Here is a 55850-nt window from a genome sequence, read left to right on the forward strand (position 1 = left end):
GGCTCGGCCGACGGCGCCCGCCAGCACCAGAATCGTAAGAATATAGGGAAGCATGTAGATAAACTCCATCGGAATCGCTTGGGAGACCGGGAACAGCTGCACGAAGTTTCTGATCGCCTGCGCGAAACCGAAGAAGATCGCCGCACCCAAAGCGCCGAACGGATGCCACTTGCCGAAAATCATCGCGGCCAGCGCAATGAAGCCCTGCCCCGAAATGGTATTGTGCGAGAAGCTGCTCGTCGTCGTAAGCGTGATCGTCGCGCCGCCGAGCCCGCCCAGCGCGCCGCTCAGCAGCACCCCGATATAGCGCATGCGGGTGACATTTACACCCAGCGTGTCCGCGGCTCCCGGATGCTCGCCGACCGCGCGCAGACGCAGGCCGAACGGGGTTTTGAACAGCACGTACCAGCCCAGAGCGACCGTGACCAGCGCCAAATACGTCGTCGGGTATGCGGTGAATACGCCGTAGCCCAGCAGCGGGACGGAAGCCAGTCCGGGAATGGCGACATTGTGAAACACGGCGTTCAGCGTTTCCGTTTGTCCGGAGCCTTCGAACAAAATTTTGACGAGATAAACGGTAAATCCGGCCGCGAGAAAGTTAATGACGACGCCGCTGACGACTTGATCGGCCTTGAAGGTGATCGAGGCGGCTGCATGAATAAGCGAGACCAGCATGCCGGTCAGGATGGCCGCCAAGAGGCCGAGCCAAGGCGCGCCTCCTGCGAAGCCGGCTTGCTCGGCGTACCAGGCTGCGACTGCGGAGGCGAACGCGCCGGAGATCATCAGCCCCTCCAGGCCGATGTTGACGACGCCGGAGCGCTCGGAGAAGATGCCGCCCATGGCCGTAAAAATAAGCGCGGTCGAGAAGACGAGCGTCGTATGAATCAGCTCGCCGAGAATGCGAAACGCGTCCATCCGCTTAGGCCACCTCCCCCGGCTTGCGCCCGGCCCGCAGCGGCTTCAGAAGCCAGCGGATGATTCCGTGCGAGGCCACGAAGAAGATGACGGTGCCGATGATCACGCGGATAATTTCCGGCGGCACATCCGCGCCGAAGCTCATTCCGGCCGAGCCGTATGTCAGCGTGCCGAATAAGACGGCGGCCAGCACGACGCCGAGCGGATGGTTGCCGCCGAGCAGCGCGACGGCGATGCCGTCGAAGCCGTAGCCGGGCGATGCGGCGCTGATCACTTGGTAGTGGAAGACGCCGAGCACCTCGAATACCCCGGCAAGTCCGGCGAAGACGCCGCCGATAAACATCGCGCGCACGATGCCCGCATTCACGTTCATTCCGGCGTACTCCGCCGCAGACGGGCTGTGTCCGACCGCGCGGAGCTCGTAGCCTTGGCGTGTCTTCCACAGGAGGACATAGAACGCAACGGCGGCGAGCAGGGCAATCGGGATGCCGAGATGCAGCCGGGCGTTGCCGAATAAGGCGCTGAGCGCGTTCAGACTGATCGAGGCGGTATCCTGGATCAGATAGGACCGCTGCTGGCCGGGCTGGAGCAGGTAGCGGCTGACGATGTAGTTGCCGAGATACAGCGCGATCCAGTTCAGCATGATCGTCGTGATCACCTCATTGACGCCGCGCCGCGCTTTCAAGTACCCGGCGATGGCTCCCCACAATCCCCCGAGCACCGCCCCCGTTACGATGGCGAGCGGCGCATGGAGCCAGAACGGCAGGGTCAGCTTAACGCCGATCCAGGTGGCGCCGGTCATGCCCAGAATGAACTGTCCTTCGCCGCCGATATTGAACAGCCCCGTCCGGAACGCGAAGGCGACCGACAGCCCGGTCAGCAGGAGAGGGGTAATCTCGCGGACAGTCTCCCCGATACTGTACGGATCGCCGACGACCTTCTCGAACAGCGAAGCGTAGGCGGTGAGCGGGTTATAGCCGCCGGCCAGCATGATGAGAGCGCCGACCAGCAGCCCGAGCACGATGGCGACCAGCGGCACGAGCGCCGAATCCTTGGTCATGACACGAATGGCTTTAGCCATGCTTTTCACCTCCGGAGGTAGAAGGAGCCGCCGCTTCGGCTGCTCGCCCGGAGCCGGACATCATCAGCCCGAGCTCGCGGTCGGACGTGTGAGCCGGATCGGTTTCCCCGACGATGCGGCCTTCATAGATGACGGCGATGCGGTCGGACAGCTTCAGAATCTCGTCCAGCTCCAGCGAGAGGAGCAGCACGGCTTTGCCTTTGTCCCGCTGCTCCAGCAGCCGTTTATGGATGAACTCGATCGCCCCGACATCGAGCCCGCGCGTCGGCTGCGCCGCGATCAGCAGATCCGGGTTCAGATCGATCTCCCGCGCGATGATCGCCTTCTGCTGGTTGCCGCCCGACAGCGCCCGCGCCGGGGTCCGGAGGCCCGGCGTCCGCACGTCGAATTCGGTGATCAGCCGCTGCGCCTGCCGGTCAATCGCGGCGTAGTCGAGAAAGCCTCCGCGGTTGTAGGCGGAGGTGTAGTATGTCTTGAGCACCATGTTCTCGCTCATCGAGAAATCTAGCACGAGCCCGCGCTTATGCCGGTCCTCGGGAATGTGCCCGAGCCCCGCCTCCGCCATGTTGCGGGGCGAACGGTTCGCGATCTCCCGGCCGCCCAGCGCGATGCGGCCGCCGTCGATCCCGCGCAGCCCGGCCAGCGCTTCGATCAGCTCGCTCTGGCCGTTGCCGTCGACGCCGGCGATGCCGAGAATTTCTCCGGCGCGCACCTCGAAGGTGACGCCGCTAAGCACGGGCAGGCCGCCGGGTCCCCGCGCGGTCACGTTCTCCACGGTCAGAACCGGCGCGCCGACGGCGGCAGGCTTCTTATCGAGCCGGAACGAGACTTCCCGGCCGACCATTTTGGCCGCAAGCTCGTCCGGGTTCGTGTCCTTGACGGCGAGCGTGTCGATGACCTTGCCGCGGCGGATGACGGTGACGCGGTCCGCAATCGCCATAATTTCCTTCAGCTTGTGCGTAATCAGGATGATCGACTTGCCCTCGGCCACCAGCTTGCGCATGATGTCCATCAGCTCGTGAATTTCCTGCGGCGTCAGCACCGCTGTCGGCTCGTCGAAGATGAGGATGTCCGCCCCCCGGTACAGCGTCTTCATGATTTCGACCCGCTGCTGCATGCCGACGGAAATGTCTCTCACCCGCGCACGCGGATCGACGCGCAGTCCGTATCGGGCGGACAGCTCGGATACATGACGGACCGCTTTCCCGTAATCGACCTGAAGCCCCCGCCTCGTCTCCTGCCCAAGGATAATATTTTCCGTCACCGTGAACGGCTCCACGAGCTTAAAATGCTGGTGCACCATGCCAAGACCGAGCTGAATGGCCGTTTTCGGATTGACGATCGCCACCGGCTCGCCGTTGATGAGGATTTCGCCTTCGTCCGGCTGGTAGAGCCCGAACAAAATGTTCATCAGCGTCGATTTGCCTGCGCCGTTCTCGCCAAGCAGGGCGAGAATCTCGCCCTGACGGAGCGTCAGGCTGATGCCGTCGTTGGCGACAATGCCCGGAAACCGCTTGGTGATGCCGCGCATTTCCACTTTCACGCCGCTCATTTTTCGGGAACCTTGATTTCGCCTTGAATGATTCTCTGCTTATATTCCTCCACCTTCTTGAGCACGTCCTCCGGCACGTTCTTCTTCGAGGTGTCCGGCAAGCCGACGCCGTCGTCCTTCAGGCCGAGCACGACCGTTTTGCCGCCCTCGTATTTGCCGGCGATCAGATCGTTTGAGATGCGGTAGACCGCTTGGTCGACGCGTTTGATCATGGAGGTCAACGTCACGTCGTCGCCGAACAGCTTCGACTGGTCCTGATCCACGCCGATGACCCACACTTTCTTGCCGGCCTTCAGCCGGTCCTTCGCTTCGTTGAACACGCCGTTCCCCGTTGCGCCCGACGCATGGAAAATAATATCCGCTCCGCTGTTATAGATCGTGGCAGCCGCCGCTTTGCCGAGGTCGGGCTTGTCGAACGCGCCGGTATAGTTGATCGTCAGCTTGGCGTTCGGATTGACCGCGGCCACGCCCGCCTTGAAGCCAGCTTCGAAGCGCTTGATCACCGGGATATCCATGCCGCCGACAAAGCCGATCTGATTCGTCTTCGTCATCAGGCCGGCCACGACGCCGACCAGATAAGAGCCTTCATTCTCCGCGAACGTCACGGATTCCACGTTCGGCGCGTCGACGACATTGTCGATAATCGCGAGCTTCGCGTCCGGATGCTGCGTCGCTACCGTCTTCATCGCATCGCCGATGATGAAGCCGATGCCCCACGTCAGGTTGAAATTGCCCTTGACCATCTGGTTCAGGTTCGGGATGTATTCCGAATCGCTCTTGCTCTGCAAATATTTCACCTGCGCCCCGGTATCCTTCGCAAGCCGCTGAAGCCCTTCCCAGGCGCTTTGGTTAAAGGAGTTGTCGTTGACGCCGCCAACATCCGTAACCATTCCGATATTGAACCTGGCGCCCGCCTGATTGCCTCCGCCCGCCGCGGGTGCGCCGCCGGCTCCCGCATTGTCTTGGGGCGCGGGCTTCTGGCCGCACCCGCCGAATGTCAGCCCGGCCGCCAGCACGCCGATCATGCCAAGGGATATCCATCGTTTCATCGTTCATCCGTCCTTCCGTAATGGAATGCCAAAGTAGCTTAGCTCGGGGTATAGTATTCTCCAAGCTTTGCTTCCTTATGTCATTGCTGGAAAACGGACGGGAAAACGGCGCTTATGGCTAACGGACGCCGCGCCAATTTCGTGTTGTACAGGCAGATACCGTTTCTATGAAAAGCATCGATCCATAGAATATAGAAATTGCTATAGCAAGCTTCTATAGCAAATAAATGGGTGAAAAGGAGGGGACTTCGAATGGCATTCAAAAGATCAGGGAGTAGGCTTGTCCAAAGGAAGACGGTCTGTAAAAAGGTTGTCCGTAAAAAGATTGTGTTAAAAAAAATCATAAGCAAAAAAATCGTATGCCAAAAACAGATAACGAAAAAACAGATAACCAAAAAACAGCCATGCCAAAAACCGATATGTAAAAAGCAGATAGGCAAAAAAACTCCCGACAAAAAGAGGGTATGCGAACGGCCGGCCCCTAAGAAGCCTATCCGCAAAAAGCATCCCAAACATCGTTCCGCGTTCAAAGCCATCGCCGGCTTCAACCAAAGGCTTTATCCGGATGAGCTCACCAAAGTTTGGTTTCAAGTCGAAGAGTTCGATCTCAACAACGAGTATCATCCGGCCGCATCTATCTTTTGTCCAAAATGCACTGGCGTATACTCTCTTACGGCAAGCGTTTCTTTTCAAACGGTCGATTTCACACCGGTTACCGCGCATTTGCAGATAAGAATCAACGGCGTGCCCAAAATGTCAGACCAGGAAAATGTGAGTTCCCGCCGTGGCATTATCGATGCCTCGGGTATTATCCAATTAAAAGCCGGCGATAAAGTGGAGGTATTTGTTAAGATTTACGGAGAAAGAGCAGAGATTCTAGGCGGGTTGGCCACCCGTTTTGAAGGGGCCCGAATAAATTAATCCATAAAAACATTTGTCCCAGGCAAGCCCTCTTACCACGATAAGAAGGCTTGTTTTCGTTTCGTTTTAACCGTTAGTCCTTGCCGAAAAAGGAGCTTCGCCCGTCAGCCCGATGAAGTTCTGCGCCGCCTTGGACAAGTAATGGTCCTTGAGCCAAATCAGAACGGACGACGAGGCGATATGCGTCCCCGCCAGCTCGTACACCTGCACGTCGAAGCCGCGGTGCAGCCGGAGCACCGATTCCGGCACCAGCGTGGCGGCGAAATCGGAGGAGACCAGCTCCAGCAGCATCGCGATGTCGGAGCATTCGGACAATACGTTCGGCTTCATCCCGTGCCGGGCGAACTCCTCCACGATCATCTGATACACGCCGAGTCCTTCCGTGCTTGGGAGGATCAACGGCTCCTGCCCGATCCGGTCGAACGAAACCGCATTTCCGTCCAAGGGGCTGCGTCGCCCGGAAGTGACATAATAAAATCGCTCCTCCCGCAAATGCCGGATCGAGAAATCGCCGAGGTCCAACGGAAACCGGACAATCGCCAGCTCGATCGCGCGTTCCTTGACCAGCTTGCAGAGCTGGGCGGATTCGTTCTGTTGAATTTTGTACGTAATCGCCGGAAACTTCTCGCGAAACTTCCGCAGCAGCTCCGGCAGCCTTCCGTCCGATAACGTGTTAACCCCGATGCTCAGCTTGCCGGTCAGTCCGCTTCCGGCTTCTTTGACTTCGATCTGCGATTCCTCGAACAGCTTCGTAATGTGCAAGGCATGCTTGTACAGCAGACGCCCCGCTTCCGTAAGCTCAAGCTGCCGTCCCTGCCGCTCCAGCAGCGTTACGCCGAGCTCCCGTTCCATCAGATGAAGCTGCTGGCTGAGCGGCGGTTGGGCCATGTGCAGCCTTTTGGCCGCCGCCGTTATTTGCCGTTCCTCGGCAATCGCAATGAAATAGCGCAGCTGCCTGATGTCCATCCGGAACCACCTGCCTAACTATATGATGATCATATGGAAAATCAATAATATAAATATTTTTCGTATAGGTAAAGCTCATGTTAGCATAAGAAGGCAGAGAAGCAAAGCAGGAGGCATGAGTGAACCGATGCGATGGATGTATTGGATATTACCCGTTATGCTGCTGACCGGCTGCCAGGAATCTGCGAAAGCGCCTGCAACCGGAATCGTTCAAGCCGAATCGAAAGGGGATGGGAAGCAGATGAATGAAGCGCTGATTGCCGCCGCGGAGCGGGGAGATACGGCTGAGCTCCGGAGGCTGCTCAAGGCGGGCGCCGATAAAAACACGAAGGACCCGCAGGGCCGCACGCCGATGATGGCGGCGACTTATGCGAACAAGCCGGAGGCGGTGAAGCTGCTGCTCGAAGCGGGAGCGGACGTCAACGAACGCGACAACCGGCTGAACAACCCGTTCCTGTATGCCGGTGCCGAAGGCTTGCTCGACATTTTGAAGCTGACGATCGAGGCGGGCGCCGATCCGAAGCTGACGAACCGTTACGGCGGCACCGCGCTCATTCCCGCCGCCGAACGCGCGCACTTGGATGTGATCCGGGAGCTCCTGACGCGGACCAAAGTCGATGTCAATCACGTGAACAACTTGGGCTGGACGGCGTTAATGGAAGCGGTCGTGCTCGGCAGCGGAGGCGAGAAGCATCAGCAAGCCGTCCGGCTGCTGGTGGAGCATGGGGCGGATGTGAATATCCCGGATAAGGACGGCGTGACAGCGCTTGCGCATGCGAAGCAGCGCGGGTTCGGCGAGATCGAGCAAATTTTACGGAAAGCGGGGGCGCGCTAGCCCCTTTCTTTTGCTTTTGGGAGGAAACCGCATGAAAAAGCTTGCCCTGGGCGGCAGCTTGAGCACCTTGCAGTGGTTTATGTTTCTGCTTGCGAATTCGATTGCTTTGCCGGTCGTCATCGGCGGCATGTTTCATTTGCCGCCGGAGGAGATTTCCTCGCTGATGCAGCGGACCTTTCTGGTCGTCGGCCTCAGCTCGTTTCTGCAAGGCTGGATCGGCCACCGGTACCCGATTGCCGACGGTCCCGCGGGCTCTTGGGTCAGCGTCTTCGTCATCATGGCGGACGTGGCCGTCAAGCAGGGCCGGAGCGCGCAGGACATGCTGCCGCTGCTTGAGGGAGGCGTCGTCATGGCCGCCCTGCTGCTGGTCGTTCTGGGCCTGACCGGATGGGTCCACAGGCTGCTGTTTTTGTTCACCCCGCTTGTCACGGGAACGTTCTTGTTCCTTCTGGCTGTGCAGCTTAGCGGCGTATTTATGAAGGGCATGCTCGGACTGCAGGGGATGGCCGTTCGTCCGGACCCGGCCACGGCGCTGTTGTCCATTGCGATCTTCGGCCTTGTGGTCCTGTTGTCCGTCAAAGGCCGGGGCTGGGTGAAGCAGTATGCCGTGATGATCGGCATCGTTACCGGCTGGGCCGGTTACGGCCTGCTCGGCCTCGGCGCCGGATCGCCGGCCGGCGCCGCTGCGCCGATTCAACTGCCGGAGCTCTTCGCTTGGGGAGCGCCGCAGTGGGATGCGGGAATTGCGCTGACCGCAGCGCTGTTCACGTTTATTTTGCTGTCCAACACGATCGCCGCCGTAACGGCGGTTCACGATGCGATGCCGGAGCCTGCCCGGGACCCGAAGCGGACGCTGAACCGCGGCGTCTTCGCGGGAGGGTTGTCCCATGGCATCGCAGCTCTCTTCTCGACGGTTGCCGTCGTTCCGCTGCCGGTGACGGCGGGCTTCATCCGCATGACGGAGCAGACCCGGCTGCGCCCGTTTCTCGCCGCGGCATTGCTGTTCGCGGGGATTTCTTTCGTCCCCGCCGCGGTGCGGGCCGTCGCTCTGCTTCCCGGGCCGATCGCAAGCGCCGCGCTGCTTGCTTCCTTCGTGCAAATGATCGTCATCGCCATGCAATCGATCTCGAAGGAAGCGCTGGACCTGCGGCGGCTGACGATCTTCGGCATCACGCTGGTGTGCAGCGCCGGACTCATGTCCTTGCCTGCCGAGGCTTTCCAGGGGCTGCCGCCGATGCTGGCGTACGTGCTCGGCAACACGCTGCTGTTCGGAACGATGCTGGTGACGCTGCTCGAGCAGCTGTGGAGACCGGCGGGAGCCAAGTGCAGCTCCCCCCGCGATAGTCTATAAAATCGCTCTGCACGTATACATGGTAAAAGCTCAAAGGAGCCGTTTTCCATGCAAACAAGCGATTTTCAGGAGATGCCGCAGGAGGAGCGGCGCGTTCGTCGAGGCCGAATGCAAGTACTAAACGATTGACGAGCTGGTAGCGCTGAGCCTGCATACCGGATTCTCGATCCAATTTCTCCAGCTCTACCAAGGGCATTTGCTGACAGGGCTTGTAAAATGAGCAAGGACGGAGGTCGCGCGCCGCGCATCTCCGTCCTTGCCGTTTTATTCGTTCAAATACGCGTTCAGCATCCAGACATGCTTTTCCAGACGCGTCTTCAGCTCCAGCAGCATATCGTGGGTGCCTTCGTCCCCCTCCTGCTCCGCAAGCTCCATCGCTTCGCCCGTTTCTTCGATCACCATCGTGAAGTCGTCGCGCAGGCACTGCACCATGTCGCCGGCCGAATCGAACGGCTCGTGCTCCTTGATCGTGGCTGCCGCGGCGATCTCTTTCGTCGTCGACACCGGCTGGCCTCCGACCGACAGCAGCCGCTCCGCGAGCTGATCCATCGTCAGAGCCGCTTCTTCGTACAGCTCCTCGAATTTCACGTGCAGCGCATAGAAATTCGGACCCTTCACATACCAATGATGCTGGTGAATTTTGATATGGAGCACGGCCCAGTTGGCGACCTGCCGATTGAGGAGGGCATGCAGCCCGTTTGTTTTTTTCGTATCCTTCGCGTTTTTGGCCGACTTGGCTTCTGCCGCTTTCGTTTCCTTTTCCTTCTCCATTACGTTAGCCATGATAGTACCTCCGTTTCGTCATGTGTTGTCCTGCCTGTGCCTTCTTACCCCGCCGCTGCGGCAGATGAAACATGGACAAGACCGGCTTCGAAGCGCCGGTTTCAAGCCGGACCGTGCCGGGTAAGAACATTCCAAGCTAGGCGCGAACCGCATTCATGAAAAGTGGAGGAGATGAACGATATGATTATTGAAATCAGTGTAGCCGTCATTGCGCTGGCCTTCGCGGCGTTGGTCGTCTTTTTGATCATGACTCTGCGTTCCTTGTCAACCGTGCTGACGCAGACCAACGAGACGATCCGGGAGCTGCAGCAGCAGGTGAACGGAATCAGCAAAGAAGCGACGGAGGTGCTGCGGCATACGAACGAAGTGACCGTCGATGTCCGCAACAAGCTGCACTCGATCGATTCGGTCGTCTACTCCGTCAAAAATATCGGCGATGCGGTACAGGAGATCACCTCTTCGATCAAGCAAGCCTCTGCCTCGGTAGCCGGGAGCATCCGTACCAAGGTGGTGAAGGAACGGCCGGCAGCCGCAGGCGGGCCCGGCAAGGATAAGGTCGCGACGGTCATGCAGGCGGTGCCCGTAGCGATCGAGCTATGGCAGGCGTTCCGCAGCCGCAAGCCGCAAGCGGGGCGGCGGCAGGCCTATCCGCAGCGGACCTGAACCGGGGCTCGGCCCCAGCCTCAGGAAATTTGGCCAGCTCTGTTTCAAGCGTCCGGCCCCGGGGTAAATAACATACAAATTCGAGAATGCAGCACGGCTCTTGGAGCAGACAAGCTGCGAACGGGGAGGAACCACGCGGGTATGATGAATAAACCACAATCGTTTCATGTCGACACGCAACGAACCGAACACGCCAATACCGTATATTTGCACGGCGAGCTCGATTTATCCAAAGTCTCGGATTTGCGCTGCGCGCTGGATACGTTCATCGTGGATACGAACCGCAAGCTCGTGCTGAACCTGAACGGTCTGCACTATATTGACAGCACCGGCATCGGTGTGATTGTATCGGTATTAAAAGCCCGGGACGTGCTGAAAGCGCCTTTCGAGGTGCAGGAGATTCCGCCGAAAATCAAGCGGCTGTTCGATCTGACGGGCATCACCCCGTTCCTGCAGCCGAGCGAGGCCGCCGGGAAGTCCCAAGCACGCGTTCATTAACGGATAGGAAAGGAAAGAAGAGACCGTATGAAACCCGAATCCCATGTTGTTAGTCTCACTGTGCCTGCGGAAGCGGAATTTATCGACCTGGTCCGCTTGACGCTTTACGGCATCAGCTCCAAGCTCGGCTTCTCTTACGAGGAAATCGAGGATATGAAGGTGGCCGTCGCCGAAGCGTGCAACAATGCGGTGGTTCATGCCTATGAACCGGGCAGTCCGGGTGTGATGGAGGTCCGCTTCGAGCGAATCGAGGACGGGCTCCGGATTGTGGTCAAGGATCAGGGGCCGAGCTTCGATTATGCGGAGAAGGCGCGGCGGGCCGGATCGCTGCACGATAAATCGCTGAATGACATCAATGTAGGAGGCCTCGGGATTTATTTGATGCAGGCGCTCATGGACGATGTCGAGGTCAAGACGGGCACCGGCACGGAGGTCATCCTGACCAAGCGGGTGTGCAGGAGCGAGGAAATGGTATGAAAATTAATTCGGAGCGATTTGCCAATGCGAGTGCCGAGGAGCTCATCGTAAGGTATCAAGAAACCGGCTGCAACGAAACGGCTACGGTTCTGCTGCAGGAGTACGAGCCTATGGTCAAGATGGCGGCCGGCAAAATGTCACGCAATCGCCCCGATTTGTTCGAAGACCTGTACCAAGTGGGGCAAATGTCGGTATTGAAGCTGCTGAAGCAGTTCGATCTGTCGATGGGCGTGCAGTTTGAAGCCTATATGATGAAAAGCGTCATCGGCCATATGAAAAATTATTTGCGCGACAAATCGTGGTATGTCCAGGTTCCGAGACGAATCAAGGAAAAAGGCAACCAGATTCAGCAGGTGGTGGACATGCTCACGGTCAAGCTGGAGCGCTCCCCCAATATCGATGAAATCGCCGCGGAGATGGAGCTGTCGGTCGAGGAAACGATTGAAATTCTTGCCGGACGCGATTATTATCACTATGTCTCGCTGGATACTCCGCTATCCACGGACGATAACGGATCGACGATCGGCGACGTGATCGGCAGCCCGAGCGACGCCTACCAGCGGGTGGAGAACCGCCTCGCCTTGCAAGAGGCGCTGGTTCATTTGAAGCCGGAGGAGCAGCAGGTGCTGCACCTCGCCTATGTGGAAGGCCAATCGCAGCGGACGATTGCGAACCAGCTCGGCGTATCGCAGATGAGCGTGTCGCGCATCCAGAAGCGGGCCCTCGACAAGCTGAAAAATTATTTTACCGAGCCGGGAGCCGGCGATATCGGTTTTGGTTCATAGACTCGCCCTTTGCAGCTAAGGGCGAGTTTTTTCGTTAGCGCTCCGTCCGTCCTCGAAGGGAGCGGATTCTGCGATCCGCCGGCCGAGCGGCGTCGGGATGCCGTCCATGCTCACGGCGTTTTTGCCGCGCCAGTACTCGTTCAACTCGTCGTCGCTTTTGGACGCCGCCCACCGCTGCAGCGTGTCGCGTTCCCGCTCATACGTATAGAAGGGAACGCTGAACCCGCAGGAGGTTTTCACGGCGTGAACGTCGACGCCGATGATTTGCCGGGCTCCGGGCAGAAGCTCGAAGCGGGGCGCCCACAATTCCCAGTCGGCGGTCCCGGGAAGGATGACGCGGCCCTTTCCGTACAGCCTCAAGATGAGGGGAGGCCCCTCGAACGCAACGAACATCAGCGTAATCCGGTTATTTTCCTCCAAGTGCGCGCTCGTTTCGTTCCCGCTGCCGGTCAAATCCAAATAGCCCACCTCGGTCGGCGAAACGATGCGAAATACATCGTGCCCCTTGGGCGAGAGATTCACATGGCCATCCGCCTGCAGCGGGGCAGACCCGACGAAGAAGATGCGCTGCTTGCGAATAAACGCCTCATGCTCGGGAAGCAGGGCCGGAAACAGTTTTCCCATACGGTTGAACCCCTTTCCTTTATTGCCAAGTCTTGTTGTGTAATAGTATGCGCGCTTAGGCCTTGTTTGGGAAATATGCATTACATATTCCGCTTATAGGGAATGCCTATCGTTCTTGGGACGCGGGCCGGGCAATAGCCGCGGCCGCTTGCGCACGGCCGTTTCAGGCGGACGGGCTGCGGGTAATAATGCTTAAGCAACACTTCCTATTCCCAGGATAAAGGCGGTGAAGGTCATGAAGGTCAAACACAGCATCAAATGTCACGGAAGCGAAGTGCTGGTTCGCGAGGAAGGCGGGAAGTACCATTTGTCCATTCAGGCTGCAGCTAATCCGCTGGGATCCGGCAACGTATTGGAAACGTTTTCAGATAAAGAAGAGGCGATTAGAGCAGCCGAGCAATTCTGCAAAATGCTGACGGCGGCCAAAGAGCACGGGTATTACTTGGACAACGGGCATTTTGTAAAGCCGGAGCGGGAGAGGATTCCGGTTGCCTTCTGTTTAAAGGAGCATCTTACGGAAGAATTATGGATCGCGCATCTGAACCGGGGCTGACGGCCCCGGTTTTGCTTTGCCGGCATTAGGCTAGCTTAGATAGAGGAAATAAACGCACATGATGCCCGCATCCGCGAAGCTGTGGCTCAGAACGGAGCCGGTCAGCGAGGCATGGCGGAGCCGCATCCACCCCCAGAAAAGCCCGGCCGCGAAGACGGGGAGCACCAGCACGATATTCCAAGGGCGCTCGAAGATCGGCATGATCGACAACACATGGTACAGGCTGTAGAACAAGGAGGTCAGAAAGACGGCCATGGCTGGACGAACCCTGGCGTCCGTCAGCTTCCGCAGCATATATCCTCTCCAGTACGCTTCCTCCAGCAGCGGGTTCAACACCAGCAGCACCAGCACCAGCCACATCATATGCTCCCCCGTAAAATGCCACTCCTGCTAGCTCTTTTAACCGTGGAATATTCAGAAGTAACGGGTGAAATTGGACGGCAGCGGTAACGATTGCCCCGAGAAACACCGCGCCCGAGCCGATGCCCAGAAGGATATCGCTCTTAGTCCGCGGCCGCTTCCGATCGGTCTGAAACCGGGAATCGGCGCAGGCTCCCGCTCGGCGGCGGAGAACGAAGCTTCCCAAGGGAACCAGCAGCAGCCAGCCGTAAAACAAAACGAACGTGAGAGGGACGCTGCGCATCCCCTGCAGTCCGGCCGCAATCATGATCGTCGGGCCAAGGAATAAAATTGCAAGCTTGAATCGGTCCATATCTGTCACCCTTCTGCTCCAGTTTCACCGTCCATCATAAACGGCGCAGCTTGTCCACGACGAGTACTAACTTAAGCTAGTACTCCTATAGGATGCCCCGTAAGGAGGATTAGGCTTTTCACGGCGGCACTCTACGGAGCGTTTATTGAGCAGGGCCTGCTTAACCGATATTCTAACTATGGGGGGGGGAAGCATGTGGATTGCAATAAAGTGGGAGGGCTCATTCTGAGTCTTCGTAAAGAGAAAAACATGACGCAGAAGGACCTGGCCGAGCTTATGAATATCAGCGACAAGACGATTTCGAAATGGGAACGCGGTTTAGGGTGTCCCGATGTGTCCTTGCTTGGCGAGCTATCCAAAATATTAGGAGTCCATATTGAGAAGCTTTTATCGGGGGAGTTAAATCCGAATGAACAGGACAGAGGGAATATGAATCAAATCAGATTTTACGCATGTCAAAGCTGCGGGAATGTTATGACCAGCACGGGGGCCACAAGCATTTCATGCTGCGGCCGACTTTTGAAGGAATTGCTTCCAAAGCCGGAGAACGAAGAACACAAAATCACCGTTGATGCGATTGAAGATGATTACTTTATTACCATTCCACATGAAATGAGCAGAGATCATTATATCTCGTTTGTTGCTTATATCTCTTATGACAGGCTGCTGTTCATGAAATTGTACCCGGAACAAAGCGCAGAATTACGTTTCCCCCAAATGCACGGCGGAACGCTATATACGTATTGCACCCGTCACGGATTATGGAAACATGAGAAATTGAGAAAGGGAACAAGGAGGGTTACCTGAAATGAAAAAAGCACTGCTTATTATCGACATGCAGGTTATGCCTTTTGTGTGGAAGGATTACGGCGGAAAAGCGATCTATCAAGAAGAACAACTGCTTGAAAATACAAAGCGCTTGATCGATAAAGCAAAGAAGGAAAATTCACCCGTTTTCTATATCATGTATACCGAGCCGGAGGGTTCTCTAAGGTCCGAGAATCAACCGCTATGGCAAGTACATCCACAGATCGCTCCCGCTGCACAAGATCATGTCATCATTAAACATCATGCGGACTCGTTTCTGGAGTCCGAGCTCCATGCGCAGCTGCGGGATCATGGTATCGGCACATTAGTGATGTGCGGCGTTCAAACCGAGTATTGCGTCGATACAACAGTGAAAAGCGCTTATTCGCGAGGTTATCAAGTAGAATTGGTAAAAGATTGCCATAGTACCTACGATTCCGATGAATTGACGGCAGAACAAATCATAAACCATCACAATTGTATTCTTACTCAATTAGCCGCAATTGTTCACTCAAGCGATGTCCGGTTTTAAAATCCGGCCAGGCGCAAAAAAACGAACAAACTGTCCCTTCTACAAGAGACAGTTTGTATCGCAGCAGTTTTTGAGCCCGCTTATTTAGGCAATGCGCTATTGCTTCGATGCCGTTGAAGCTGCCGCGCGGTCGGCCTGATCGATCGCTTTATGGGACGTGCTCTGAGCGTTATCGAGGGCGCGGTGGCCGGCGGATTGCGCTTTGTCCAGCTTCTCCTGCGTGGCCCCGGCCGCACGGTCAAGCGCTTGATGCGACGCCTCCGCAACGCGGTCGGTCATGTCGTGCGCTTTGTCCACCAGTTGGCTGCCCTGCTCCCGTACCGTTTCGACGGTTTCGGAAGCTTTTTCCTTGCAGGCAGCCATCAGCTCCTGGCCTTTGGTCTGCAAGGTCTGCATGGCGTCCATCAGGTCGCTGCGCAGCTCGCGTCCGGATTTCGGCGCCAGCAAGAGGGCGATCAGCGCCCCGGCGGCGCCACCGATCAACGTTCCGAGCAGCAGGTTGCTTTTGTTTTCATTGGCTGTATTTGCCGTAGTCATGCTTCATCGCTCCTTTGCATTCGTTATTGGAATTCGCTAGAGACGGTGCGACGAGAAGCTTACGCTGCGCGGTTGCCGAGGCCTTTGGCTACGAGACCGAGCAGGAAGACGAACAACGCGGCGCCGATAATCGCCGGTACGACCGCGAAGCCGCCGATGACGGGTCCCCAGGAACCGAGCAGCAGATAGCCGAGCCAAGCGCCTACGAACCCGGCGATCATGGAGCCGATCATGCCTCCCGGCATCGCTCCCGGCGCAATAGCGGAACCGATCGCTCCGATCACAACCGCCATAATTAAGGTAATCAGCAAGCTTATCATCTTCTTCACGCTCCTTTTGGAAGGTGGACTGACTGGCTTGCCTCTTTTTACCCGGGCACGGAAACGATGAAACAAACGGAGCGATAAGGAGCTGCCTCCGGGACTACTTATATTCCTGCAAATGCTGACGGAACCGGTCGACCACCTCCGGCGTTTCGTCCAGCTTATATTTGCGGGCCGGCCGGTCGTCCGGATCGAAATCCGTATGGCTCCACCAGATGGCCGCTTTCAGCTTGGGATATTTCTTGATGTCCTTAAACATGTGGTCCACCCACTGCGCTTTATCTCCGCCGACGGAACTGGAGGCAAATTCCGTGATCATCAGCGGCTGTTCGAACCACTTGCTGTATTGGGCGTACAAAGGCGCATACAGCTCGTCGAAGGTGCTCCATTGCTCGCCCGGGTAATACGTGCCCGTATTGTACGCGGTCAGCCCGATCACATCCACGTAGGCGTCGCCCGGATAATAAAGCAGCGGATGATTCCACTGGAATTCGGGCTTGGACAGGTGATTCGGATTCCATACCCACAATACGTTATCGACGCCCTGACTCTGGAACGTCCGGTAAATGTATTTCCAGACCTCCGTATACAGCTCCGGGTCCTTGGAGTTATGATAGGCGGAATAAGGCACCCAGTCCCCGTTCATCTCGTTGTTGAGCCGGAACAGCAGGGGCCGGCCGAACGCCTTGATGTCCTGCGCGTATTTGGTGAAAAACTCGTCATATTTTCCGTTCAAAATGTCGTACATCACGCTGGGATTCGCTTCGCCGAACCGCATCGTTTGCAGCGTCAATTGGACCAGGCGGTTGTCATCGTACGCGTTTTTCAGATCGTCCGCCGGAAAGCCTGTGGATAGAGACTTGTACAGGATCAACAGACCGAACTTATAGTCCAGCTTCTGCTCCAACGCATGGAGAATGTCCATTCTTCCCGGAGCCGACCGCTCGTAAATGCCCCATTTCAGCCCGTCCGTCATAAACAGCTTGCGGTACGCTTCCGCCGTTTCCGGATTCGTTTTGAGCGGCTCCCTCTTCGTCACCGTGCCGAGCTCCGGCTTGTCCCCTTGAGTCGGAATGACCCGGAAGGAATTCACGATCTCCTCGTCATTCGTGACGGGCCGGGCGGATTTGATCACGATGGTGTACACCTCTTTGTCGTTTTTGACGATCTCGGCGCTGGCATAGTAGGGCTTGTCGTTCTCCACGTGCTTGAGCTTATCGCGCTCCCATTTCAGCAAATGGACGGACAGGCCGCCCACCGTCTTGGTTTCGTTCTTGGTCACGCGGTGATCCTTCGTATTCTCGATAAACCGGTTGCCGTACCCGATATACGTGGCGGCATCGGACACGGTGCCGTTGAAATTGTCGTAGTACACGTCGATTTGGGTCGTTTCGTCCAAAAAACGCGTTCTGACCCCGGGCCAGGAACGGTCGACTTTCATTTGCTTAGGGTAGCTCAGTTCATATCCGTAGGGCAAATCGGTATACGTCGCCATAGGCTCGGTAAGCACGGATCGAGCGATAAAAACGCCGAGCAGAGCGACCAATGCGCCGCCGGAAAGGACATGCGTTTTTTTGAGCTTCATCCGGCTCTTCCTCCCGCTGCCGCATAAAGCTTGTTAAACCGGGCGGGGATGAGCTTGCATCCCCAATAGATGACGGCATCCGCAAGCTTGACGACGCCGTAGGCGAACAGCATGCCTGCGACGACATCAAGCACCCAGTGGATCTGCAAATACATCGTCGAGAAGATGATGGCAGAGCAGTAGGTCACCATGACGTATTTGAAAATACGGTCCCGCTCGCGCAGCGCCAGCAGCAGCATCGCGAATGAAATCGACGTATGCATGCTCGGGAAGCAGTTCATGACATTCGTCAGCAAATCGTTTTCCGTGGCGAACTGGCGGCCGAGCAAATCGGGCTGCCCTTTCACCCACCACACCTCGCGCAGCAGGATCAAGTGATAGAACGGCAAAATGAGCGGAAATTGCAGCAAATGGCCCGACAAGGCGTAGGACAGCATTTTTTTCACGCTGCGGGTCCAATAGCTGCGCACGATGCAGATCCAGAGCGAGAGCACGAACCCGTAGTTGTAAATCCATACCATGATTTTATCCAGCCTCGGATGGCTGACCGCCCGGGCCCATGCCGCATCGTTGAACGGAATACGATTCATCAAGCTGTCCCAGTTCCAGACGTGAAGGTTATTCTGAAACATCCGGTAGGCGATAGACCACCAGATGTGGTTGCCGGAGCCGTAGAAATAATAGAACACTCCGAGAAGCGGAACCCCCGCCGCAAGAAATTTTATCCATTCGACGTCAACCTGGTCCTTTCGCACTCCAACCAGGCAAATCAAAAGCAGGACCCAGCACTCCAAGGTCCAGCCGCCGACGGTGCCGATGCGCCAAACTAAGTAAATCGATGCTAAAATACCGCACATCGTCCAGTCGATTCCATTTGTCCATCGTCTTGGCTTCTCCGACATCGTTCGATCTCCCCGACAAGGCTAACCCTGCCCTTTCTTTTCCGTATCTTTCTGTTCCCGTTTCGCTTTGTTGTAAATGTCCTGCCCTTTTTCCTGCATCGTTTTGAGAGCTTCATCGACCGATTTTTTGCTTTCGACGACGGCTTGCACCTCCGCTTCGGCCATTTGGTCGAAGGCCGAGTAGAACGACACCGGCACCGGCTCCGCGCCTTTCGGATAGCCGTTACGGACCATTTTCAGCATCGTGAGCGGTTCGAGGCTGCGGCCGTCCCGTTCTTTGATGTAGGCCGTTCTGGTGGACAGCTCGCCCGGATTCGAGGAGACCGTCGCTTTGGCTACTTCCTCGCTGTTGATATATTTGACCAATTCCCAGGCTGCCCGCTGGTTGGGCGAATCGACATGGACGGCAAAGAACTTCGAAACGGACACCGCATCCGAAGCTTCCGGGTTTCTCGGATCGACCGGAACGGTCACGATATCCCAATTGACCGGTTTGACGTCCTTGAGCGAATCCTTGGCCTGCAGAAGCGTCTCAATATAGTACGATCCCCCGATGGTCATGGCGGCTTTGCCGGTGACGAACAAGTCTTGCTTCAAGATATCTTCCATTGTCATTCCGTTGCCCGGTTCGATCGGCTTGCTGTCTTTTGCATTATAGATTGCGCCTGATTTCATGGCTTCTGCGGCCAGGGTCAGCGCCTTTTTCCAGCCGTCGGATTGAAGGGTCACCGTTCCTTTCTCCCGGTCGAGGATGGACAAGCCCAGGGCGGACCCGATCTCGTTCATGTATTTGTATCCGACCGGCTTGCCGCCATTAAACTGGTAGTACGAGGCCATCCCGTAGATGCGCTGCTCGCCCTGGCCGTTGGTCGGAAAACGCTTGGCAAGCTCGAGCACCTCCTCCCATGTCATCTGGTTTTTCGGAAGCGGCACTCCATGCTTCTCGAACAGATCCCGGTTATAAAACAGCGCTTGGCTGAAGAAGGAGGGGGCCAGCCCGTACAGCTTGCCGTCGCCCATGGATTTGATTTGCTCGAGGACGGTCGGCATCATGTTCTCGACATCGAACTTGTCCTGACGAATGACATCGTCAAGCTGAAGCAGCTTGCCGTCGGCAGCCCATTGCTCGAACAATTCGGACGTCGGGAATAAAAGCACGTCGGGTTTTTCTTCGTCAACTAATTTTTGGTATTCCTTTTTGGTGTCTTTTCCCGGATCGAAGATGCTTTGCATGGAAACCACTTGCACGTCGATGTTCGGGAATTTGGCGGAGAACAAGGAGCCATACATCTGGGAAAAATAATTTTTGTCGAAAAAAAGCACCTTGATGCTCGCTTTCTCGTCCTTGCCCAGTTCCTTTAACGTTACGGCAGGCTTGCCTCCTTCACCACCGGCGAGCTTGTCGGAGCTGCATCCTGTCATTGTGGCGGCCAGAGATAAAGCCAGTCCCGCCGGTACCCATTTAGACCATCGTTTCATTTGCGATCCCACCCATTTCCGAAGTGTGATGACGATGCGTTTTCGTCACCCCTTCTGTTTTTTTTGTTGTCAAGCAGTAGACGGGGGATTCGCGGATTCGTTCCGTTGGGCGTGCATTTTTTTGTAAAAGAGGCGGCGAGCTTAAAATTTTTCTGAAAGAAGGGAACCTTTCCTCCGTTTCTCCGTCCAATTCATTGTGAGGTGAACCCGGGTGGCCTTTGAATACTTAAAATCGATGTCCGGCGGCTTGGATAAAAACGCCGTTCTTTCGGACATCATGCTGACGTACGGCGAAGACGTATGGAATTATGCTTTTTTCCTGTCGAAAAACCGGACGTTGGCGGACGATGTGACGCAGGACGTGTTCGTACGGGTGTACGAGCGGTTATATACGTTTCGCGGCGAGGCCAGCATCAAGACATGGCTGCTCGCCATTACCCGCAATCTGGTGCGCGATCATTGGCGGTCGGCGTGGATACGCCGCGTCATTCCTTTCGGCATTCTGCGTCAGGAAGGCCAGGAGCCGTCCGCGGAATCGCAGGTGATCGGCCTGCTGGCCGAGGAGGAAGTGTGGAACACGGTGCTCGGCTTGCCCTTCAAGCTGCGCGAGGTGCTGCTGCTGCATGCGCACCATCAGCTGTCTTACGCGGAAATCGCGAAGCTGCTGAACGTGTCCGAAGGTACGGTGAAATCTAGACTTTCCCGGGCGCGCGCCAAAGTATCGCAGCAGCTCGGCGAGGAGGGGAGAAAGGTATGACGAAACGGCTCGAGCCCGAACATTGGGAGAAGCACTTGACCCGGCTGCAGCTCAGGGAAGGCGGCTTTTCCAAGGAACTCATGTATAAGGTGAAGGAGCGGGTGGAGATGAAGCAGCCGCCCATCGGCAGGAAACGCTGGCTCCGTTGGAGCCCCGCGCTAGCGTGCGCGCTTGTGCTGACGGTCGGATGGACCCAGGCGGACCGGCTGGTTGAAGGGCTGTCCAAGCTGTCCAAGCCGCGGGAAAAGGCGGCTTTGGAGGCGATGGACCCGAATAAAGAGAAGACGCTGAAGGTTTCGTATTTTCATGAAACAACCTTCATGATGCAATATGGTAAAGCGTTTACGATCCGTTACCCGAATGTCGAGGTGAAGGTGGCGACAGGAATCGGGAGCCCTCCGTATGCTGAGATAAACCGGCCCAATCTTGAGGAACAGATGGAAAAAGACAAGCCCGACGTGCTGGCGCTGTCGCTGCCCGAATACGCGAAGTTGGCCAAAGAGGGCAAGCTGTACGCGTTGGACGACGTGATCCGGCAGGAGGGCTTCGATCTGCAAAATATGCACTCCGGCGTCGTCGATATGCTTCGAACGGAGGGCGGAGGCAAGCTGTACGGGCTCGCGCCGGATTACGACCAGCTCGCGCTCTTTTACAACAAGGAGCTGTTTGACAAACATGGGATCAGCTACCCGAAGAACGGCATGAGCTGGGAGGAGCTGCTGCAGCTCGCTTCCCGGTTCCCGTCCGGACCGAATGCAAAGGATCGGGTCTATGGTCTTGCGATACGCGCATATTCCGATCCTTACGATTTGGTCCTGCAGGCGGGCAAGGCCAAGGGGCTTAACGTCCTCGACCCTTCAGGCAAGCAGGTCACCGTCAATACGCCGGAGTGGCAGAAGGTGTGGACGGCCGTGCTCGATGCAGCCCGCGGCGGGTATATCTATGAGCAGCCGACGATGAAAGGATCGTTTACAAGGGAAGACATGTACAAGGCCAATCTGTTCATGACAGGGCAGGCGGCGATGACGCTGCAGAGCTATGGCTTCGTCAAGGAGTTGAACGAGGCCGCTACGAAATACAAGATGGCCCCGATTCCGTGGGAACTCGCAACCGAGCCGACGGACCCGTCCCGGCCGAATGAATCGTCTTCCTTCTCGGTCGGCACGATCTATGCGGTGAATGCCGCCTCCGAGAACCGGAGAGAGGCATGGGAGCTGGTCAAATTCATCAACAGCGAGGAAGCTACCCGCAAAATGCTTACACAAACCGTCGGCAGCTATTCTACGCCTGCCCGTTTGCCGAGTCTCCCGACGGTCAAGGGGCAAGAAAAGCTCGTCGAAGCGTTCACGAGCCTTCGTCCGTCGGCGGAGCCGCAGGAGACCCCCGTCGTGCCGACAGAGTTTTACTCGGCCTTCCGGGAGCTGGCGGTGCAATTGTCCAAGGACGTGTTGAATGGCAAGAAGACGGTCTCCCAAGCGACACAGGAGCTTCAAACCAGCGGACAGCAGGCGCTGATTCAAGCGAAAAACGCAGCGCAGAAGAAGCCGGCCGGAGCTCAAGCGCCGGTGGGCAGCGGAACACCATAGGGGGAGAGCAATGGACCGGAGCGGAACAACAAGAAATCGGAAGAACAAGCTGCTGCTCCTCCTGCTGGCAGTTGCGCTGGCGTGGAGCGCAGCCGGCTGCAGCGATGCGCCGGCCGCCCCGCCGGAGCGGGGGAAGCTCAAGGTGGCTTACTACAGTCAGGAAATGTTTGACGATCAGTACGGCGATTATTTTATGGCCAAATTCCCCGAGCTTGAGGTGGAAGTCATCGCAACGTCGGATACGATGGGCCCCGGCAAAAACCCGCAGAAAGAAATGGACAAGCTGCTGGACGAGCAGAAGCCCGATCTTATTATTACAGGCTCCTGGGAGTATCAGCGGCTGGCGGCGGGGGGCAAGCTGTACGAGCTGGACTCGTTTATCAAGCAGGACAAATTCGATATCGAAAACATGCTTCCTGCCGCCATCGATTATTTGCGCGCCAAGGGCGGCGGCAAGCTGTATGGGCTTGCCCCTCAATTTTCGACCTCGGTATTGTATTACAATAAAGGGCTGTTCGACACGTACAAGGTTCCTTACCCGAAAGACGGGATGACCTGGGACGACCTGTTTGAGCTGGCAGGCAAATTCCGCGGCGCGAAGACCGGGACGGACCGGATTTACGGATTTCATCAGCCGCTTATGATGTTCAAGTTTTGGTTGGTCCGGTCCATGGGACAGGACATGGGACTCCATGTGACGGATGCGAAGGGACGTACCGTCACCATCGACACGGAGGCTTGGCAGAAAGTATTCTCGCAGATTACGGAAGCCTGGAAGAACGGCTCCATACCGGTGATTGCCGGGAAAAACAACAAAGGCCGCTGGGACAAGGAAGATATCGATTATGCGGACTTGTTCAGCCAGGGACGTGCGGCGATGACCATAAGCGGTCCGTGGCAGATTAACCAGCTGCAGCAAAGCGGCTCGAAGATTGATTGGCAGATCGTGAAGCCGCCTTCGCCGGACGGCATCGGCTCGTGGCAGCCGAATTTTTCCCTGAATCCGATTTTTGCGATTGGGGCGGGGACGGAACAGGCGGACAAGGCTTGGAAGGTCATCCGCTATTTCAACAGTGCGGAAGCGGCGAAAGTCGAATCGAAGACGTCCAATTCGCTGCTGACCCGTTCGGGCTTCGTCAAAACGGTGGACGGCCGCAGCATGGAGCCGTTTTACCAAGTGAAGTACGACGATACGCTGGGCGGGGGAATGGACTTGAATCCGAATATCCCCAGTCGTTTTTATGAGGAATTCGTTAAAAAGGCGGATGAGCAGATCGAAAGGATCATGACCGGAAAATCGACGGTGCGGCAGGCGCTGCAGCAGCTTCAAAAGGAAGGCCAGCAGGTGCTGGATGAAGCATGGCTGGCGGAACCCCCGGAACCGGAGGCGGGCGGAGGAGCGGCAAAATAGCGCGGCCTGTTGCAAAGCTTTCTAAACGGACCGAATATAAAAGAGATTGCCGACCACCCGGCCTCAAGGCAGGGTAGCGGCAATCTTTTTTTTTCAAAAATTGGTTTTCTGAGCGCCATTCATAGTTTACTTATAGGGCTTAACGATGCTGCCGACCGGCTGAAGCCGCTCCGGAATTTTACCGGCTGCCGAGACCATCCATCACATCGTCCAGCCACTCGTAGACGCGTTGATTGAACAAGATCTGCGCCCCGAATTGGCAGTGCTCTTCGCGGCCATCCTCCGCCGTAAAGAGCATGAACGTTTTGGGGCAGGTCAGCGCCTCGTAAAGCTTCGCCGGCTGGCCGGCGAAGAAATGGTCGCCTCCGCTTCGCATACGAGCATAGGACATTGAATTTGGCTGGGATCCCCTCCAACGTGAACGGCTGCGTTTTCTCGATCAGCTCCAGGAATGTTTTCGCCTGAAACGTGAACCGCCGTTATCGACAGTCCAGCGGACGCCGGTGTTGTTGGCCATCAGCTCTGGGATAAAGGTCTCCAGCTTGCCCGGTTCGTTAAAGTCCATGGTCACTCCCTCGGGGGCCATTTCGCCGGATTGGAAGGTGAACAAGCCGTCGTTCGCGATACAAGCGGCAAGGCGGTGCTCATAGGCTGCGGCCCGCGGAGCCCAAAGTCCTCCGAGACTGATGCCCATCAGAGCGATTCGCTGCTTATCCACCTCCGGCCGGGTATGTAAATCATCGACGACCGGCGTGATCACGTTCTCCCAATCGTGGCGGAACGGAATGCGCTGCAGCCGAATCGTGGCGCCTTGACCCAGCCCTTCGAACGTCGGGCAGTTATATCCCCGTTGAAGCGCCGCCGCGGCTCCGCCGAAATAGATCAATGTGGTACTATGGAGAAATCAAGGCCAAATCAGAGGAGTTGTCTTCATGTCCATTCGTTATGCTTTGCTTTCATTATGGGCGCGCGAGCCTCTAAGCGGTTACGATATCAAGCGGCAAATGAACGATCGGTTCGGCCCCTTTTGGAAAGTGGGCAGCAATCAGGTTGGAAAGGATTGTATAAAAAGGAATAAGAAGGCCTTGTCAAGCTGCAAGGCATCGAGCAGCAGGCCAACCGCCCGGCCCGCAAATTGTACGAAATTACGGAAGCAGGCCGGGAAACCCTCATCCAGTGGACGCTCGAATCGGGGGAGCTGGAGAGGATCCGCAACGATTTTTTGTTAAAGCCTAGGCATTCGATATGAGCGCCTATATATGGACTGGTGCGACCGACTAATCCAATAAATATAGCGCGAAGCAGCATTTCGGCGCGAGGAGCGGCTCTGTGATGGACTCTAATCAGCTTCAACGGATGCGCAGTTATTTGGACAATACGCAAATGATGGTGACGATGGCCTATTACTCCAAGGTGGGGCCGAATTGGCGGAGCAACAACCTGCTGCCGGATGTTAACCGGCTTTATTTTATACGCGAGGGGGAAGGGTGGATCCGGCTGCGCGGCCGGCTGTACCATCCGAAGCCGGGACAATTGCTGCTGCTGCCGGCAGGCATGCGGCTATCGTTCGGCCGGCTCGGCGACAACGGCTTCGGCAAATATTGGTGCCATTTTACGGCAACGGTGGGAGACGTGAACCTGTTTCAAATGTTGGAGCTGCCCCACTGCATCGATGTCCGGGACGAAGCCGGGCTTGAGAAGCAGTTCCAGGACTTGATCGGGCTGTACAACAATCCGTCGCTGACGGCTCCGCTGCGCATCAAATCGGTGCTGCTGGAAATCGTTTCCGGGTATATGGAAGGAGCGCTGGAGCGGGAACGGGGGCTGCGGCTTGCGCCGATGTCCGAAACGGGAAAAATCAACACGGTGCTCCACTACGTGGACGAGCATCTGCAGGAACGGATCACGGTGGAAGAGCTGGCGCGGCTCGTGCATTTTCATCCCAACTACTTCATGCAATATTTCAAAACGATGCTGGGTCTTTCCCCGATCGCCTACATTAACCGCAAGCGGATGGAGAAAGCGAAGGAGCTGCTGTCCGCAACCGAATGGACGGTGACGGATATCGCCGAGAGGGTCGGACTCGAGCTGTATTATTTCTCCCGCGTCTTCAAGAAGCAGACCGGTCTGTCCCCGAGCGAATACCGCAAGCAAGCCGCAAGACGCGGGCCGGCGGCAGCGGAGTAGACGGCAGGGCGTCTCTGCAAGCGGGGCGGAGCCGGAGAAGACGGCCTCGTCTCCGCAGCAGAGCGCTGAATCAGGAACGCGTGGGCGTTGTGCGTTTCGTTTTTCGCAGGATGATCGCAACAGTGATCATGGAGATCAGAGCCCCGGCAAAGCCCAAGCTCATATCCTTCTGCGTGTCGAATACATCGCCCTGCAGCCCGAGATAATCGGCTCCGGCTTGTCCGGCCACGAGAGCGGCCCCCATTTCCACGTTTTCGAACAACGCGCTGAATCCGAGCATCGCCATGACCGGAATACCGTAAGACCAGAAATTGCGCAGACCTGCAGCCCGGGTCAGCAGCTCCCGGAGCGGGTAGGCAAGAAGCAGGCCGAACAAGAAGTGCACGACCCGGTCGAAGTAGCTTCTTTGCAGATGAAACGAAGCTTTCAGCCACTGATCGACCGGCGTATTCTGATACGTATAGTGAGCCGCGAAGGTATGTGCGCAAAGGAATAAAAAAATCAGCAAATAAGATAGATTCGAGAAGCGGAAAGCTTTGTACGTAAACAGCAGGGTGAAAAAAGCCGCAACAACAAGAAGGTTTTCCATCAGCCATTGGATCCGGTCAGTCGGCGAGATCGCCATGACAATCCAAAAGACAACAAAGACAGCGAGCAGCAGCTGCAGGATGATGTTGCGGGAAAACGGGATATCCGGGTCCGTCAACCAGTTGGTCCCCATTCCGCCGCGAACTGCGGATTGTCGAGCCATTGTAGCTTCTCCCTTCGGTGGTTTCATGAGGAACCGGCTGTTTCCAGCCGGTTCGAACGACGTTCGTAGTATTGGCAAAATTGCCAATGTCATACCTCGATGGGTTTTCTTCTTTGGCAATCCGAAGGGCAGGCGCTCACCGCCTGGATGAGCCGCATGCTTTGGGCCAGCGGTAAGGCTCGACATAGCGGATCATCGTCTCGAAGACGTCGGCCCACTGCCGCTCGTTCAAGACGCCGACCGGCACGCTCCGGTCCACCCGCAGCAGCTTGACGAGATGCTTGAGCTGCGCCGGGGTGAACCAGGGCCCGAGCGCGCCGTATAACGGGGCGGCGGGCACCCGGAGCGCCTGCGTGACGAGCCCCATGAAGCGGGCGTGGTCGCTCGGCCGCACGAGCGGTTCCTTTTTGCGGCGCACGGTCAAGATCGCGCATTGCACCCGGGGCGGGGGCGAGAAGCGGTCGGGCGGCACTGGCTCGGCGAGCTTCAGATCGAACTGCATGCGCCATCCCAGGATGCGCGCCTGCGTGACCGGATCGGCCGTGAACCGGCGGGCCGCCCCGAGCTCGATAATCAGCACGCCATGCCGGAACGGGACGGCGGGATGATCCATCAGCCTGCCGAGCACCGCCGTCGTGATGGCAAAAGGGATGTTGGCTACGACGCCGAAAGGCTTGCGGGGAAGCGGCATTTCCAGGAAGTCGGCCTCGGCGAGCCGGATGCCTTCCGCTTCTACGAGCTTGCCGCGGAGCTTCCGGGCGAAAAGGGGGTCGTTCTCGATGGCGAGCACCCGCCAGCCTTCTTGGGCGAGCGGAATCGTCAGTGCACCCGCTCCCGCCCCAATATCCAGCACAAGCGGCTGGGGCGAGAGCCGGGCAAGCTCGATCATGCGGCGGACAAGCGATTTATCGCGGATCAGGTGTTGGCCTGAAAAGTTGGCATGGGCAGAACGCCCCGTTTGACGGGACGTAGGTTTGTTTTTCGGCATGACAAATATGCACCTCGTTCATTCGTTTGATGGGAATGAAAAAGGTACAGCACAAATAAACCCAGGCCAAAAGCTTTTTTAGCCGGGAATACGTGTTCTGTACCTCATATTACCGTAAACGCATGAACTGGACGCACATTTGGATGCACATAAAGAAATGACCTCGAAATTCGTTAGAGTCAACAGGCTCGTGAGCCTTTTTAAAGTATAGCATGGAAGGAACAGGAAAGCCACCAATCAGGAGTGAGCAGAGACGTAGCCCGGTACACCCAGCAAAAGATCAAGGTTTCCATTTGCCGTCCGCACCATGCGGTTCCTGTCTGAACCGGTTCGGCGTGAGGCCGACCTGCTTCTTGAACAGCTGGCAAAAATACGAGAAGTTGCCAAGCCCGACCGCCCGGCCGATGTCCTGCACCGGCTTGTCGGTGGTCCGCAGCAGCCAGCACGCTTGCCGGATGCGGCGCGCGGTCAAATATTCGGTGATGCTGCTGCCTACCGATTGCCGGAAGACGGCGGATACGTGATTCGGGGACAAATGAATCTCCTGTGCGAGCCGTTCCAGCTCGAAGGGCTCCATGTAATGCTTTTCGATCCAAGCCATGATCTTCTCGGCGGTGGCCGATGCTTTAGGCAGTGCAGGACGTTCCGTCAGCGGCGAGCCGGCCGGTTCCGCCGCCGATTTCAAGTGATGTACGAACGCGGTCAGAAACAGCAGCTGCTCTTCCAGCAGCAGCTCGGCGTCCTCCCTGGGCGCAAGGCGGGTAAGATGGGAGCGGAGCAGCGCGTCCATGGCGGCTGGGTCCGGCGTCCGGTATACTTGGGGGGCCAACGGGTCTTTCCACAGCGCTTGGAAAAAAAACCGAAGCCCGGGAAACGGAGCGAGCGTCTCGTCGAGCACGGCGGGTTCGAAGACGAACAAGGAGCGCACATACGGCTGCTTGGGCAGCTCGCCGATCCGGATGCGATGGAGCTGAAACGGCTTGAAGCAAAAGATCGTGCCGGGAGACATCTGGAAAATTTGTTGTTCTACAACGGCAGTTCCCTGCCCTTCATGGACATATAAAAGCTCCATCCCCTGATGCGCGTGGTAGATTTCGACAAACTCGTTCGTCCGGTCTTTGTAAAACGAAAGCTGCACCGGATGACGATTCAGATTCAAATAGTTCATTTGCTTCATGTGCGGAGGCCTCCACCGTAATATAGCAACATTTTATCATAAGAGCGCCAAACTATGCGGGCGTTTTTTTTGTTATGCTGAAGGCATACTTTATTGGCTCGAAAGGGATGGCCTCACAATGATCAAACAGCGATTAATCGAAGCATGGGAGCATTACCGGGGCAGCCTCGGCGGTCCGTGGGAAGTATGGCGGGCCGACAAGCTCCAGAATCACTACAATGTGCCTTGGCACAAGGTGGAGCTGCCGCATACGTACAATGCGCTCGACGTCATGGACCCCGACGGCAAATATTATCAGGGGCCGGGCTGGTACCGGACGAAGCTGGCGGTGAACAATCCTTATCCGAACGGGCGGACGCTGCTGCATTTCGAAGGCGCCGGACAGCGTACGGATGTCTATGTGTATACGAGCAAGGTTGGCTCGCATCTCGGGGGCTATGACGAGTTCACGGTCGACATCACCGAGGCAGCGGCCGAAGCGGCGGGCATCGAGCGGTACCAAGGCCTGGTCCCGGTGGCGGTCGCGTGCGACAACAGCCGGGAGCTGGAGACGATTCCGTCGGACGCGAGCGATTTTAACCTGTATGGGGGCATTTACCGCTATTTGAATCTCGTGTATGTGCCGGCCGTCTCGCTTGCCCGGGTTCATGTGGAAGCGGATACGAGCCGCTTGGCGGCGGGGGACGGGAAGCCGGTCTGTACCGTGAAGGTCCGAGCCAGGTTATACAATCCGGACGCGCGGCGGGAGAGCCTCAAGCTGACGATCCGGCTGACGGACCGCGAAGGCGCCGTGCTTGCGGAGTCAAGCGTGAGCTGCTTGCCTTGGGAGGGCGACAAGGAGCTGGCGGTTTACGAGCTGGCCGGTCCGCACCTGTGGAGCACGGACGATCCGTACCTGTACGGCTGCAGTGTCCGGGCGGAGAGCGTGCACGGCGAGACGGAGCTTGCGGAACGGTTCGGCGTTCGGTATTTCGAGTTCGTCGAGCACGGCCCGTTCAAGCTGAACGGCGAACGGCTTCTGCTGCGCGGCACGCACCGGCATGAGGATCATGCAGGCGTCGGACCGGCGATGACGGAGGAGATGATCCGGTACGAGATGCAGCTCATCAAGGAGATGGGGGCGAACTTCATCCGCCTCGGCCATTACCAGCAGTCGCGAATCGTGCTGGAGCTGTGCGATGAGCTCGGCATTCTCGTCTGGGAAGAAATCCCATGGTGCCGCGGCGGTCTTGGCGGCGACAGCTACCGGCAGCAGTGCCGGGATATGCTGACGGCGATGATCGAACAGCATTACAATCATCCGTCGATCATTCTGTGGGGCCTCGGCAACGAGAACGATTGGGAATGCGATTTCGATTATTTCGATCAGGAAGACATCCGCCGGTTCATGAAGGAGCTCCACGATCTGGCGCATAAGCTCGATCCGGGCCGGCTGACCTCGATCCGCCGCTGCGAGTTCTGCAAAGATATCGTCGACGTGTATTCGCCTTCCATCTGGGCGGGCTGGTACCGCGGCATTTACACCGATTACGAAGCGAGCTGCCGTACGGCGTTCGAGAACGTGCGCTCGTTCTTCCATATGGAATGGGGCGCGGACAATTTGCCGACCCGGCATGTGGAGAAGACGTTCACGGGCTTCGAATTTATTCCCCGCGGCGACGGCACGACGGACGAGCGCGACGGCGATTACCTGCTGACCGGCGGCGAACCGCGCGTCTCCCGGGACGGCGATTGGTCGGAGACGTATTTTTGCGAAATGATCGACTGGTATTTGAAGTCGCAGGAGGACATGGATTGGCTGACCGGGGCGGCGCAGTGGTCGTTTAAAGATTTTGCGACGCCGGTGCGTCCGGATTCGCCGATTCCTTATTTGAACATGAAGGGGATCGTCGAGCGCGATTTTACGAAAAAAGAAGCTTATTACGTCTTCCAATCGTATTGGGCGGCGAAGCCGATGGTCCGCATCTATGGACATTCCATGCCGGTACGCTGGGGCGCTCCGGGCGAGCGGAAGACGATCAAGGTGTACTCCAACTGCGTGGAGGCGGAGCTGTTCCTGAACGGCCGGAGCCTCGGCGTGAAGCAGCGCGATTCGCAAAATTTCCCGGCGGCGGGCTTGCGTTGGGAGACGGCGCTGGAAGCGGGGACGAACCATGTGAAGGTCGTTGCGGTCAAAGACGGCGTTACCGTGGAAGACGAGCTGACCTTCGAATACCAGACGGCGGTCTGGGGAGCCCCGGCAGAGCTGCGGCTGACGGCCGAGCCGCAGGCGGACGGACGGGTCTATGTGGAAGCAAGGGCATACGATGCCCAGGGCGTGTTCTGCCCCGATGCGGCGAGCTTCGTCCGCTTCGGTCTTGCGGGCGACGGCCGGCTGTTGGACGGTCTCGGCACGATCCGCGGTTCGCGGCTGGTCCAGCTGGCCACGGGGCGGGCCGGAATCTACGTCGATCCGCAGGGCGGCTTGCCGGCGGGCATCTCGGTCACGGACTTTGTAACGGCCGGGGGTCCGGCCGCGTCGCTTTCCGTCAGCAGTGGCAAGTCCGGAGAAGGGCATCCGCGGGTGTCGGTGATCAGTGCGGCGTGTGAAGGGATGGCTACGGCGTTTATTACGATTTAATTCCAGAGGAGGAGTTTCACGCATGACTGCGATCGATACGAGCAAATGGGCGCAAGCGTCCGATCTGAAGGCGGCGCTCCCGGCGATTTGGGACGCTTTACAGGTGAAAGTGGACCGGATGATCGGGCAGCTTGGAGAAAAATCGCCGCACGTGGCCAAAGCCGACGGTCTGTATGACGATATGCGGCTGGATTGGTGGACGGCCGGCTTCTGGCCGGGCATTCTGTGGATCATGTACGAGATGACCGGAAAAGAGCATTACCGGGAGGCGGCATGGCCTTGGGACGAAAAGTTCGAGCAAAAAACGATTCAAGACAACAATTTCCATCATGATGTGGGGTTCCAGTTTCTTCCCACCTCCGTCATCAAGTACAAGCTGACCGGGGACAAGGACGCCAAGCGCCGCGGCTTGCAGGCGGCGAACTTTCTGGCCGGACGGTTTAACATGGCAGGCAATTTCCTGCGCGCGTGGAATCAAGATAAAATCGGCTGGTCGATCGTCGATTCGTCGATGAATCTGTCGATCTTGTTCTGGGCGGCGCAGGAGACCGGCGATCCCCGCTTCGGGCATATCGCCAGAGCGCATGCCGATACGGTAGTGGATAAGTTCATCCGTCCTGACGGCTCGGTGAACCATATTCTCAGCTTCGACCCGCAGACGGGCGAGCTGATCGAGCCGCTTGGCGGCCAAGGCCACGCGCCGGACTCGTCCTGGAGCCGCGGCGCTTCGTGGGCGCTGCATGGCATGGCCAACACGTACCGCTACACGGGCGACAAGCGGTATTTGCACGCGGCGCAGCAGGTGGCGCACTACTTCCTGGCCTGCCTGCCGGACGATCACGTGCCGCATTGGGATTTCCGCGCCGCCGACCCGCTCGACGGCGAGCCGCGCGATACGTCCGCGGCAACGTGCGCCGTTTCCGGCTTGATCGAGCTGGGCGCTGCGCTCCCGGGAGTTGAAGGCGCGGTTTACCGCCGCGCGGCGGAGCGCATCCTGCTCTCGCTGACGCAGCATTACGCGACGTGGGACCGTCCCGAGCACGAGGGCATTCTGCTCGCGGGCACGGGCAACAAGCCGGCCGGCCAGAATATCGACGTCTCCTTGATTTACGGGGATTATTACTACGTGGAAGCTATCGCAAAGCTGCTCGGCTGGCAGAGCCGGATTTTTTAAGGCGAAGAGGAGGGCGGGACTCGACAAACATTACTTGCTTGTTCCTGCCCGATTCGTTATGATAAGGCATATGATTTGGTTGTGAAGCACACACCGCTCATCTCCGGTAATGGAGATCGGGCGGTTTTTATTTTTCCGGAGGTGAGCTTGGGGGATGAGATTTCAAGACGCTTACGATGCTTTTTGGCATGCACATGTGCTTTCGGCCACGGGCGAGAGACTGCGGCGGTTAAAGGAGGGGCACGGGCATGCGGAGAAACTGTTTTTGCAGGAAGTGTGGTGGCCAGCGGTCGGACGTTTTGAGCACCTGCATCCGGAGTTTGAGGTTCATGACTTCAAGGATGGAACCCGTTACTTGGATTTTGCCTACCTGCGCCCGCCGTTCAAAGTATGCTTCGAAATCGACGGCTATGGTCCGCACAGCCGGGACGCGAGCCGCTGGCAGTTTGCCGACCAGCTTGTCAGGCAGAACCATTTGGTGATCGACGATTGGAAGGTGTTTCGTTTTGCTTACGACGATATGAAGGAGAAACCGAGACGCTGCCAGCAAATGATCCAGCAGCTGATGGGCAGGTGGTTTGGGGACGAGAGCTTACCGGTGGCATTGACCCTGAAGGAAAAAGAAATTGTGCGCTTGCTCGTTCATAAACAGCGGCGGGTGACCCCTGCCGAAATGAGTCAGCACTTGGGCGTAAGCGTGCGGTATGCGCGGGAACTGCTGCAGGGCCTCCTGAAGCGACAGGTGCTTGTGCCGGCTTCGGGCACCTTGCGCGTTCGCTCTTACCTGCTGAATCCGCATGGGAAGCCGATGTTTTTGTAGCGGGAGCTAGTTTCCAGTAGAGGGTGAACAGATAGAGTATCTGAGATGCGCTATTGGTCGCTTTTGGCCGATCGCCGAAATGTAGAGGAACTGAGATGCTCTATACGTGTCGAAAAATGTGAATGCGGTGAGGATGGAGTCCGATAGAGGAAGTGTACTTCCTCTATTTTTGCAGAACCCTCTAGTTCGTGGAGAATAAGTTACTTGAGTTCCTCTATTTGGATGGAACCTTTTGTGGAAGGCCCTCTTAGCCGCGCACCCCGGTTCGCATGTACACTTGGGCCCCTAATGCTTTGCGCTTAGGCCGGGCTGTTCACCGTTCGAGGCAGGAAGTGAGTCGTGTCGAAGGCACGCAGAGTATGGGAGAGGAATATGGGGGACTCTCAAAATACTAGCGGACGCGTTGTACCGACGTGTGGTCGGCCGTGCACCCTCAACTTAGTCAGGGGACTGCGATGATACCTCCCTGTCACGACGTTGTGCACCCGCCAATCATGACGGCTGCGAGCTTAGCGTTACGCTGCCTGTTACGCCCAGCTACACCCGCCCTGTTTACGTCGCCAGCCCGCGTCCCGCCATAACGTTGCATCACTTCTGACTGCGACGGCCGCGAGGTGCAGCGTCTCGCGGCTGTGCGCCCGCTCGTCCAGCAGGGTCCCGTCGCCAGCCGCTGTCCCGTCACCAGTGCTCCGCCCCATCTGCGTCCCACCGCCTATGCCTGCGGCGCGGCTTCGCTCACGCCGACTCCGGCTTCGCCGCGCATCCGCTGCTTGAACTCCTTCGGCGAGCAGTGATTGTGCCGCTTGAACAGCTTGTAGAACTGGGCCATGTTGGGGATGCCGACTTCGAAGCCGACCTCGACGATGCTCAGATCGCGCGTCAACAGCAGGCGCTCGGCTTTTTTCACGCGCTTGTAGTTGACGTAATCGACGAAGGAGAGGCCTATGACCTTCTTGAAATACTTGATGAAATAGTGGTAGCTCAGGTTCAGCAGCCCGCACATGTCCTCCACGGCGATTTTCTCGCTCAGATGCCGGTCGACGTAATCGAGCGCCGGGCGGAGCCGGATCAGCTCGGTTTCCTCCGCGCCGCCGAGCACGCCTTCCGTGTCGCTTCGCATGAGCAGCAGCATCAGCCGCTTGATCGATGCGCTGATGGCCAACTCGTAGCCGCGCATCCGGCTTTGGGACTCCTCGAAGATGTCCATAATAAGCGCGTAGGCTTCCCGCCGGGCTGACTCATTGTCGCGAAAAATATAATTCAGCTTCCACAGCGGCTGCGTGAGCTCCGAGAAGCAGTGCAGGTAAGGCATCGTGCTCTGGTCGAAATGCTGGGACAAATCGACCTGGAACACGATATAGCGAAGCAGCCCCGGATCAAGCTTGGCCGTCCGGTGAAGCTGCGAGGACCCAAGTATGATCAGATCGCCGGGACCGATGACGGTGTACTCGTGCTTCGTCTGGATACCGAGCCGTCCCTCGATAATGGCTAGAAATTCCACTTCCTTGTGGTAATGCCACCGGCATTTGTCCGAGAGGCCGTGGTAGGGCGAATCCGAGCAAATTTCCCATATTTTTAAGAACAGCAGCGGGTTCTGGTAAATAACTTCCTCCTCGCTGGCCGTTTCCATTGGCATTTCGACGACGGTTTTCATAAGTGCGCCGGCGCACCTCGCTTCCAAGTGTACGATTGGGACAAGCCATTTTTGAATAGATCGATTTATAGCCTCGCTAGGCATATTCCGCAATTCAGTATATCACGAAAGCAGTATCGATGGCAGTTTTGCATACAGACGAAACAGGATTGGGAATATCTTTTTGCAAAGGGATTCACTATACTGTAAGAAAAGCTTCAATTCCAAGGTGGAGGGACTCTCATGAGCCAAAAACTGCGCGTTACCGTATGGAACGAATTCCGTCATGAAAAAGAAAGCGAGATCGTGCGTTCCGTATATCCGAACGGCATTCACACGGCAATCGGCGAGGGGCTGGGCGCGGACTTCGAAGTAGCCTACGCGACGCTGGACGAGCCGGAGCATGGGTTGACCGAAGACAAGCTGAACAACACCGACGTCCTGATCTGGTGGGGTCATAAAGCGCACGGCGACGTTCAGGATGAGATTGTAGAGCGCGTGCATCAGCGTGTCCTGCACGGCATGGGGCTGATCGTGCTGCACTCGGGGCATTTTTCGAAAATTTTCAAAAAGCTCATGGGCACCGGCTGCGACCTCAAATGGCGCGAAGCCGACGAGAAAGAGCGCATCTGGGTCGTATCCCCGGGCCATCCGATCGTTGAAGGCATCGGCGAATATATCGAGCTGCCGGCCGAGGAAATGTACGGCGAGCACTTCGACATCCCGCAGCCGGACGAGCTGATTATGGTCAGCTGGTTCGAGGGCGGGGAAGTATTCCGCAGCGGCTGCACGTTCCATCGCGGCCAAGGCAAAATCTTCTACTTCCGTCCGGGTCACGAAACGTACCCGACCTATTACAACGAGCAGGTGCGCCGCGTCATCCGCAACGCCGCCCAATGGGCCGCCCCGACGACGCGCGAGTATCCGAAATACGGCAACCACAAGCCGCTCGAAGCGATTAAAGGGAAAGCGAACGCTTAACTCTCCCTATCCCCTAGCCACAAGAAAAGACCGCCGCGAAAATGCTGGTTTCAGCCGTCGCAGCGGTCTTTTCGTTATACTCACATTGCGTCAGGCGATGTCAGACGCAGGCTTCACGGATGACGGCAAAAGTTCTTGCAGAGGTTTGACCGCAAACTGTGCGTCCCTGGGGGTCCCTGCCCGTACCCGCCGGTCGCCGCCCGTCACTCATTCCAGTCCAGTTCCGCTTGGCCGTCGCCTATCCCTGCTCGTCCTTGTCATTAGCCCATGCTTAGCTCACTCATCTTCATTCGCGTACGCTTAGCTCATCTTCACCGCCTTCACTCAGCTGATCCTCATTCGCCTCATTATTCCGCCGCTTGCCTCTAACCGTTACCGTCTCTTCTTGCTCTCCTGCTTTCGAACACCTCCTGAGCGACCGTGAAGATCGCGTTCAGCGCCACCGGAAACCCGGCATAGATGATCATCTGCAGGATTGTTTCCACGATCTCTTCCTCGGTCCAGCCGACGTTAAGCGCTCCGTTGATATAAAACCGCAATTGCTGCGTATTCCCCAGCGCCGTCAAGCCCGCGACGGAGGCGAGCAAGCGGGACTTCAAGTCCAACCCGGGACGGGAAAACAACTGTCCGTAATTGAATTCGACCGCCAGCCTTCCCAGATCGGGAGCGGGGGAATGCTTGAAGCTGTCGACAACAGCCTGATAGTTTTCTTTATCGATTTGGGCTAAAATATCCAGGCCCCTTTGATACGTGTGATCTTGGGAAGACGACATGTTGGTAAACTCCTTTTCACCGTTTATTGTTCCATGAAGGCTTTACTTGCTTTCTTCGGCGGCTCTCGCCCCAGCCGCTTGATTGCACCGGCGACTGCCCAGTCCCCCGAACGAGGCGGCAACCATGAGCGACCCTGTCAGGCACACCATGCTCCATTGCCCGTGGCTCCACGCCAGTACTCCGAGATAGGAGCCGGCCGCGCCGCCCAGAAAGGTCGAGACCATGTACAAGCCGTTCAAACGGCTGCGCGCTTCGGCGGACAGCGCAAAAATCCGCGCTTGGCAAGCGACTTGATTCGCTTGGGTGCCGACGGTGAGCAGGAACGCGCCGAGCAGCAGGACCGACAGCCGGTTGCCTGAAAACGACAGAAGCAGGAACGAAGCCGCAACGACCAGCAGGCACAGCAGGTTGGCAACCCAGGCGCCCTTGCGGTCGATGATGCGTCCGACGACAGGCGAGGCAAATGCTCCACCGAATCCGATCAAGCCCACGATACCTACAAATTCGCTGCCTAGCGAATACGCGGGCGATTTCAACAGGAACGCCAACGTGGTCCAAAATACGCTGAACGCGCCGAACACCATCCCTTGACTCAAGCAAGCTTGCCGCAGGACGGATTCCTTCCAAAACAATGGCCCCAACGACCGCAAAAGCGCTCCGTACGTCAAAGCGGCGGATTGCTTGCTCCTCGGAAATTTCCAGCGTACCCAGCCGATGAGCAGCAGCATGCAGGCGAGCGAAATCCAGTACATCGCCCGCCAGCCGAGCTGGGCGTCTACAATTCCGCTTAGCAGCCGGGCGCCGAAAATGCCGCAGATGAGTCCGATCGCGACCTTTCCGAGCACGTTGCCGCGCTGCCGGACGTCGGCCAGCTCCGCGGCCCAGGGAAAGACGATTTGCGGAATAACGGTCGTCGCACCGATCAGCAGATGGGCGACAATGAGCCAGCTTGCGCTCGGAGCCAGCGCGGCTAACGCCAAGGCGAGGCTGACGAGACCAAGCAGCGAGATGATCAGCCGCCGCCGCTCCACCCGGTCTCCGAGCGGTACGAGAAACAGATTGCCAAGCGCATAGCCGATCTGGACCAGCGTGGCCACAAGTCCGATCTGTACCTCGGTCGTCCGGAACGTGTACGCCATGCTCACCAGCAGCGTCTGGTTGATATACACGTTGGCTACGGTAAAACCGCAGGTCACAGCCATGAGAAACACCAGGCCTCGTGTCAGAAGGGAGCGCTGCGCCGCTTCAGCAAAGGAAGCTTTCATCCGAATCACCTCCTTGTCCGGTGGATAGATTCTTTACAACGCCATGTTATAGGAACTACAATCATCTAAATAGATTCTTGTTTATCCTAGTATTCGGAGTAACGGTTTTGGGAGGAGAAAGCCCTGTGATTCGTCAAGATCAGGAGAGGAGAAAGGAACTGGGGGATTTTCTGAAGTCGCGCCGAAGCCGGCTGCTGCCCGCGGATTTCGGACTGCCGACAGGCCCCCGGCGCAAAGCCAAAGGACTTCGGCGGGAAGAGCTGGCCCAGTTGGCGGGAGTAGGACTGACGTGGTATACGTGGCTCGAGCAGGGAAGAGACATCCATGTGTCGGCCGAAGTATTGGAAAGCCTCGCCCAGGTGTTTCGCTTGAGCGTGGAGGAGCGGAACCACCTGTTCCTGCTGGCGCATCAGCAGCTGCCGCCGGCCCAAGCCCCCATATCCCCTAAAGATAAAGCGCATCCCGTGCTGCAAAATTTCATAGACCACTTTGCCGACTGCCCGGCTTACGTCACCGATCATCATTGGGACGTCATCGCATGGAACCAAGCGGCGTGCGTGGTATTCGGCGATTTTAACCGGATGAACGACAAAGAGCGGAACGCCATCTGGCGCTGCTTTGCTTCACCTGCGTACCGGGCGCTGCTGGCGGATTGGGAAGACCACGCACAGCGGCTGCTGGCGCAATTCCGTTCGACATGCAGCCGGTTCGTCGGTGAACCGTGGTTCAAGGCATTGGTCGAGGAGCTGACCGAGCTTAGTCCGGAGTTCCGCACATGGTGGCCGAGACATGACGTTTTCGGCACGCGGATCGGAAGAAAGGAAATGCGGCATCCCAAGGCAGGAACGCTGATCATGGAGCATATTACGTTCCAGCTTTATGACGATCCGGATCTGAAGCTGACGCTGTATCGTCCGCTCCCCGAGGGGGAGACCGACCGCAAGCTGGCCGGGCTGCTCCAAGAAGAGGCGGCGAAGGCCCGTCCCGGCACGACCGGACCGGTATGACCAATCCGGGCAGCTTGGCTGGCTTGCACCTTCGGATTCACCCAAGCCTGCTCGCGGGGATGAAAGGAGGACGTTCGGGCGGGCGCTGTTGCAGAGCGGCGCCGTTTGTTCGATAATAAAACGATAAAGCGTTTCGCCGCGTATTGGAGTGAATCGAATGATCGAGCCGCAGGAACAAATCGACCGCAAAGCCATCATCGTCTGGAGATGGAGCGGATTCATCGCTTCGGCGGTCTCCGCCCTGCTTGCCGCCGTCTTATTCTATCTCGCGCATCGTTTTCATTGGCCCGGGTGTATTCCCGTCGTGCTTGCGGCAGGCGTGCTGGCGGAAATCGTCCTGACGGTTCTCGTCATGCCTGAGCTGCGCTGGAAACGGTGGCGTTACGAGGTGCGGGAAGACGAAATTATGCTGCAGCAAGGGGTCATGTTCGTCAAGCGAACGCTCATTCCGATGGTGCGCATCCAGCATGTCGATACGAATCAAGGTCCGCTGCTGCGGGCCTACGGGCTATCCGGCATTACGTTCTCCACGGCGGCGGGCAGCCACCAGATCCCCGCGCTGACCAGCGAGACGGCGGAAGCGCTGCGCGTGCGGATTGCGGAGCTGGCCAAGGTGTCCCATGAAGACCTCTAGTATGAAGACCTCTAGTGGAAGGCTCCACCCGTTTGCCGCCGTACTGGTCTCTCTTCAAATCGTCAAAGGACTCATTGTACCGCTGCTCGTCATTCTCCTATCCAAGCATTCGCATTCCGGAACAGGGGCTCCGATTTATTTTCAGGTCGGGTGGAGCTTGGTTGCACTGGCGGGCTCCATCGTATGGGGATTTTTGTCCTGGCGCCGGTTCCGGTACGAAGTGTCGGACGGGCAGCTTAAGGTGATACAGGGCGTATTCGTACAAAAGAAATCGTTCATTCCGCTGGAGCGTATCCAGTCCGTCGACCTGACGGAAGGGGTGCTGCACCGGTTGTTCGGGCTTGTCCGCGTCGAGGTGCAGACCGCCGGAGGCCAGAAGCCGGAGGCGGTGTTCCCGGCGCTTGCCCGCGGGGAGGCCGCGCGGCTGCGGAGCATGCTGGAGCCGGGGAAAGCGCCTCAAGGGCAAGGGCAGCCCGGGGCCGTACCTGCCGGGAGCGAGCCTCCCAAGCTGCGGATGACCTACAAGCTTCCCGCCGGAAGCTTGTTCGTAGCGGCGCTGACCACCGGCGGATTCGGGGTGTCCGTTTCTTTGCTGACGGCGGCCATGAGCAAGCTGGACGAGATGTTCCCGGACTTTCACGTGTATCGGTATTTGTGGAACGCGCTCGATGCGGCGATGATCCCTTTGTTCGCCTTGGGCATTTTGCTGCTGGCGTGGATGATTTCGACGATCGTGTCCATCTTGAAGTTCGCAAACTTTACGATCACGCGAAAAGAAAACAAGCTGCTCCTGACCCGAGGCTTGCTGGAACGCCGTCAGGTGACCGTTCCGCTCCGCCGCATTCAGGCGATCCGCATCGTGGAAGAGCCGCTGTGGCAGCTTTTCGGCTTTTCGGCGATTTATGCGGAAACCGTCGGCTATGGCGCGCAAAAGGGGGAGAACGCGCACTTATTCCCGCTGCTCCGCAATCGAGAGCTCGGCGAATTCGTGAAGCGGATGACGCCTCAGTTCGAGGTCCCGGCTTCGCCGGAGCACCATGCGCTGCCGCGGCGGGCGCTGTGGTGCTATGCGCTGCCTGCTCCGCTCGTGCTGGCGCTGGCTGCTATAGCCGCCGGTTTGATCGCCCCGTGGGCTTATGCCGGACTGCTGCTGTGCCCGCCCGTCATGATCTGGCAATGGTGGAGGTATCGGAGCGCGGGCTGGAGCCGGGAAGGCCGGCTGCTCGTCATTCGCTTCCGCCGCTTGGCGAAGACGACGGCGGTCATCCCGCTGTCGCGGGTGCAGTCCGTCAGCGTGGAGACCGGGCCGCTTCAGCGCAGGCTAGGCTTGTCCACCTTGCGAGTTGCCGTGGCGTCGAGCGGACGGGGGGCCTTTTTCCGCTTGGCGGGGCTGCCGGAGCCGGAGGCACGGGAGCTGGTGCGCTGGTATAGGGACCGGAACAAGCGATAGCTGCTAGCCGCAGGCTTTTTCCCGGGAAAGAATGCGTATCGTCGCTATACGAATGATTGATGACAAACGAACAAGCAGGAGTGAAGTGATCCGAATGAGCAAAATCAGACCGAGCAATCCCCAAGATATCGATATATTAGTTGAGCTGTGGCTGCAAGAATCGTTGACCGCCCATCCGTTTATTGATGCGCAATATTGGCGGGCGAATGCGGAAGAGATGAAGACGAAGTATTTGCCGATGGCGGATACGATTGTGATCGAGGAAGACGGACACGTCGCAGGGTTTGTTTCCATGGTGGACGATTATTTGGCCGCCTTGTTTATCGACAGCAGGCATCAAAAGAAAGGGCTGGGCAAAGGGCTGCTCGACCATGTAAAACAAGACCGGACCGCGATCCGGCTGCAGGTGTACCGCCAGAACGAGCGCGCCGTCCGCTTCTATGAGAAGCAAGGCTTCCGCATCGAAGCGGAAATGATCGACGAAGCGACGTCGGCGGAAGAGTACCGGATGGTATGGATGAGGAATCATGAATAGATTGTTATGAGTCGAAAAAAGCTGCCGCGGGCAGCTTTTTTTGTTTGTCGGCTTATGGTTGGATTAGGCTTTCCGTGTCGGATTATATGTCGTCACAAAAATGTAATGAAAATATTTATTGTGTACTATTTAATTATATGTTATACATTATATATAGACGTTGCAAAACCAACAGCAAGCTTGGGAGGGGTACCGGAATGACAGGAACGATTGGCGTAAGCGGGATGGGAAGGATCGGCAGATTGCTGGTTCGCCGCGCTTTTGATACGGATGAGAACGGGATGGGCCTGCAAGCGATTAACTCACTATACCCCGCGGGCACGATTGCCCATTTGCTCAAATATGACACCATACATGGAACATGGAAGGCCGATATCCGCGAGGAAGGAAACGATCTGATCATTAACGGTAAGCGCATCCGCATCGTATTCGAGCGCGACCCGGCGGCCATTCCGTGGAAAGACCTCGGCGTGGATCTGGCCATCGACGCGACAGGCAAGTTCAATGACCGGGAAGGCGCTTCGCGGCATCTGACGGCGGGCGCAAGCAAGGTGCTGATTACGGCGCCGGGCAAGCGCATGGACTTGACGGTCGTCATGGGCGTCAACGACGACCGCTACAACGCCAAGGAGCACACGCTGCTGTCTGCTGCGTCCTGCACGACCAACTGCGTCGCTCCCGTGCTGCACGTGCTGGATCAAGCGTTTCAGGTGAAGAACGGCTGGATGACCACCGTTCATTCGTACACGAACGACCAGAAGCATATGGATAATCCGCATTCCGATTTGCGCCGCGCGCGCGCCTGCACGCAGTCGATCATTCCGACAAGCACGGGCGTAGGCAAAGCGCTGGTCGACGTGCTGCCGCATCTTGCGCCGCACGTGAACGGCATCTCCGTCCGCGTCCCGACGCCGGACGTCTCGCTGGTCGACCTCACCGTACAGGTGAAGCGGCCGGTTCAGCTGGAGGAAGTACAATCGGCGTTCCGCCAAGCTGCGGAAGGCCCGATGGCCCCCTATTTGGGCTACAGCAACGAGCCGCTCGTCTCTTCGGATTTTATCGGCTGCGATCAATCGGCGGTCATAGACGGCCAGTCGCTGATGGTAGCCGGGGATCAGATCAAAGTGCTGGCTTGGTACGATAACGAATGGGCGTATGCGAGCCGGGTAATGGATTTGGCGAAAATTGTTTCCGAAACCATGAAAAAGGAGAGCGATGAAGCGTGGAAAGAAGCCCTCGTGTAACGGAGAAGGAAATGCACCTCGGGACGATTCTGTGCAAGCATTGCCATCAAATCATCGGTACGCAGGATACGCGGAAGGTTACGGTATATTACAGCGAATGCAGCCATGAGAACTGCTTGGACAGCCGGGGACGCTCCCTGGCGGCGGGCGGGTCTGCCGTCGCCTCGGCCGGACCGCACACCGTCTTCGAAGCTTGACGCGCCTGTTCCATATAAACAGCTGGATCGTAGATCAGCATGAGAAAAAAGCCGACCGGTCCTGCGACGAGCATATAGCGTCGCGGGAGCCGGCCGGCTTTTGGCGGTTCGGTTGGGCTAAGGCTTACCAGCCGCGCGTATATTGCTTGGGCGGGGCAAGCTCCGTGCGCAGCTGCTTGGCGGCAGTGCGCGCCCAGAACGGATCGCGCAGCAGCTCGCGGCCGAGGAAGATCAGATCGGCGCGGCCGTTCTGCAGAATTTCCTCCGCCTGCTCAGCCTGCGTAATTAAGCCGACGGCTCCCGTCGGCACGTCCGCGCTGCGGCGGATCAGCTCTGCGAACGGAACCTGGTAGCCCGGATATACCTTGGGCGGGCCGCCGACGACGGCGCCGGAGCTGACGTCGATCAAGTCGACGCCCTGCGCTTTCATCAAACGGGCGTAGTAGACGTAATCTTCCGGCGTGAGGCCTTCCGGATGGTAATCGTGCGCGGAGATGCGGACAAGCAGCGGTCCGTCCCACACGGTCTTGACGCTGTCGATGACCTCGCGCAGGAACCGGTAACGGCCGTCGCGGTCTCCGCCGTATTCGTCCTCGCGGCGGTTCGTCAGCGGCGACAAAAACTCATTGATCAGGTAGCCGTGCGCGGCATGGATCTCCACGACGTCGAAGTCCGCTTCCTTCGCCCGCGCGGCGGCCGCCTTGAACGCTTCGACGGTCTCGGCGATCTGCCGCGCGGTCATCGCTTCCGGCGTTTTCGACTTGTCGTCGAACGGAATCGCCGACGGCGCCACAATAGGCCCGTCCAGCACGGCTTTGCGCCCGGCATGGGCAAGCTGGATGCCGATATGGGAGCCTTGTCCGTGCACGAGCCCGGTCAGCTCGCGCAGGCCCGGCACCTGGTCGTCGCTCCAAATGCCGAGGTCATAAGGCGAGATGCGCCCTTGAGGCGTGACGGCCGACGCTTCTACGAGGATGAGCCCGACTTGGCCGACGGCGCGGGCCGGATAATGGATTTTGTGCCAATCCGTGACGCGGCCCGTTTCATCAAGGCAGGAATACATACACATCGGCGACATGACGATCCGGTTTTTGAGCGTCAGCTTTTGCAGCGGGTAAGAAGTGAACAGCATGCGTTTTCCACATCCTTTGCGATTTTATCTATACAATGGTTAGGTGGTTACGTGATGTATACTACTTATCTTAGTTTAGCAATAATTCGGCGGAATGGCAAAAGTTTGTGCTTAGCTTAGCGTGGATATGTCCGCGGATAAGTATACGGATCTGCGGCGCAGCGCAGACATAAGCCAAAAACCGGCTGCGCCCCACCGTATTCCTACGGCAGGCACAGCCGGTTTTAACCTTTTTCCAGCAAAGCGGCCAGCGGCCGTCGCAAGCCCGGCGGCTATCTGCGCGACCTTCTGCGGCCCTGCGTCGTTCCCCTGCGCCTGCGTCGTCTTCTGCCGGAAGAGGATCTGTTGCCTCCGCTCTTGGCGGCGGCCTTATCGTTCTTTTTGCCGAAGGAATTGAACAGCACCTTCAGCATCGGGGCGAATTGCTGAACGCTCTGCACCATCTTTTGCATTTTGCTGAAGGTTTCGACGATGCCTTCCACACCACCGAGCTTGTCGATGACGCCTTTGATCTGCTCGACGTTAAAGCCGCCGCCTCCCGCTGTGTCTGTTGCGCCGCCTCCTCCTCCGAACAGCGAGGAGAAAAGACCGCCGCCTTCCTGCTCGGCCGCCGGCTGCAAGGCCAGCGAGTTGCCGCCGAATTCATTGAAATCCCCGTAAGGATTGCCCGCGCCCATCCCTGCAGCGGGCGTAAGACTGCGCGTAAATACTTGCTGGCCCGGAGCGTACACTTGGGGCCTGGCATGCGGATGCGCGTACGTAACGGCTCGCGGATAGGGCGCCATGCCCCGATTGCCAATCATTTGTCTTGGATAGCTCATTGTTTCACAACCCTTTTATTCATAGTAATGTCGCAAAGTTCACCTTGTCGCACTTTCCTCTATAGGCGGTTTCCTAGTATACTGTATGTGGTGGGCGAATGGTTGGATTGGACTCCTGTCACGGTTTTTATGATTTTTGCCCAGTTTCGGTTTAGCTCGTCACCGCATAAAAATAGCAACGTTTTGCTAACTTAAAGGGAGGATTTCACTCCCTGACGTCGAAATAGGTTATGGACTTTGGAATTCATCGATCTTAGCAGACCATCAAGGGGTTGAAAATTCGTAATGCAGCTGAAAAAGTTGAATGATAAAGCGATCGACCAGTTATTCGAGGCGATCCTGACACTCAAGGATATAGAGGAATGCTATGTGTTTTTTGACGACTTGTGCACGGTGAACGAAATCCAGTCGCTGTCGCAGCGGCTGGAGGTTGCCCGCATGCTGCGCAAGGGCAATACTTACAACCAGATTGAAGCGGAGACCGGCGCCAGCACGGCGACGATCTCGCGGGTCAAACGCTGCTTGAACTACGGCAACGACGGCTATAAAATGACGCTGGAGCGCCTGGGAAGGTAAACCGAACGTTACCTCTTACCGCGTCCGGACTCGATTACAACGGAGCACTCGAACAAATCCTTCTCGCCGGGCCGGTGGAGTGGGATTTTTCGTGTTCGTGCGGCCGGAAGACAGCGCTGCGGGACACGATCTTTTTCACCCGGGAGGGATACGGTGTGGTAAAATACGGTATATTAGTGATAAGTCACGGATCCCGGAGCGAGTCGTGGGTCCGCTTGGTGGACGAAGCGGTCGGCGCGGTACAGGTCCCTGCAGAAATACCGGTCTTTTCCTCCTTTCTGGAAATTGTGGAAGGACGCCTGATCCAAGACGGCATCACGCACCTGGAGTCGCTCGGCGTGACGAATATCGTTGTGGTTCCGCTCTTCGTCTCGTCCGGCAGCACGCATATCGACGAGATTGCGTATGCGCTGGGCGCCAAGAAGGCGCCGCAGCTGCCGACGGACATGAAGCCGTTCGCCATCCGGGCGCGCATTCACTTGACGACGCCGATCGACGACGACCCGGTAATCGCCGAGATCGTCTATGCGAAAATCAAAGCGCTGTCAACGGACCCGGCCCGCGAAATGGTGCTGCTCGTCGGTCACGGGAGCATCGAGAACGGCTTCCATCAGCGATGGAGGCGGGGACTGGAGCGGCTGGCGGAGCGCCTGAAGCGGCTCGGCGGCTTCGACGAAGCGGCTTCGGCGATGCTGCTGCCCAACCAGATTCCGGACCGGATGGAGCATTGGCGGAAGCGCAAGCCGGAGCATACGGTCATTGTGGCGCCGCTGTTCCTGAGCGAAGGGTATTTTACCGAAGAGGTCATCCCGGAGCGTCTGCAGGGTTATTCGTATCGGTACAACGGAGAAGCGTTGCTGCCGCATCCCGGCATTTCCCGGTGGATCGAGCGGCAGATCAGGCCTTTCGTCGATCCGGTGAAGGACGGAGCGCGAACGCGGCTTTAGCCGTTTTTTGCGGTCAGACGACCCATGGTCAAAAATGCTTTCATACGATTTCTTATGTGAACGGGTGAGAGAGAGAATGGCACAGCCAGTCAAACGGGCAAGGCTCATATACAATCCGACCTCCGGCCGGGAGGAAATGAAGAAGCGGCTGCCGGAAATATTGCAGCGGCTGGAACGCGGCGGGCTGGAGACGAGCACGCATGCGACGATCGGGGAAGGCGACGCGACGCTCGCGGCGGCAGAGGCGGTGGAACGGGGATTCGACATCGTCATCGCGGCCGGAGGCGACGGCACGCTGTACGAGGTGATCAACGGCTTGGCGGAGAAGCCGAACCGGCCGCCGCTCGGGATTTTGCCGCTCGGGACGACGAACGATTTCGCCCGGGCGCTGAACATTCCGCGGAACTGGGAAGGCGCGGTGGACGTTATTCTGCGCCAGCACGCGCGGGTGATCGACGTCGGGAAGGTGAACCAGCGCTACTTCATCAACATCGCCGGCGGCGGATCGCTGACCGAGCTGACCTATGAGGTGCCGAGCAAGCTGAAGACGATGATCGGCCAGATGGCCTACTATATGAAAGGGCTGGAAAAGCTGCCGCGGCTCCGCCCGATCGAGCTGTATATCAAGACGGCGGAGGTGGAGATGCACGAGGAAGTGATGCTCTTCCTCATCTCGAACAGCAACTCCGTCGGCGGCTTCGAGCGTCTGGCGCCGGACGCGTCGCTCAGCGACGGCCTGTTCGACGTGCTGATCCTGCGCAAATGCAACCTCGCGGAGTTCATCCGCGTCGTCTCGCTGGCGCTGCGCGGCGAGCATTTGTCCGACCCGAACCTGATCTACCTTCAAACGAAGCAAATTCAAGTGACGTCCCCCGATTACGTGCAGGTGAACCTGGACGGGGAGCTGGGCGGCACGCTGCCGTGCATGTTCACGAACCTGCCGCAGCATCTGCACATCTTCATCGACGAGACGGGCCAGTCGACGTACAAGTCGCCTCCGATCAACCTGATGAAGCTGCCATGGAAAACGAGACCCGGAGTGGACGAACATGAACAGGAAGAATAAACGACGCCCGGGCGCGCCCGCTGCCGATCTCAGCGGCCTGCCCGTCGCGAAGAATGAAGAATATATCGCCGACATTATCGGCTTGGGGCATGACGGAGAAGGGGTAGGCCGTGTGAACGGCTTTACCCTTTTTATTCAGGGCGCCCTGCCCGGCGAAAAAGTACGGGCCAAGGTGCTCAAGGTGAAGAAGCAGTACGGCTACGCCAAGCTGCTGGAGATTATTGAGGCAAGCCCGGACCGCATCGACGCGCCCTGTCCGATCTACAAGCAATGCGGCGGTTGTCAGCTCCAGCACCTGAGCTATGACGCCCAGCTCCGCTGGAAGCGCCAGCTTGTTATCGACAATCTGGAGCGGATCGGAAAGCTGCGAGTGGCCGGAGCTAGGGCGGAGAGCGGTGCAGCCGAGATGGAGGCTGTGGCGGATGCAGGCGTGGGAGCTGGGAGCGGTGGCACGATGGCTGAGGGCATCGTCGTGCATCCGACGCTCGGCATGAGCGACCCGTGGCGGTACCGCAACAAGGCGCAGGTGCCGATCGGCCTCGCCGCGGGCGAAGAAGGCGGTCTGATCGGCGGCTTCTACGCGCAGGGCAGTCACCGGATTATCGACATGGAGGCGTGCCTGATCCAGCACGAGAACAACGACGCCGTCGTCGCGGCGGTCAAACGGATCGCCGGCGAGCTCGGTATCCGGCCGTACAACGAGGAGACGGGCAAAGGGCTGCTGCGCCACGTCATCGCCCGCTACGGCTTAAACACGGGCGAGATTATGGTCGTGCTCGTGACGAACGGCCGCGACATTCCGCGCCGCGATGAGCTGATTGGGCTGATCCGTGAGGCGATCCCGGACGTGCGGAGCATCTGCCAGAACGTCAACCGGCAGCAGACGAACGTGATCTTCGGCGACGAGACGCGGGTGCTCTGGGGCAGCGAGGTCATCTACGATACGATCGGAGATATCCGCTTCGCGATCTCGGCGCGTTCGTTCTACCAGGTCAATCCGGTTCAGACCGAGGTGCTGTACCGGAAGGCGCTGGACTATGCCGGGCTGAGCGGCGAAGAGATCGTGATCGATGCGTATTGCGGCATCGGCACGATTTCGCTCTTCCTCGCGCAGAAGGCCCGCGAGGTGTACGGCGTCGAGATCGTCCCGGAGGCGATCGAGGACGCGAAGCGCAACGCGCTGGTGAACGAGATCCGCAACGTGCGGTTCGAGGTCGGCGGCGCGGAGGTTGTCATCCCCGAGTGGAAGCGTCAGGGCATCGCGCCTGACGTGATCGTCGTCGACCCGCCGCGCAAAGGCTGCGACGCCGCGCTGCTGGAGACGATCCTCGCGATGCGGCCGGAGCGCGTGGTGTACGTCTCGTGCAACCCGTCGACGCTGGCGCGCGACCTGCGTGTGCTGGAGGATGGCGGGTACTGCACGGTGGAGGTGCAGCCGGTGGATATGTTTCCGCATACGACACATATAGAAAATGTCGCGTTGATTGTAAGAAGTGATACAGATGCCTGAAATCCGTTGATGTATAAGGGTTTATAGACTGATACAGTTTTTTCGGAATTGGTGAAACAGAGGCGTTTTCGAAGGGTTGCCGTAATATTGCCGCAAAGCTACGTGCAAAAGCAAAATAACACAGCATAAAAGAAACGAAAAAGACGCTGGGGGAACATTACCCCAACGTCTTTTTGTCTGCTTGCTTGGTATCCAAAGTGAACAGATTTTCGAACTTCTCGGCAGCCGCTTGATCGGCTGAACGAAGGGCATGTCCGTATATATTCATTGTGGTGGTGATGCTGCCGTGTCCAAGCCGCTCTGAAATAAGCTTAGCATGTACGCCTTGATTAATGAGAAGCGTTGCCGATGTATGTCGCAGATCGTGGAAGCGGATATACCGGAAACCATTCTTTTTTATGAATTGCCGAAACCAAAGGTAAGGGCGTTCGTGGTGAAATGGTTTACCGTCCTCATGGGCGAATACAAAGAAGTATTCGCCTCCTTGCCATGCGTCACCAATCTTATTCCGCTCTTTAACCCGATAAGTGTAATAATCTCGCAATTCCTCCAGCACGGAGGGAGGAAGCGCAATTTTTCGTTTGGAATTTTTTGTCTTAGGCTCCTTTACGACGATTTCCCCTTTCAAAGAAATAGAAACGCTTTGCTGTACGTCTATAACACCAATCTTCCAGTCAATATGCTTCCATTCCAGCCCAAGCAATTCGCCGCGCCTCATCCCTGTGGTCAAAGCGAGCGTTATCATCATCCGCCAGTGGTACGGCTCCTTCTGAAGGGCTTGTAACATGGCTCTTATCTCTTCTTCATCGTAAGGAATAATTTGTCTATACGTTACTTTGGGCTTTTTCACTTCCGCCGCTGGATTATCTTTGATGACTTTCCACTCAACCGCTCGGGAGAAGATGTTTTTCAATACTCTGTGATTCATTTGGATTGTTCCGGACGATAAAGCGCCTGCCTTATCGTCTTTCCGGCTTCCCTCTTTCCCTAACGATTCGAGAAAATCAACAATGTGCAGGGGTTTTATTTGATCGAGTTGCAAATTTCCGAATGCAGGCAAGATGCGAGTATTCAGATTCACCATATACGAGTAGAGGGTTTTCCGTTCGAGCTGATTGTCCGCATATTTCTCTTTCCATAACTCCACAAATTGGCTAAATGTTAGCTTTGCGGGTGCTATATAGCTCCCAGCTTCGACTTCTTCTTTGAATTTAAGCCATTCTTGCTCCAAATACGTTTCCAGACGCTTGGGCGCTCGTAAGATGCGCTCGTCTTCTACTGTAACTGTTTTTGTGCGTCGGGTGTATTTGCCGTCCACACCGCGTCCAAGACTGATGGTAAGTTCCCATGAGTTTTTGCCGCGCTGACGATAGTTTGCCATTATGCTTCACTCCTGTTTTCTTCGAATAAAGAAATAATGCCATCCCGCTCTTGCCGCAAAGTTTCAATGTGGGTCATAATGGTTTCCCGGTCTCTGGCAGTCATGCACTTTCCGTTTAAGGTCAGTTCCTTCGCCAGTGAAATATGTTCCTTAGTGATTTCTGCAAGCCGTTCGCCAAATTCGGAGTTGCAGGCAAGCCAAAGGGCTTTTTTGCTATAATTCATCTTCAATTTACCTCCTCGCGTAATAATGATGGGGAGATCATAAAACTGGTAGTATTCTCGGATTGTCCGAATAGAAATGGCCTAATTACACAAGCGGCAAGCGAACTAATCCGCTTGCCGCTTGTCGGTTTTAACTTTTTGAGAGTAGGGGGGAGAGCAAACGTAGGAATTTTAAGCCTGTTTCAATTCTGACAATTCACCAGCCAACCACTTTTCAAGGGTTGGTCGATATAGTAAAATTCTACTTCTTGCCTTCGTGTGCGGAAGTTGTCCAGCCGCACACATATTGTAAATCGTAGTAGTAGATAAACCCGTCAGTTTTGCGGCTTCTTTAACCGATAAAGTGATTTTTTCCATATCCTTTTCCTCCTTCAAATGGATAATATATAAATGATTTTTCAATGTAGACGCTCGTAGACAAGATGTAGACAATGATGTCTACGTTTAAAACCCCAAAATGATAGTAATATCAAGCTTTTTTCGCAACCGTAGACAATGTAGACATACAAGTCACTTTTATTCCATATTGTTTTCACTATCATTAATTGGCTGGGGTTCTACTTTTATTCCCCGAAATCCCCTTAATGCATTAGAACCGTTCATACGGAATTTGTCCTTTTTAACGCCCATTTTAATGACTTCTCCGAAAAATTCACTTTGGCTGCATGCTTTTATACAATTATCTTTGCAGAATTGGGTATATGCTGAATATAATTGCTTTCTATGCGCCTTGAGTTCCTTGTTATTCGGATCTATCTCACACATATATTTAAAGAATTGGGCTACACTATCCAAACTTTCGCTGAACTGCTTCTTAAATTGGAGTGCATCCCCACATTCAGTAAAAATAAAATCGTTCCTTTCAAGTTCTCGTAATTCCTCTAAGGCCCACCTAACAATAAAACTTTTTTCAGATTGAATCTTCTCGAATAACCCTTTATCACGATCTTTTTCCTCGACGCTTTGATTAAAAATGATGAGAGTCATACGATCTACAAGTGCCGAGTCAAGTTTGGTAATTTCCGGGAATGTATTCCCAACTGCAATGAGTTTTGCCTTATTCACGAAGAAGAACGGCTGTTCACCTTTTCGTTCAGCCTTAACAAGATCGCCACCAGTAAGTGCTTTGATTTTCTCAACCGTTCCACTAAGCATCGCTTCACCTATTTCCGGGGAGAGGTTTAACTTTTTGTTAAACAACTCTGCTATCTGAAATTTCCCGCCCAATTCATGAAGCGGAACACCTGAAGTATGTTCTTTTCCAATAAGATCCATCAAAATATTGGCGAACAAACTTTTTCCAGAATGTGCTTTTCCAAGAAGAATAAAGAACTTTTTGGCTCGAACATAATTACTGATTACATAGGCAAACATTTGGCGGATAGTTTTTATCTTGAGTGGATTTCCTTGGGTAGAATCATTGATTAATTTCATAAAGTGGCTACCCTCGTAATCCTGTAAGACCTCACCCTTGTAAACCCTTACTGTGGTATCCATTCGCTTTTCTGTAACATACTCAGCATTAATATAGCTCGTGAACATAAACTCAGGGCTATGTGGCAGGACCTCATTCCGATGAACGTCATATACTCCGTTCAGGAAATTAATCAGGTGGACATGCCGATCAAAATCTTCATAATGAACTTGTACCTCTGGACAGCTTTGCAATCGCTTGATGACTTCGTTCATTTTATGGTCATTTAATCGCCTGTCGATCTCAGGAGATACATTTTTACGAATAAAAACCTTTAGTTCACTATCAAGCATTTCATGGTAACAACCGTATCTTTCGGTATAAAGATAAATAAACCGGCCCTGACAGCATCTAATATGGTATTTTTGAATTAATTGTTTAAAGACGATGTAATCGATGTAATGTGACTCTTTTTGTTGTTCACTATTTTCAGCTTCCTTTGCCTGAGAAATCCCGGTTCCTATTTCTTTAATGATCGATATAAGCTCATCTTTACTGAATAACTGGGATACCTTGCTCGCTACTTCGTTAAAGTTCTTTTGCTGGTACTCATCTGATGGTTCCCCGTAAGGAACTTGAAACAAGTTTGAAGCTGCGTCTACTTCGCCATTCTCAACACAATTTAGTTCTTGATAGTGCTTAGAGGGTTCTCCATATGAAACATCGAATAAATTTGAAGTCGTTCTCTTATCGTCCCTTTCAGCATCACTTTTATCTTGATATTCCTTTGAAGGTTCCCCGTAGGGGACACCCCATAAATTATAAGGTTCGTCATCTTCTGCAGAATGCTTTTGTTGATAACTTGGTTTTGGTTTTCCATACTTGTACTTGGCCAAGTCATCAATTGACAATTTCCAAGTTTTTTTTCCCATATATAGCCTCCAAAAAATCACCTAAACGGTTTTCCCAGATTTTTGGGCTGGAGCGATGGGCATGATAGGCTATTTGGCTTTTCGAAGCCATATGGGGCTTCGTTTCTTCGCATTAAATCATACCCACAGCGGCTCCATGTCAAATCGGATATAGTTGATCAATACGATAGTCATAAATAATTGAGTCAGCTTTATTTACCCAATTAACTCTCGAATAGTAGGGTAAAGCTTGCTAATGTAACTAAAGGCAATAGTCCGTAATTGTTGCTTCGAATTGGCATTTTTGGCGAAACTACTAACAAATTTCTGATTTAGACTATTATCAAATAGGTAAAATTGGCAGAATGAAGCGTTCTCGATGTAAGCTATTAGTAATCCTTCACTTTTCTCTTCAATTTCATTTGGATACAGTGTCTCGTAATCGTTATAATAATAATGGCATTTAACATCATCTGTTTTCCTTGTGTCGAGTACAACTTTTATGATATTGCTTTCTGAATTATCCTTAGAGATGGTAGAGTATTTATCCCCGATTTTTCCAAAACACATTTGATTATCGGGACTAACATGACAAATCAACATGATTGACGGGTCAACACGAGCCCCACCTATAAAAGTGAAATTTTTGTCTTTTTCCACTATTAAAACTTGAATATCTTCGTTTCCGTCCAATGCTTTCTGAACTAACTTCTGTGTTTTTTCGTTGTTACTTTTATTCATATTAACCTCTCCAGTCGTTTTGTAATTTTTATAACCAGAAACCTCTTAACCAAAAGAGGTTTCTGGTTTGACGTAGCTGCGAATTCTTTATCTTATGAACGAACTACAACTTCACAAAATGGAATGACTAAATTTTGTTCCATGGCCCAGATGTAGAGACCTTCTCTGAAGTTTATTAACATACCATTTGGTCCAAATAGTTGATGTTTCTTTTTGGCTTTAGCTAAATACTCAGAAAACTCAGTGACACTTGCCAATACTCTTCCATCCTTAAAAAAGGGGCTGAATTCGATTGTTAAACCATTACGATCCGGCTTTTTCCTCTGAAAAGCGAAATGTTCGTTATCAACTACCCATAAATTGAGATCTCCAGCAATAACTAACATATTTTCCGCCTCACTTTTTATAATATTTTGTATTCAGTTTTCAAAGAGCTATCTTGAATTGCACCTTCCATTAGGAGAAGGCCGGAAATCGTTTGTTTTGTTCATTCTTGCTTTGGTCTTATGTTGTATTCATTCTTAACCTCTCCAATCATCTTGTGTTTTTCCTTACACCCTGATCATATAAAAATCAGCTCGTTGTCTCTAAGTAAACGAAATTTCAAAATTTATTTAGATTTTATCTTTGTTTTGTGGTATAATAAGCACCTAAAAAAGGCGTCGTTTCTCCAAAGAGAAAACGACGCCTTTTTAGTGGAACTTTAGATTAATATATTTGCTTCTTTAATGAAAAGATCCTTTTTGACAGAAACAGCATGGTTGATTACTAATTCCAAGTGTGTATCCGGATCTCTAAACGCTGTATCCCCGAAATAGATTAACCCAGATTTCTTATTGTTGATTATTTTATCCGAGGATTTCATGTCATTTATTAAGTCTTCTAAGTGAACTATTGCTTTAACAGTTTGAGCAGCCGAATTCACTATTTCAAAATTTTCTGCCTCACTATCTGTTAGTTTTTGAGCTAAGTTAAAAGCACGATTACATATTGTGTTGAATTTCTTAATACTCGGTTTGGATGCATACTGATAACGCAAATGAAAATAACATACTTCCATTACTGGGATTGTTATAAAAGCTAACTGCAATAATATATCTATGGTTCTGTTCATCCATAGCTCGTCTTCACTTTGGCTTCCCTGATTATAGTAAGTCCAGTAGGATTCATTCTCAAAGTCCTCTAAGTCACGTTTCATTAGCGACCGGCTCTCTGCCAATACTTTGATATAAGTCAACCTTCCCTTGATGTTTGGAAGTAGAGCTGCCAGTCCTAAAACTTTCGCTATATCTTTTCGGTTCTTCTCGGCAAAATTGTCTAAATACATTAATATTTGCTTACACAGTCCTAGATTATATTGTTTTTCGAAGTAGTATAAGCAAATAAGACGTTGTAATCCTTTGTAGTTACTAATCAGTTTTCGGTAAGAGACAATTTTTTTCGATAAGTAATTAAGGGAGCTCACATTATGTTTTTTTAAATTCGAATGAATATCATGATTAATTGTCATAAAAAAAATAAATGGTGCCAAATATTCAGGCACAGCAACTTGTTCAACTTTATTATTCCTCTTGAGATTGTGAAAACCTGTCCTTTCTTTTTCAACCAACCCCAAACCTAAATCAACACGAATTAAATCTTTTAGGTATTTTTGGTAATTACTAGCCGTATTATTATACTTAAAGTTGTCTTCAATGTTTTCCATAGTGACTATTAAATCTTTAATGTAATGATCATTGCGCTCAATTATTTTATTATTATCTTCATTTACGAAATTTACCATTGAAAATTTAAACTCTAAGTGTTGTTCAATATCCTTTATAAAGTTCTCCAACAATCCTTTTCGATGAAATAATTCTAAGATTTTGTGTGGTACAAGGTGTTGGCACTTACAATAAACAAACCTGGCGAGATTAGAGTGAATTGCCAATGGATCATTTATGTGTTCAAGATTTAATTGCTTCAAGATGCGAGTTCTACTTTCATTAGAAAGAAATTCGTTTACT

59 protein-coding genes (1 of these 59 running past the window's edge) are annotated in these 55850 nt (G+C 55.4%); 29 read left to right on the forward strand and 30 right to left on the reverse strand.

Features of this window, described 5'->3' with window-relative positions; translation table 11 throughout:
* The 4 genes from PEH01S_RS06010 to PEH01S_RS06025 all read right to left on the reverse strand — a co-directional run.
* Window positions 1–915 (reverse strand): ABC transporter permease (locus tag PEH01S_RS06010; RefSeq protein ID WP_164827697.1); only part of this gene is annotated, 915 nt, incomplete at its 3' end.
* Window positions 916–919: 4 nt separating this feature from the next.
* Window positions 920–1996, reverse strand: coding sequence for an ABC transporter permease (locus tag PEH01S_RS06015; RefSeq protein WP_127484257.1), 1077 nt, complete (start codon window positions 1994–1996; stop codon window positions 920–922).
* The gene (locus PEH01S_RS06020; RefSeq protein ID WP_127484258.1) at window positions 1989–3548 is read right to left on the reverse strand and encodes an ABC transporter ATP-binding protein; all 1560 of its coding nucleotides are present in this window, start codon (window positions 3546–3548) and stop codon (window positions 1989–1991) included. Before PEH01S_RS06020 ends, PEH01S_RS06015 begins: the two co-directional genes overlap by 8 nt.
* A complete protein-coding gene (locus PEH01S_RS06025; protein WP_025845369.1) occupies window positions 3545–4597 on the reverse strand; it encodes a BMP family lipoprotein in 1053 nt (350 codons plus the stop codon). The genes PEH01S_RS06020 and PEH01S_RS06025 overlap by 4 nt, the downstream gene beginning before the upstream one ends.
* A 252-nt stretch (window positions 4598–4849) precedes the next feature.
* On the opposite strand from PEH01S_RS06025, the gene PEH01S_RS06030 reads away from it, so the two are divergent.
* A complete protein-coding gene (locus PEH01S_RS06030; RefSeq protein ID WP_127484259.1) occupies window positions 4850–5518 on the forward strand; it encodes a hypothetical protein in 669 nt (222 codons plus the stop codon).
* Between the two features lie 66 nt (window positions 5519–5584).
* Here PEH01S_RS06030 and PEH01S_RS06035 read toward each other — a convergent pair whose 3' ends face one another.
* Window positions 5585–6484, reverse strand: coding sequence for a LysR family transcriptional regulator (locus PEH01S_RS06035; RefSeq protein ID WP_127484260.1), 900 nt, complete (start codon window positions 6482–6484; stop codon window positions 5585–5587).
* A 115-nt stretch (window positions 6485–6599) separates the two neighbouring features.
* Between PEH01S_RS06035 and PEH01S_RS06040 the strand changes: the two genes are divergently transcribed.
* Entirely contained in the window at window positions 6600–7319 is a 720-nt protein-coding gene (locus PEH01S_RS06040; RefSeq protein WP_407669421.1) for an ankyrin repeat domain-containing protein, read from the forward strand.
* A 31-nt stretch (window positions 7320–7350) separates the two neighbouring features.
* Complete coding sequence (locus PEH01S_RS06045; RefSeq protein WP_127484261.1) at window positions 7351–8670, forward strand: purine/pyrimidine permease; 1320 nt, start codon at window positions 7351–7353, stop codon at window positions 8668–8670.
* A gap of 264 nt (window positions 8671–8934) precedes the next feature.
* Here PEH01S_RS06045 and PEH01S_RS06050 read toward each other — a convergent pair whose 3' ends face one another.
* Window positions 8935–9453 (reverse strand): Dps family protein, encoded by a 519-nt coding sequence (locus PEH01S_RS06050; RefSeq protein ID WP_127484262.1) that lies wholly within the window; start codon window positions 9451–9453, stop codon window positions 8935–8937.
* Window positions 9454–9633: 180 nt separating this feature from the next.
* Between PEH01S_RS06050 and PEH01S_RS06055 the strand changes: the two genes are divergently transcribed.
* From PEH01S_RS06055 to PEH01S_RS06070, 4 genes are all read left to right on the forward strand, one after another.
* Window positions 9634–10116: a DUF948 domain-containing protein gene (locus PEH01S_RS06055; RefSeq protein ID WP_025845360.1), complete on the forward strand. Its 483-nt coding sequence runs from the start codon at window positions 9634–9636 to the stop codon at window positions 10114–10116.
* Between the two features lie 144 nt (window positions 10117–10260).
* Complete coding sequence (locus tag PEH01S_RS06060; protein WP_127484407.1) at window positions 10261–10614, forward strand: STAS domain-containing protein; 354 nt, start codon at window positions 10261–10263, stop codon at window positions 10612–10614.
* Between the two features lie 27 nt (window positions 10615–10641).
* The gene (gene rsbW / locus PEH01S_RS06065) at window positions 10642–11091 is read left to right on the forward strand and encodes an anti-sigma B factor RsbW (protein WP_025845357.1); all 450 of its coding nucleotides are present in this window, start codon (window positions 10642–10644) and stop codon (window positions 11089–11091) included.
* Window positions 11088–11876: a sigma-70 family RNA polymerase sigma factor gene (locus tag PEH01S_RS06070; protein WP_025845355.1), complete on the forward strand. Its 789-nt coding sequence runs from the start codon at window positions 11088–11090 to the stop codon at window positions 11874–11876. Before rsbW ends, PEH01S_RS06070 begins: the two co-directional genes overlap by 4 nt.
* Before the next feature lie 15 nt (window positions 11877–11891).
* Here PEH01S_RS06070 and PEH01S_RS06075 read toward each other — a convergent pair whose 3' ends face one another.
* On the reverse strand, window positions 11892–12500 hold the full coding sequence (locus PEH01S_RS06075) for a pyridoxamine 5'-phosphate oxidase family protein (RefSeq protein ID WP_025845352.1): 609 nt from the start codon (window positions 12498–12500) through the stop codon (window positions 11892–11894).
* Between the two features lie 235 nt (window positions 12501–12735).
* Here PEH01S_RS06075 and PEH01S_RS06080 point away from each other — a divergent pair, with 235 nt between their 5' ends.
* Window positions 12736–13053 carry a hypothetical protein gene (locus PEH01S_RS06080; RefSeq protein ID WP_025845350.1) on the forward strand — a complete coding sequence of 106 codons (318 nt, stop codon included), beginning with the start codon at window positions 12736–12738 and terminating at the stop codon, window positions 13051–13053.
* 30 nt (window positions 13054–13083) lie between these two features.
* On the opposite strand, the gene PEH01S_RS06085 is transcribed toward PEH01S_RS06080, so the two are convergent.
* Window positions 13084–13416 carry a CPBP family intramembrane glutamic endopeptidase gene (locus PEH01S_RS06085; protein WP_127484263.1) on the reverse strand — a complete coding sequence of 111 codons (333 nt, stop codon included), beginning with the start codon at window positions 13414–13416 and terminating at the stop codon, window positions 13084–13086.
* Between the two features lie 64 nt (window positions 13417–13480).
* Here PEH01S_RS06085 and PEH01S_RS34475 point away from each other — a divergent pair, with 64 nt between their 5' ends.
* From PEH01S_RS34475 to PEH01S_RS06100, 3 genes are all read left to right on the forward strand, one after another.
* On the forward strand, window positions 13481–13741 hold the full coding sequence (locus PEH01S_RS34475; RefSeq protein ID WP_164827700.1) for a hypothetical protein: 261 nt from the start codon (window positions 13481–13483) through the stop codon (window positions 13739–13741).
* A gap of 219 nt (window positions 13742–13960) precedes the next feature.
* Window positions 13961–14572, forward strand: a complete 612-nt coding sequence (locus PEH01S_RS06095; protein ID WP_127484264.1) for a helix-turn-helix domain-containing protein — start codon at window positions 13961–13963, stop codon at window positions 14570–14572.
* 1 nt (window position 14573) lies between these two features.
* Entirely contained in the window at window positions 14574–15104 is a 531-nt protein-coding gene (locus tag PEH01S_RS06100) for a cysteine hydrolase family protein (protein ID WP_127484265.1), read from the forward strand.
* Window positions 15105–15200: 96 nt separating this feature from the next.
* Here PEH01S_RS06100 and PEH01S_RS06105 read toward each other — a convergent pair whose 3' ends face one another.
* From PEH01S_RS06105 to PEH01S_RS06125, 5 genes are all read right to left on the reverse strand, one after another.
* The gene (locus PEH01S_RS06105; protein ID WP_127484266.1) at window positions 15201–15641 is read right to left on the reverse strand and encodes a YtxH domain-containing protein; all 441 of its coding nucleotides are present in this window, start codon (window positions 15639–15641) and stop codon (window positions 15201–15203) included.
* Between the two features lie 59 nt (window positions 15642–15700).
* Window positions 15701–15961 (reverse strand): GlsB/YeaQ/YmgE family stress response membrane protein, encoded by a 261-nt coding sequence (locus PEH01S_RS06110; protein ID WP_025845343.1) that lies wholly within the window; start codon window positions 15959–15961, stop codon window positions 15701–15703.
* 103 nt (window positions 15962–16064) lie between these two features.
* Window positions 16065–17549 (reverse strand): glycoside hydrolase family 26 protein, encoded by a 1485-nt coding sequence (locus PEH01S_RS06115; RefSeq protein WP_127484267.1) that lies wholly within the window; start codon window positions 17547–17549, stop codon window positions 16065–16067.
* On the reverse strand, window positions 17546–18451 hold the full coding sequence (locus PEH01S_RS06120) for a phosphatase PAP2 family protein (protein ID WP_246062806.1): 906 nt from the start codon (window positions 18449–18451) through the stop codon (window positions 17546–17548). Before PEH01S_RS06120 ends, PEH01S_RS06115 begins: the two co-directional genes overlap by 4 nt.
* A 21-nt stretch (window positions 18452–18472) precedes the next feature.
* On the reverse strand, window positions 18473–19930 hold the full coding sequence (locus PEH01S_RS06125) for an ABC transporter substrate-binding protein (protein ID WP_127484268.1): 1458 nt from the start codon (window positions 19928–19930) through the stop codon (window positions 18473–18475).
* 211 nt (window positions 19931–20141) lie between these two features.
* Between PEH01S_RS06125 and PEH01S_RS06130 the strand changes: the two genes are divergently transcribed.
* From PEH01S_RS06130 to PEH01S_RS06140, 3 genes are read left to right on the forward strand one after another with little or no spacing between them, the layout of a single operon-like run.
* Window positions 20142–20687: a sigma-70 family RNA polymerase sigma factor gene (locus PEH01S_RS06130; protein WP_025845339.1), complete on the forward strand. Its 546-nt coding sequence runs from the start codon at window positions 20142–20144 to the stop codon at window positions 20685–20687.
* Complete coding sequence (locus PEH01S_RS06135) at window positions 20684–22273, forward strand: ABC transporter substrate-binding protein (RefSeq protein ID WP_127484269.1); 1590 nt, start codon at window positions 20684–20686, stop codon at window positions 22271–22273. The genes PEH01S_RS06130 and PEH01S_RS06135 overlap by 4 nt, the downstream gene beginning before the upstream one ends.
* Before the next feature lie 10 nt (window positions 22274–22283).
* Complete coding sequence (locus PEH01S_RS06140; protein WP_127484270.1) at window positions 22284–23684, forward strand: extracellular solute-binding protein; 1401 nt, start codon at window positions 22284–22286, stop codon at window positions 23682–23684.
* 178 nt (window positions 23685–23862) lie between these two features.
* Here PEH01S_RS06140 and PEH01S_RS35025 read toward each other — a convergent pair whose 3' ends face one another.
* Both PEH01S_RS35025 and PEH01S_RS35030 read right to left on the reverse strand, forming a co-directional pair.
* Window positions 23863–24075 (reverse strand): hypothetical protein, encoded by a 213-nt coding sequence (locus PEH01S_RS35025; RefSeq protein ID WP_174807103.1) that lies wholly within the window; start codon window positions 24073–24075, stop codon window positions 23863–23865.
* Window positions 24076–24123: 48 nt separating this feature from the next.
* Window positions 24124–24570: an alpha/beta hydrolase family protein gene (locus tag PEH01S_RS35030; RefSeq protein ID WP_174807104.1), complete on the reverse strand. Its 447-nt coding sequence runs from the start codon at window positions 24568–24570 to the stop codon at window positions 24124–24126.
* 446 nt (window positions 24571–25016) lie between these two features.
* On the opposite strand from PEH01S_RS35030, the gene PEH01S_RS06155 reads away from it, so the two are divergent.
* Window positions 25017–25871: a helix-turn-helix domain-containing protein gene (locus PEH01S_RS06155; protein ID WP_025845328.1), complete on the forward strand. Its 855-nt coding sequence runs from the start codon at window positions 25017–25019 to the stop codon at window positions 25869–25871.
* A gap of 70 nt (window positions 25872–25941) precedes the next feature.
* Here PEH01S_RS06155 and PEH01S_RS06160 read toward each other — a convergent pair whose 3' ends face one another.
* The 3 genes from PEH01S_RS06160 to PEH01S_RS06170 all read right to left on the reverse strand — a co-directional run bounded on the left by PEH01S_RS06160 (window position 25942) and on the right by PEH01S_RS06170 (window position 28787).
* On the reverse strand, window positions 25942–26622 hold the full coding sequence (locus tag PEH01S_RS06160) for a DUF2238 domain-containing protein (RefSeq protein ID WP_084159413.1): 681 nt from the start codon (window positions 26620–26622) through the stop codon (window positions 25942–25944).
* 136 nt (window positions 26623–26758) lie between these two features.
* Window positions 26759–27610, reverse strand: coding sequence for a ribosomal RNA small subunit methyltransferase A (locus PEH01S_RS06165; RefSeq protein ID WP_127484271.1), 852 nt, complete (start codon window positions 27608–27610; stop codon window positions 26759–26761).
* Window positions 27611–27890: 280 nt separating this feature from the next.
* The gene (locus PEH01S_RS06170) at window positions 27891–28787 is read right to left on the reverse strand and encodes an AraC family transcriptional regulator (RefSeq protein ID WP_127484272.1); all 897 of its coding nucleotides are present in this window, start codon (window positions 28785–28787) and stop codon (window positions 27891–27893) included.
* Window positions 28788–28905: 118 nt separating this feature from the next.
* On the opposite strand from PEH01S_RS06170, the gene PEH01S_RS06175 reads away from it, so the two are divergent.
* The 3 genes from PEH01S_RS06175 to PEH01S_RS06185 all read left to right on the forward strand — a co-directional run bounded on the left by PEH01S_RS06175 (window position 28906) and on the right by PEH01S_RS06185 (window position 33401).
* Window positions 28906–31407: a glycoside hydrolase family 2 TIM barrel-domain containing protein gene (locus tag PEH01S_RS06175; protein WP_127484273.1), complete on the forward strand. Its 2502-nt coding sequence runs from the start codon at window positions 28906–28908 to the stop codon at window positions 31405–31407.
* Window positions 31408–31429: 22 nt separating this feature from the next.
* Complete coding sequence (locus PEH01S_RS06180) at window positions 31430–32581, forward strand: glycoside hydrolase family 88 protein (RefSeq protein ID WP_174807105.1); 1152 nt, start codon at window positions 31430–31432, stop codon at window positions 32579–32581.
* Window positions 32582–32735: 154 nt separating this feature from the next.
* Complete coding sequence (locus tag PEH01S_RS06185; protein ID WP_127484274.1) at window positions 32736–33401, forward strand: DNA-binding response regulator; 666 nt, start codon at window positions 32736–32738, stop codon at window positions 33399–33401.
* A 712-nt stretch (window positions 33402–34113) separates the two neighbouring features.
* Here the strand turns inward: PEH01S_RS06185 and PEH01S_RS06190 are convergent.
* Window positions 34114–35055: a helix-turn-helix domain-containing protein gene (locus PEH01S_RS06190; protein WP_127484275.1), complete on the reverse strand. Its 942-nt coding sequence runs from the start codon at window positions 35053–35055 to the stop codon at window positions 34114–34116.
* Between the two features lie 222 nt (window positions 35056–35277).
* On the opposite strand from PEH01S_RS06190, the gene PEH01S_RS06195 reads away from it, so the two are divergent.
* Entirely contained in the window at window positions 35278–36015 is a 738-nt protein-coding gene (locus PEH01S_RS06195) for a ThuA domain-containing protein (RefSeq protein ID WP_025845318.1), read from the forward strand.
* A gap of 365 nt (window positions 36016–36380) precedes the next feature.
* On the opposite strand, the gene PEH01S_RS06200 is transcribed toward PEH01S_RS06195, so the two are convergent.
* Both PEH01S_RS06200 and PEH01S_RS06205 read right to left on the reverse strand, forming a co-directional pair.
* The gene (locus tag PEH01S_RS06200; RefSeq protein WP_025845317.1) at window positions 36381–36788 is read right to left on the reverse strand and encodes a carboxymuconolactone decarboxylase family protein; all 408 of its coding nucleotides are present in this window, start codon (window positions 36786–36788) and stop codon (window positions 36381–36383) included.
* Window positions 36789–36830: 42 nt separating this feature from the next.
* Window positions 36831–38054, reverse strand: a complete 1224-nt coding sequence (locus tag PEH01S_RS06205) for an MFS transporter (protein ID WP_127484276.1) — start codon at window positions 38052–38054, stop codon at window positions 36831–36833.
* Window positions 38055–38182: 128 nt separating this feature from the next.
* Between PEH01S_RS06205 and PEH01S_RS06210 the strand changes: the two genes are divergently transcribed.
* The 6 genes from PEH01S_RS06210 to PEH01S_RS06235 all read left to right on the forward strand — a co-directional run bounded on the left by PEH01S_RS06210 (window position 38183) and on the right by PEH01S_RS06235 (window position 43121).
* A complete protein-coding gene (locus PEH01S_RS06210; protein WP_051570150.1) occupies window positions 38183–39061 on the forward strand; it encodes a helix-turn-helix transcriptional regulator in 879 nt (292 codons plus the stop codon).
* A gap of 157 nt (window positions 39062–39218) precedes the next feature.
* Window positions 39219–39695, forward strand: a complete 477-nt coding sequence (locus PEH01S_RS06215) for a PH domain-containing protein (protein WP_025845311.1) — start codon at window positions 39219–39221, stop codon at window positions 39693–39695.
* Between the two features lies 1 nt (window position 39696).
* Window positions 39697–41145 (forward strand): PH domain-containing protein, encoded by a 1449-nt coding sequence (locus PEH01S_RS06220; protein WP_025845310.1) that lies wholly within the window; start codon window positions 39697–39699, stop codon window positions 41143–41145.
* A 94-nt stretch (window positions 41146–41239) separates the two neighbouring features.
* Window positions 41240–41680, forward strand: coding sequence for an N-acetyltransferase (locus PEH01S_RS06225; protein WP_025845309.1), 441 nt, complete (start codon window positions 41240–41242; stop codon window positions 41678–41680).
* Window positions 41681–41877: 197 nt separating this feature from the next.
* Window positions 41878–42924, forward strand: coding sequence for a type I glyceraldehyde-3-phosphate dehydrogenase (gap, locus tag PEH01S_RS06230; protein WP_127484277.1), 1047 nt, complete (start codon window positions 41878–41880; stop codon window positions 42922–42924).
* Window positions 42903–43121, forward strand: coding sequence for a GapA-binding peptide SR1P (locus tag PEH01S_RS06235; RefSeq protein WP_127484278.1), 219 nt, complete (start codon window positions 42903–42905; stop codon window positions 43119–43121). Before gap ends, PEH01S_RS06235 begins: the two co-directional genes overlap by 22 nt.
* Window positions 43122–43245: 124 nt before the next feature.
* Here the strand turns inward: PEH01S_RS06235 and namA are convergent, their stop codons facing one another.
* Together namA and PEH01S_RS06245 are read right to left on the reverse strand one after the other, a co-directional pair.
* On the reverse strand, window positions 43246–44253 hold the full coding sequence (gene namA / locus PEH01S_RS06240) for an NADPH dehydrogenase NamA (protein ID WP_127484279.1): 1008 nt from the start codon (window positions 44251–44253) through the stop codon (window positions 43246–43248).
* Between the two features lie 272 nt (window positions 44254–44525).
* Window positions 44526–45074 (reverse strand): hypothetical protein, encoded by a 549-nt coding sequence (locus PEH01S_RS06245; protein ID WP_127484280.1) that lies wholly within the window; start codon window positions 45072–45074, stop codon window positions 44526–44528.
* Window positions 45075–45359: 285 nt separating this feature from the next.
* Here PEH01S_RS06245 and PEH01S_RS06250 point away from each other — a divergent pair, with 285 nt between their 5' ends.
* The 4 genes from PEH01S_RS06250 (at window position 45360) to rlmD (ending at window position 49173) form a co-directional block, all read left to right on the forward strand.
* Window positions 45360–45650 carry a YerC/YecD family TrpR-related protein gene (locus PEH01S_RS06250; RefSeq protein WP_010494821.1) on the forward strand — a complete coding sequence of 97 codons (291 nt, stop codon included), beginning with the start codon at window positions 45360–45362 and terminating at the stop codon, window positions 45648–45650.
* Between the two features lie 155 nt (window positions 45651–45805).
* Window positions 45806–46597: a sirohydrochlorin chelatase gene (locus tag PEH01S_RS06255; protein ID WP_127484281.1), complete on the forward strand. Its 792-nt coding sequence runs from the start codon at window positions 45806–45808 to the stop codon at window positions 46595–46597.
* Window positions 46598–46673: 76 nt separating this feature from the next.
* Window positions 46674–47663 (forward strand): diacylglycerol kinase, encoded by a 990-nt coding sequence (locus tag PEH01S_RS06260; protein ID WP_025845300.1) that lies wholly within the window; start codon window positions 46674–46676, stop codon window positions 47661–47663.
* Window positions 47647–49173: a 23S rRNA (uracil(1939)-C(5))-methyltransferase RlmD gene (rlmD, locus tag PEH01S_RS06265; RefSeq protein WP_174807106.1), complete on the forward strand. Its 1527-nt coding sequence runs from the start codon at window positions 47647–47649 to the stop codon at window positions 49171–49173. The genes PEH01S_RS06260 and rlmD overlap by 17 nt, the downstream gene beginning before the upstream one ends.
* 157 nt (window positions 49174–49330) lie before the next feature.
* Here the strand turns inward: rlmD and PEH01S_RS06270 are convergent, their stop codons facing one another.
* The 7 genes from PEH01S_RS06270 to PEH01S_RS06300 all read right to left on the reverse strand — a co-directional run.
* Window positions 49331–50554: a site-specific integrase gene (locus PEH01S_RS06270; protein ID WP_127484282.1), complete on the reverse strand. Its 1224-nt coding sequence runs from the start codon at window positions 50552–50554 to the stop codon at window positions 49331–49333.
* Complete coding sequence (locus PEH01S_RS06275; RefSeq protein WP_127484283.1) at window positions 50554–50778, reverse strand: hypothetical protein; 225 nt, start codon at window positions 50776–50778, stop codon at window positions 50554–50556. Before PEH01S_RS06275 ends, PEH01S_RS06270 begins: the two co-directional genes overlap by 1 nt.
* Window positions 50779–50949: 171 nt before the next feature.
* Entirely contained in the window at window positions 50950–51135 is a 186-nt protein-coding gene (locus PEH01S_RS06280; RefSeq protein WP_127484284.1) for a helix-turn-helix domain-containing protein, read from the reverse strand.
* Between the two features lie 159 nt (window positions 51136–51294).
* The gene (locus PEH01S_RS06285; protein WP_127484285.1) at window positions 51295–53124 is read right to left on the reverse strand and encodes a DNA primase family protein; all 1830 of its coding nucleotides are present in this window, start codon (window positions 53122–53124) and stop codon (window positions 51295–51297) included.
* 195 nt (window positions 53125–53319) lie between these two features.
* On the reverse strand, window positions 53320–53844 hold the full coding sequence (locus tag PEH01S_RS06290) for a hypothetical protein (RefSeq protein WP_127484286.1): 525 nt from the start codon (window positions 53842–53844) through the stop codon (window positions 53320–53322).
* Between the two features lie 92 nt (window positions 53845–53936).
* Window positions 53937–54230 carry a hypothetical protein gene (locus PEH01S_RS06295; RefSeq protein ID WP_127484287.1) on the reverse strand — a complete coding sequence of 98 codons (294 nt, stop codon included), beginning with the start codon at window positions 54228–54230 and terminating at the stop codon, window positions 53937–53939.
* Between the two features lie 317 nt (window positions 54231–54547).
* Window positions 54548–55850, reverse strand: the 3' portion of a protein-coding gene (locus PEH01S_RS06300; RefSeq protein WP_127484288.1) for a hypothetical protein. It continues 5 nt past the right edge of the window; 1303 of the gene's 1308 nt are visible here — the last part of the coding sequence; the start codon falls outside the window, past its right edge — the gene reads right to left on this strand; its stop codon occupies window positions 54548–54550.

Source organism: Paenibacillus ehimensis NBRC 15659 (assembly GCF_004000785.1).
Classification (GTDB): Bacteria; Bacillota; Bacilli; order Paenibacillales; family NBRC-103111; genus Paenibacillus_G; species Paenibacillus_G ehimensis.

Bases quoted from the DNA above. Each gene is read 5' to 3' on its own strand.
- PEH01S_RS06015 (WP_127484257.1), bottom strand. From the start codon at position 1,996: ATGGCTAAAGCCATTCGTGTCATGACCAAGGATTCGGCGCTCGTGCCG.
- PEH01S_RS06020 (WP_127484258.1), bottom strand. From the start codon at position 3,548: ATGAGCGGCGTGAAAGTGGAAATGCGCGGCATCACCAAGCGGTTTCCG.
- PEH01S_RS06025 (WP_025845369.1), bottom strand. From the start codon at position 4,597: ATGAAACGATGGATATCCCTTGGCATGATCGGCGTGCTGGCGGCCGGG.
- PEH01S_RS06030 (WP_127484259.1), top strand. From the start codon at position 4,850: ATGGCATTCAAAAGATCAGGGAGTAGGCTTGTCCAAAGGAAGACGGTC.
- PEH01S_RS06035 (WP_127484260.1), bottom strand. From the start codon at position 6,484: ATGGACATCAGGCAGCTGCGCTATTTCATTGCGATTGCCGAGGAACGG.
- PEH01S_RS06040 (WP_407669421.1), top strand. From the start codon at position 6,600: ATGAGTGAACCGATGCGATGGATGTATTGGATATTACCCGTTATGCTG.
- PEH01S_RS06045 (WP_127484261.1), top strand. From the start codon at position 7,351: ATGAAAAAGCTTGCCCTGGGCGGCAGCTTGAGCACCTTGCAGTGGTTT.
- PEH01S_RS06050 (WP_127484262.1), bottom strand. From the start codon at position 9,453: ATGGCTAACGTAATGGAGAAGGAAAAGGAAACGAAAGCGGCAGAAGCC.
- PEH01S_RS06055 (WP_025845360.1), top strand. From the start codon at position 9,634: ATGATTATTGAAATCAGTGTAGCCGTCATTGCGCTGGCCTTCGCGGCG.
- PEH01S_RS06060 (WP_127484407.1), top strand. From the start codon at position 10,261: ATGAATAAACCACAATCGTTTCATGTCGACACGCAACGAACCGAACAC.
- rsbW (WP_025845357.1), top strand. From the start codon at position 10,642: ATGAAACCCGAATCCCATGTTGTTAGTCTCACTGTGCCTGCGGAAGCG.
- PEH01S_RS06070 (WP_025845355.1), top strand. From the start codon at position 11,088: ATGAAAATTAATTCGGAGCGATTTGCCAATGCGAGTGCCGAGGAGCTC.
- PEH01S_RS06075 (WP_025845352.1), bottom strand. From the start codon at position 12,500: ATGGGAAAACTGTTTCCGGCCCTGCTTCCCGAGCATGAGGCGTTTATT.
- PEH01S_RS06080 (WP_025845350.1), top strand. From the start codon at position 12,736: ATGAAGGTCAAACACAGCATCAAATGTCACGGAAGCGAAGTGCTGGTT.
- PEH01S_RS06085 (WP_127484263.1), bottom strand. From the start codon at position 13,416: ATGATGTGGCTGGTGCTGGTGCTGCTGGTGTTGAACCCGCTGCTGGAG.
- PEH01S_RS06100 (WP_127484265.1), top strand. From the start codon at position 14,574: ATGAAAAAAGCACTGCTTATTATCGACATGCAGGTTATGCCTTTTGTG.
- PEH01S_RS06105 (WP_127484266.1), bottom strand. From the start codon at position 15,641: ATGACTACGGCAAATACAGCCAATGAAAACAAAAGCAACCTGCTGCTC.
- PEH01S_RS06110 (WP_025845343.1), bottom strand. From the start codon at position 15,961: ATGATAAGCTTGCTGATTACCTTAATTATGGCGGTTGTGATCGGAGCG.
- PEH01S_RS06115 (WP_127484267.1), bottom strand. From the start codon at position 17,549: ATGAAGCTCAAAAAAACGCATGTCCTTTCCGGCGGCGCATTGGTCGCT.
- PEH01S_RS06120 (WP_246062806.1), bottom strand. From the start codon at position 18,451: ATGTCGGAGAAGCCAAGACGATGGACAAATGGAATCGACTGGACGATG.
- PEH01S_RS06125 (WP_127484268.1), bottom strand. From the start codon at position 19,930: ATGAAACGATGGTCTAAATGGGTACCGGCGGGACTGGCTTTATCTCTG.
- PEH01S_RS06135 (WP_127484269.1), top strand. From the start codon at position 20,684: ATGACGAAACGGCTCGAGCCCGAACATTGGGAGAAGCACTTGACCCGG.
- PEH01S_RS06140 (WP_127484270.1), top strand. From the start codon at position 22,284: ATGGACCGGAGCGGAACAACAAGAAATCGGAAGAACAAGCTGCTGCTC.
- PEH01S_RS35025 (WP_174807103.1), bottom strand. From the start codon at position 24,075: ATGTCCTATGCTCGTATGCGAAGCGGAGGCGACCATTTCTTCGCCGGC.
- PEH01S_RS06155 (WP_025845328.1), top strand. From the start codon at position 25,017: ATGGACTCTAATCAGCTTCAACGGATGCGCAGTTATTTGGACAATACG.
- PEH01S_RS06160 (WP_084159413.1), bottom strand. From the start codon at position 26,622: ATGGCTCGACAATCCGCAGTTCGCGGCGGAATGGGGACCAACTGGTTG.
- PEH01S_RS06165 (WP_127484271.1), bottom strand. From the start codon at position 27,610: ATGCCGAAAAACAAACCTACGTCCCGTCAAACGGGGCGTTCTGCCCAT.
- PEH01S_RS06170 (WP_127484272.1), bottom strand. From the start codon at position 28,787: ATGAAGCAAATGAACTATTTGAATCTGAATCGTCATCCGGTGCAGCTT.
- PEH01S_RS06175 (WP_127484273.1), top strand. From the start codon at position 28,906: ATGATCAAACAGCGATTAATCGAAGCATGGGAGCATTACCGGGGCAGC.
- PEH01S_RS06180 (WP_174807105.1), top strand. From the start codon at position 31,430: ATGACTGCGATCGATACGAGCAAATGGGCGCAAGCGTCCGATCTGAAG.
- PEH01S_RS06185 (WP_127484274.1), top strand. From the start codon at position 32,736: ATGAGATTTCAAGACGCTTACGATGCTTTTTGGCATGCACATGTGCTT.
- PEH01S_RS06190 (WP_127484275.1), bottom strand. From the start codon at position 35,055: ATGAAAACCGTCGTCGAAATGCCAATGGAAACGGCCAGCGAGGAGGAA.
- PEH01S_RS06195 (WP_025845318.1), top strand. From the start codon at position 35,278: ATGAGCCAAAAACTGCGCGTTACCGTATGGAACGAATTCCGTCATGAA.
- PEH01S_RS06200 (WP_025845317.1), bottom strand. From the start codon at position 36,788: ATGTCGTCTTCCCAAGATCACACGTATCAAAGGGGCCTGGATATTTTA.
- PEH01S_RS06205 (WP_127484276.1), bottom strand. From the start codon at position 38,054: ATGAAAGCTTCCTTTGCTGAAGCGGCGCAGCGCTCCCTTCTGACACGA.
- PEH01S_RS06215 (WP_025845311.1), top strand. From the start codon at position 39,219: ATGATCGAGCCGCAGGAACAAATCGACCGCAAAGCCATCATCGTCTGG.
- PEH01S_RS06220 (WP_025845310.1), top strand. From the start codon at position 39,697: ATGAAGACCTCTAGTGGAAGGCTCCACCCGTTTGCCGCCGTACTGGTC.
- PEH01S_RS06225 (WP_025845309.1), top strand. From the start codon at position 41,240: ATGAGCAAAATCAGACCGAGCAATCCCCAAGATATCGATATATTAGTT.
- gap (WP_127484277.1), top strand. From the start codon at position 41,878: ATGACAGGAACGATTGGCGTAAGCGGGATGGGAAGGATCGGCAGATTG.
- namA (WP_127484279.1), bottom strand. From the start codon at position 44,253: ATGCTGTTCACTTCTTACCCGCTGCAAAAGCTGACGCTCAAAAACCGG.
- PEH01S_RS06245 (WP_127484280.1), bottom strand. From the start codon at position 45,074: ATGAGCTATCCAAGACAAATGATTGGCAATCGGGGCATGGCGCCCTAT.
- PEH01S_RS06250 (WP_010494821.1), top strand. From the start codon at position 45,360: ATGCAGCTGAAAAAGTTGAATGATAAAGCGATCGACCAGTTATTCGAG.
- PEH01S_RS06260 (WP_025845300.1), top strand. From the start codon at position 46,674: ATGGCACAGCCAGTCAAACGGGCAAGGCTCATATACAATCCGACCTCC.
- rlmD (WP_174807106.1), top strand. From the start codon at position 47,647: ATGAACAGGAAGAATAAACGACGCCCGGGCGCGCCCGCTGCCGATCTC.
- PEH01S_RS06270 (WP_127484282.1), bottom strand. From the start codon at position 50,554: ATGGCAAACTATCGTCAGCGCGGCAAAAACTCATGGGAACTTACCATC.
- PEH01S_RS06275 (WP_127484283.1), bottom strand. From the start codon at position 50,778: ATGAATTATAGCAAAAAAGCCCTTTGGCTTGCCTGCAACTCCGAATTT.
- PEH01S_RS06280 (WP_127484284.1), bottom strand. From the start codon at position 51,135: ATGGAAAAAATCACTTTATCGGTTAAAGAAGCCGCAAAACTGACGGGT.
- PEH01S_RS06285 (WP_127484285.1), bottom strand. From the start codon at position 53,124: ATGGGAAAAAAAACTTGGAAATTGTCAATTGATGACTTGGCCAAGTAC.
- PEH01S_RS06290 (WP_127484286.1), bottom strand. From the start codon at position 53,844: ATGAATAAAAGTAACAACGAAAAAACACAGAAGTTAGTTCAGAAAGCA.
- PEH01S_RS06295 (WP_127484287.1), bottom strand. From the start codon at position 54,230: ATGTTAGTTATTGCTGGAGATCTCAATTTATGGGTAGTTGATAACGAA.